The organism is Aeromonas sp. 25-AL00135 (assembly GCF_054052385.1).
In genome coordinates, this window is the sequence record NZ_JBSTYQ010000002.1 from 1 (window position 1) to 56,870 (window position 56,870).

General features: G+C 57.6%; 55 protein-coding genes and 1 pseudogene (1 of these 56 running past the window's edge). 36 read left to right on the plus strand and 20 right to left on the minus strand.

All coding sequences use genetic code 11. The features are described from left to right. Positions 1-74 precede the first annotated feature (74 nt). A pseudogene (locus ACW5XC_RS01560) lies at positions 75-272 on the minus strand (NADH:ubiquinone reductase (Na(+)-transporting) subunit A); the annotation flags it as partial. Between the two features lie 434 nt (positions 273-706). Further along, positions 707-1,021, minus strand: a complete 315-nt coding sequence (locus ACW5XC_RS01565; RefSeq protein WP_042053239.1) for a BolA family protein — start codon at positions 1,019-1,021, stop codon at positions 707-709. A 204-nt stretch (positions 1,022-1,225) separates the two neighbouring features. Between ACW5XC_RS01565 and ACW5XC_RS01570 the strand changes: the two genes are divergently transcribed. The 5 genes from ACW5XC_RS01570 (at position 1,226) to ACW5XC_RS01590 (ending at position 6,103) form a co-directional block, all read left to right on the plus strand. After that, entirely contained in the window at positions 1,226-2,359 is a 1,134-nt protein-coding gene (locus tag ACW5XC_RS01570; protein ID WP_042053241.1) for a methyltransferase, read from the plus strand. 17 nt (positions 2,360-2,376) lie between these two features. Further along, entirely contained in the window at positions 2,377-2,961 is a 585-nt protein-coding gene (locus ACW5XC_RS01575) for a YajG family lipoprotein (RefSeq protein WP_042053242.1), read from the plus strand. Between the two features lie 2 nt (positions 2,962-2,963). Further along, positions 2,964-3,551: a peptidylprolyl isomerase gene (locus ACW5XC_RS01580; protein ID WP_042053243.1), complete on the plus strand. Its 588-nt coding sequence runs from the start codon at positions 2,964-2,966 to the stop codon at positions 3,549-3,551. Between the two features lie 173 nt (positions 3,552-3,724). Then, complete coding sequence (locus ACW5XC_RS01585) at positions 3,725-5,104, plus strand: AmpG family muropeptide MFS transporter (RefSeq protein ID WP_042053244.1); 1,380 nt, start codon at positions 3,725-3,727, stop codon at positions 5,102-5,104. 156 nt (positions 5,105-5,260) lie between these two features. Further along, positions 5,261-6,103 (plus strand): nucleoside-specific channel-forming Tsx family protein, encoded by an 843-nt coding sequence (locus tag ACW5XC_RS01590; protein ID WP_042053245.1) that lies wholly within the window; start codon positions 5,261-5,263, stop codon positions 6,101-6,103. Between the two features lie 107 nt (positions 6,104-6,210). Here ACW5XC_RS01590 and ACW5XC_RS01595 read toward each other — a convergent pair whose 3' ends face one another. Beyond that, entirely contained in the window at positions 6,211-6,693 is a 483-nt protein-coding gene (locus ACW5XC_RS01595) for a YajQ family cyclic di-GMP-binding protein (RefSeq protein WP_005338634.1), read from the minus strand. A gap of 200 nt (positions 6,694-6,893) precedes the next feature. Between ACW5XC_RS01595 and ACW5XC_RS01600 the strand changes: the two genes are divergently transcribed. After that, complete coding sequence (locus ACW5XC_RS01600) at positions 6,894-7,847, plus strand: ketopantoate reductase family protein (protein ID WP_042053246.1); 954 nt, start codon at positions 6,894-6,896, stop codon at positions 7,845-7,847. Between the two features lie 37 nt (positions 7,848-7,884). Next, entirely contained in the window at positions 7,885-8,445 is a 561-nt protein-coding gene (locus ACW5XC_RS01605; RefSeq protein WP_042053247.1) for a DJ-1 family glyoxalase III, read from the plus strand. A gap of 111 nt (positions 8,446-8,556) precedes the next feature. Here ACW5XC_RS01605 and ACW5XC_RS01610 read toward each other — a convergent pair whose 3' ends face one another. Next, the gene (locus ACW5XC_RS01610) at positions 8,557-8,763 is read right to left on the minus strand and encodes a hypothetical protein (RefSeq protein WP_019445898.1); all 207 of its coding nucleotides are present in this window, start codon (positions 8,761-8,763) and stop codon (positions 8,557-8,559) included. 131 nt (positions 8,764-8,894) lie between these two features. Between ACW5XC_RS01610 and dinB the strand changes: the two genes are divergently transcribed. The 6 genes from dinB to rlmM all read left to right on the plus strand — a co-directional run bounded on the left by dinB (position 8,895) and on the right by rlmM (position 15,510). Beyond that, positions 8,895-9,950, plus strand: coding sequence for a DNA polymerase IV (gene dinB, locus ACW5XC_RS01615; protein WP_031227617.1), 1,056 nt, complete (start codon positions 8,895-8,897; stop codon positions 9,948-9,950). A gap of 66 nt (positions 9,951-10,016) precedes the next feature. Continuing rightward, a complete protein-coding gene (locus tag ACW5XC_RS01620) occupies positions 10,017-12,158 on the plus strand; it encodes a methyl-accepting chemotaxis protein (RefSeq protein WP_042053248.1) in 2,142 nt (713 codons plus the stop codon). Positions 12,159-12,442: 284 nt separating this feature from the next. After that, positions 12,443-13,363 carry a transcriptional regulator GcvA gene (locus ACW5XC_RS01625; protein WP_005338622.1) on the plus strand — a complete coding sequence of 307 codons (921 nt, stop codon included), beginning with the start codon at positions 12,443-12,445 and terminating at the stop codon, positions 13,361-13,363. Continuing rightward, entirely contained in the window at positions 13,356-13,985 is a 630-nt protein-coding gene (locus tag ACW5XC_RS01630; RefSeq protein WP_042053249.1) for an alpha/beta family hydrolase, read from the plus strand. The genes ACW5XC_RS01625 and ACW5XC_RS01630 overlap by 8 nt, the downstream gene beginning before the upstream one ends. A 51-nt stretch (positions 13,986-14,036) precedes the next feature. After that, on the plus strand, positions 14,037-14,423 hold the full coding sequence (locus ACW5XC_RS01635; RefSeq protein ID WP_042053250.1) for a DUF423 domain-containing protein: 387 nt from the start codon (positions 14,037-14,039) through the stop codon (positions 14,421-14,423). Next, complete coding sequence (rlmM, locus tag ACW5XC_RS01640) at positions 14,416-15,510, plus strand: 23S rRNA (cytidine(2498)-2'-O)-methyltransferase RlmM (protein ID WP_005338617.1); 1,095 nt, start codon at positions 14,416-14,418, stop codon at positions 15,508-15,510. The genes ACW5XC_RS01635 and rlmM overlap by 8 nt, the downstream gene beginning before the upstream one ends. An 82-nt stretch (positions 15,511-15,592) precedes the next feature. Here the strand turns inward: rlmM and ACW5XC_RS01645 are convergent, their stop codons facing one another. From ACW5XC_RS01645 to queF, 7 genes are all read right to left on the minus strand, one after another. Then, positions 15,593-16,051: a hypothetical protein gene (locus ACW5XC_RS01645; RefSeq protein WP_005349721.1), complete on the minus strand. Its 459-nt coding sequence runs from the start codon at positions 16,049-16,051 to the stop codon at positions 15,593-15,595. Between the two features lie 117 nt (positions 16,052-16,168). Continuing rightward, positions 16,169-17,176, minus strand: a complete 1,008-nt coding sequence (locus ACW5XC_RS01650; protein ID WP_005349723.1) for an isocitrate dehydrogenase — start codon at positions 17,174-17,176, stop codon at positions 16,169-16,171. Between the two features lie 159 nt (positions 17,177-17,335). Next, positions 17,336-18,136 carry a flap endonuclease Xni gene (gene xni, locus ACW5XC_RS01655; protein ID WP_042053251.1) on the minus strand — a complete coding sequence of 267 codons (801 nt, stop codon included), beginning with the start codon at positions 18,134-18,136 and terminating at the stop codon, positions 17,336-17,338. 134 nt (positions 18,137-18,270) lie between these two features. Then, positions 18,271-19,626, minus strand: a complete 1,356-nt coding sequence (gene ppnN, locus ACW5XC_RS01660) for a nucleotide 5'-monophosphate nucleosidase PpnN (protein WP_005338611.1) — start codon at positions 19,624-19,626, stop codon at positions 18,271-18,273. A 148-nt stretch (positions 19,627-19,774) separates the two neighbouring features. Beyond that, a complete protein-coding gene (locus ACW5XC_RS01665) occupies positions 19,775-21,391 on the minus strand; it encodes a GGDEF domain-containing protein (protein WP_042053252.1) in 1,617 nt (538 codons plus the stop codon). Between the two features lie 83 nt (positions 21,392-21,474). Beyond that, positions 21,475-23,757 (minus strand): tetratricopeptide repeat protein, encoded by a 2,283-nt coding sequence (locus ACW5XC_RS01670; RefSeq protein ID WP_019445908.1) that lies wholly within the window; start codon positions 23,755-23,757, stop codon positions 21,475-21,477. A gap of 210 nt (positions 23,758-23,967) precedes the next feature. Next, positions 23,968-24,816 carry an NADPH-dependent 7-cyano-7-deazaguanine reductase QueF gene (queF, locus tag ACW5XC_RS01675; protein WP_042053255.1) on the minus strand — a complete coding sequence of 283 codons (849 nt, stop codon included), beginning with the start codon at positions 24,814-24,816 and terminating at the stop codon, positions 23,968-23,970. A gap of 204 nt (positions 24,817-25,020) precedes the next feature. Between queF and syd the strand changes: the two genes are divergently transcribed. Beyond that, complete coding sequence (gene syd, locus ACW5XC_RS01680; protein ID WP_042053253.1) at positions 25,021-25,569, plus strand: SecY-interacting protein; 549 nt, start codon at positions 25,021-25,023, stop codon at positions 25,567-25,569. Positions 25,570-25,661: 92 nt separating this feature from the next. Here the strand turns inward: syd and ACW5XC_RS01685 are convergent, their stop codons facing one another. From ACW5XC_RS01685 to ACW5XC_RS01705, 5 genes are all read right to left on the minus strand, one after another. Next, positions 25,662-26,447 carry a Zn-ribbon-containing protein gene (locus ACW5XC_RS01685; RefSeq protein ID WP_042053254.1) on the minus strand — a complete coding sequence of 262 codons (786 nt, stop codon included), beginning with the start codon at positions 26,445-26,447 and terminating at the stop codon, positions 25,662-25,664. A 3-nt stretch (positions 26,448-26,450) separates the two neighbouring features. Next, on the minus strand, positions 26,451-26,747 hold the full coding sequence (locus ACW5XC_RS01690) for a DNA-binding protein (protein WP_005343755.1): 297 nt from the start codon (positions 26,745-26,747) through the stop codon (positions 26,451-26,453). 83 nt (positions 26,748-26,830) lie between these two features. Continuing rightward, positions 26,831-27,067, minus strand: coding sequence for a DUF2789 family protein (locus tag ACW5XC_RS01695; protein WP_005338602.1), 237 nt, complete (start codon positions 27,065-27,067; stop codon positions 26,831-26,833). A 74-nt stretch (positions 27,068-27,141) separates the two neighbouring features. Continuing rightward, positions 27,142-27,441, minus strand: coding sequence for a DUF3301 domain-containing protein (locus ACW5XC_RS01700; RefSeq protein ID WP_042055093.1), 300 nt, complete (start codon positions 27,439-27,441; stop codon positions 27,142-27,144). A 110-nt stretch (positions 27,442-27,551) separates the two neighbouring features. Then, the gene (locus tag ACW5XC_RS01705) at positions 27,552-28,592 is read right to left on the minus strand and encodes a DUF3549 family protein (RefSeq protein ID WP_042055095.1); all 1,041 of its coding nucleotides are present in this window, start codon (positions 28,590-28,592) and stop codon (positions 27,552-27,554) included. Positions 28,593-28,868: 276 nt separating this feature from the next. Between ACW5XC_RS01705 and ACW5XC_RS01710 the strand changes: the two genes are divergently transcribed. From ACW5XC_RS01710 to ptsG, 6 genes are all read left to right on the plus strand, one after another. Further along, positions 28,869-29,204 carry a YqcC family protein gene (locus tag ACW5XC_RS01710; RefSeq protein WP_005338596.1) on the plus strand — a complete coding sequence of 112 codons (336 nt, stop codon included), beginning with the start codon at positions 28,869-28,871 and terminating at the stop codon, positions 29,202-29,204. After that, positions 29,201-29,974: a tRNA pseudouridine(65) synthase TruC gene (truC, locus tag ACW5XC_RS01715; protein ID WP_019445213.1), complete on the plus strand. Its 774-nt coding sequence runs from the start codon at positions 29,201-29,203 to the stop codon at positions 29,972-29,974. Before ACW5XC_RS01710 ends, truC begins: the two co-directional genes overlap by 4 nt. A 90-nt stretch (positions 29,975-30,064) precedes the next feature. Then, on the plus strand, positions 30,065-30,505 hold the full coding sequence (locus ACW5XC_RS01720) for a flavodoxin (protein ID WP_042055099.1): 441 nt from the start codon (positions 30,065-30,067) through the stop codon (positions 30,503-30,505). Positions 30,506-31,047: 542 nt separating this feature from the next. Next, positions 31,048-32,361, plus strand: coding sequence for a maltoporin (locus ACW5XC_RS01725; protein WP_005349751.1), 1,314 nt, complete (start codon positions 31,048-31,050; stop codon positions 32,359-32,361). Between the two features lie 91 nt (positions 32,362-32,452). Beyond that, entirely contained in the window at positions 32,453-33,424 is a 972-nt protein-coding gene (locus ACW5XC_RS01730) for a MalM family protein (RefSeq protein WP_042055101.1), read from the plus strand. 423 nt (positions 33,425-33,847) lie between these two features. Continuing rightward, complete coding sequence (gene ptsG, locus ACW5XC_RS01735) at positions 33,848-35,278, plus strand: PTS glucose transporter subunit IIBC (RefSeq protein ID WP_005338586.1); 1,431 nt, start codon at positions 33,848-33,850, stop codon at positions 35,276-35,278. 271 nt (positions 35,279-35,549) lie between these two features. On the opposite strand, the gene ACW5XC_RS01740 is transcribed toward ptsG, so the two are convergent. From ACW5XC_RS01740 to map, 4 genes are all read right to left on the minus strand, one after another. After that, a complete protein-coding gene (locus ACW5XC_RS01740; protein ID WP_005338583.1) occupies positions 35,550-35,933 on the minus strand; it encodes a DUF3461 family protein in 384 nt (127 codons plus the stop codon). Between the two features lie 126 nt (positions 35,934-36,059). After that, the gene (gene dapD / locus ACW5XC_RS01745; protein ID WP_005338581.1) at positions 36,060-36,887 is read right to left on the minus strand and encodes a 2,3,4,5-tetrahydropyridine-2,6-dicarboxylate N-succinyltransferase; all 828 of its coding nucleotides are present in this window, start codon (positions 36,885-36,887) and stop codon (positions 36,060-36,062) included. Between the two features lie 174 nt (positions 36,888-37,061). Continuing rightward, positions 37,062-39,698 (minus strand): bifunctional uridylyltransferase/uridylyl-removing protein GlnD, encoded by a 2,637-nt coding sequence (gene glnD, locus ACW5XC_RS01750; RefSeq protein WP_042055103.1) that lies wholly within the window; start codon positions 39,696-39,698, stop codon positions 37,062-37,064. A gap of 84 nt (positions 39,699-39,782) precedes the next feature. Beyond that, entirely contained in the window at positions 39,783-40,571 is a 789-nt protein-coding gene (gene map, locus ACW5XC_RS01755; RefSeq protein ID WP_042055107.1) for a type I methionyl aminopeptidase, read from the minus strand. Between the two features lie 371 nt (positions 40,572-40,942). Between map and rpsB the strand changes: the two genes are divergently transcribed. The 16 genes from rpsB to dnaE form a co-directional block, all read left to right on the plus strand. Next, positions 40,943-41,671, plus strand: coding sequence for a 30S ribosomal protein S2 (gene rpsB / locus ACW5XC_RS01760; RefSeq protein ID WP_005303470.1), 729 nt, complete (start codon positions 40,943-40,945; stop codon positions 41,669-41,671). A gap of 104 nt (positions 41,672-41,775) precedes the next feature. After that, a complete protein-coding gene (tsf, locus tag ACW5XC_RS01765) occupies positions 41,776-42,657 on the plus strand; it encodes a translation elongation factor Ts (RefSeq protein ID WP_005338578.1) in 882 nt (293 codons plus the stop codon). A gap of 71 nt (positions 42,658-42,728) precedes the next feature. After that, the gene (gene pyrH, locus ACW5XC_RS01770) at positions 42,729-43,463 is read left to right on the plus strand and encodes a UMP kinase (protein ID WP_005338577.1); all 735 of its coding nucleotides are present in this window, start codon (positions 42,729-42,731) and stop codon (positions 43,461-43,463) included. A 101-nt stretch (positions 43,464-43,564) separates the two neighbouring features. Continuing rightward, entirely contained in the window at positions 43,565-44,122 is a 558-nt protein-coding gene (gene frr / locus ACW5XC_RS01775) for a ribosome recycling factor (protein WP_042055110.1), read from the plus strand. A 72-nt stretch (positions 44,123-44,194) separates the two neighbouring features. Further along, positions 44,195-44,971: a polyprenyl diphosphate synthase gene (gene uppS, locus ACW5XC_RS01780; RefSeq protein ID WP_005338574.1), complete on the plus strand. Its 777-nt coding sequence runs from the start codon at positions 44,195-44,197 to the stop codon at positions 44,969-44,971. Between the two features lie 27 nt (positions 44,972-44,998). Then, positions 44,999-45,856, plus strand: a complete 858-nt coding sequence (locus tag ACW5XC_RS01785; RefSeq protein WP_042055113.1) for a phosphatidate cytidylyltransferase — start codon at positions 44,999-45,001, stop codon at positions 45,854-45,856. Next, positions 45,856-47,052: a 1-deoxy-D-xylulose-5-phosphate reductoisomerase gene (gene ispC / locus ACW5XC_RS01790; RefSeq protein ID WP_042055115.1), complete on the plus strand. Its 1,197-nt coding sequence runs from the start codon at positions 45,856-45,858 to the stop codon at positions 47,050-47,052. The genes ACW5XC_RS01785 and ispC overlap by 1 nt, the downstream gene beginning before the upstream one ends. Further along, entirely contained in the window at positions 47,052-48,404 is a 1,353-nt protein-coding gene (gene rseP, locus ACW5XC_RS01795; RefSeq protein WP_042055117.1) for a sigma E protease regulator RseP, read from the plus strand. The genes ispC and rseP overlap by 1 nt, the downstream gene beginning before the upstream one ends. A 34-nt stretch (positions 48,405-48,438) precedes the next feature. Beyond that, positions 48,439-50,970 (plus strand): outer membrane protein assembly factor BamA, encoded by a 2,532-nt coding sequence (gene bamA / locus ACW5XC_RS01800; RefSeq protein ID WP_042055119.1) that lies wholly within the window; start codon positions 48,439-48,441, stop codon positions 50,968-50,970. Positions 50,971-51,119: 149 nt separating this feature from the next. After that, positions 51,120-51,632 (plus strand): OmpH family outer membrane protein, encoded by a 513-nt coding sequence (locus tag ACW5XC_RS01805; protein ID WP_005338563.1) that lies wholly within the window; start codon positions 51,120-51,122, stop codon positions 51,630-51,632. Between the two features lie 3 nt (positions 51,633-51,635). Next, positions 51,636-52,655 (plus strand): UDP-3-O-(3-hydroxymyristoyl)glucosamine N-acyltransferase, encoded by a 1,020-nt coding sequence (gene lpxD, locus ACW5XC_RS01810; protein WP_005338561.1) that lies wholly within the window; start codon positions 51,636-51,638, stop codon positions 52,653-52,655. A 24-nt stretch (positions 52,656-52,679) separates the two neighbouring features. Beyond that, positions 52,680-53,141 (plus strand): 3-hydroxyacyl-ACP dehydratase FabZ, encoded by a 462-nt coding sequence (gene fabZ / locus ACW5XC_RS01815; RefSeq protein WP_005338559.1) that lies wholly within the window; start codon positions 52,680-52,682, stop codon positions 53,139-53,141. Between the two features lie 5 nt (positions 53,142-53,146). Then, positions 53,147-53,938, plus strand: coding sequence for an acyl-ACP--UDP-N-acetylglucosamine O-acyltransferase (lpxA, locus tag ACW5XC_RS01820; protein WP_005338557.1), 792 nt, complete (start codon positions 53,147-53,149; stop codon positions 53,936-53,938). Next, the gene (gene lpxB, locus ACW5XC_RS01825) at positions 53,931-55,070 is read left to right on the plus strand and encodes a lipid-A-disaccharide synthase (RefSeq protein WP_042055122.1); all 1,140 of its coding nucleotides are present in this window, start codon (positions 53,931-53,933) and stop codon (positions 55,068-55,070) included. The genes lpxA and lpxB overlap by 8 nt, the downstream gene beginning before the upstream one ends. Before the next feature lie 119 nt (positions 55,071-55,189). Next, positions 55,190-55,780, plus strand: a complete 591-nt coding sequence (rnhB, locus tag ACW5XC_RS01830) for a ribonuclease HII (protein WP_042055124.1) — start codon at positions 55,190-55,192, stop codon at positions 55,778-55,780. 38 nt (positions 55,781-55,818) lie between these two features. Beyond that, on the plus strand, positions 55,819-56,870 hold the 5' end (the start) of the coding sequence (dnaE, locus tag ACW5XC_RS01835; protein WP_042055125.1) for a DNA polymerase III subunit alpha. 2,428 nt of this gene lie beyond the right edge of the window; only the first 1,052 of its 3,480 coding nucleotides appear in the window; the start codon lies at positions 55,819-55,821; the stop codon falls past the right edge of the window.

Here is a 56,870-nt window from a genome sequence, read left to right on the forward strand (position 1 = left end):
TTGAAATACAGAACCCCCGATGCAGTACATAGGGGGTTCTGAGTAGAGAAATGCTAGTTGAAAATGTGTAAACCTATTTCAGGACTAGACATGTCTTCAAAAAGATCCTGACCTTTGATGACGCGATCACCTACTTTGACGAACATAGTAGGTCGCATCCCCACAAACTCCTCGCCCAGTGTCGCAACACGGGTGATGGCGGGGCCATCGTAGATTACTTGCTCTGGCGCACCCAGCACGGGGATGTCCAGTCCTCTTTTGATTGTAATCATACTTACTTGCACTACCGTTACGGGAGAGGTTGGTTAGCGCCGAGAAATACATCACGACGGGTGGTTGAATGAGTCGATGTTGTGGTTGCGCCAGGTGGGCAGGCTCAACAATTATTCAACATGCAGGCTCACTCAAAAGCGCTTGAGTTTACCACTTAAGGTGCATTTTCTGCCATGCCAAATGGGCAAAATCCCCGTGCCATCACAAAATTAACCTGCAATGAATAAGCCCCTGACACCTTGTAAGTAGTGGTTTTAAAGGTTTTTTTATTTCGATACCTCGATGGGGGTATTTGCCGTTGTCTCCACTATCAGCAAAAAGCCTTGATGCCGAAATATACCCCCTTGGATGTAGCCTTTTCGGGGCCAATGGGGGAAATATGTTTAATTTTTGTTGGCAGGTTCTCGAGGGGAATCCTGTGGTACAACCGGTTTCAGGAGAGCGACGGTTTGCCAACGCAGCTCGGGGTGCGCGGGGCGTGGCCTTTTTCCTGCCACTCGGTCTCGGTGTAGGTATGCAACGCCAGTGCATGAACGGCACCGGCCAGCTCGTCGGCCAGCACCGAATTGACCTGACGATGACGGGCCAGCAGCCGCTGCCCTGCAAATTGCTCGCTGACGATCACCACCTTGAAGTGGCTCTCAGATCCCGGTTCCACACGGTGCATGTGGCTCTCGTTGATCACCTCCAGCACGGTGGGGGAGAGGGCGGCGGTCAGCTTGGCTTCAATCAGTTGTTGGATGGTCATCGGATCGGCTTCCAGAGTGAATGTCGGGTCATTCTATCGGCAGTCGCGGGATGGAATAAGCCCCCGTAAGAGGGAAATCACCCGTCAGTTGCCCCCTTGATGCGCATCGAACTGGTGAAATTCCTGCTCCTCGCTAGAATAGCGCCACTTTGCGTCGCCCCTGGCGCCTGTATACACGAATCAAGCCGAGGTTGGACTCTTCCTATGCAAACCCTTCTCGACACTCCCCATTGCCAGCTCACGCTCTACCGCTATCCGCGCCAGAGTCAGGAGCCCCTGCAAGCCTGGGATGCGGCTGACGAATATCTGATCAACACCCTGGCGGAGTCTCCCCTCGAGCAGGCGGGCCCCGTCATCATCATGAATGACGGTTTTGGCGCGCTGGCCGCCTATCTGCATCCGCACTCCCCCTGCTGCGTCACCGACTCCTACATCAGTGAGCGGGCGACCCTGGCCAATCTGGCCGAAAACGGACTGGATGCAGACGGGGTTCGCTTGCAGGATGCGCTGGCGCCGCTGCCCGATGCCCCTGCGCTGGTAGTGATCAAGGTCTCCAAATATCAGGCTCTATTGGAGCAGCAACTGCTGGCATTGCGTGCGGTAGTGACACCGGCAACCCGCGTTATCGCTGCCGGCAAGGCGAAGGATATTCATACCTCCACCCTCAAGTTGTTTGAGAAGTATCTTGGGCCTACCCGTACCTCGCTGGCCTGGAAGAAGGCGCGCCTCATTCACTGCGAGCCGCAGGCAGAACGTCCCGCGCTGGCCAACCCCTTCCCGACTGTCTGGCCGCTGGAGGGGAGTGGCATGCTCATCCACAACCATGCCAATGTCTTCTCGCGCACCAGTCTCGATATCGGTGCCCGCTTTATGCTGGACAACCTGCCCATCCACAGTGCCCGCAAGGTGATCGATCTGGGCTGTGGCAACGGGGTGCTGGGTCTGTCGCTGCTCGCCAAAGACAGCGAGGTGGAGGTGACCTTTATCGATGAATCCTATATGGCAGTCGCCTCGGCACAGCTCAACGTCGAGCACAATCTGCCTGATGCACTGCCGCGTGCCCGCTTTATGGTCAATAACTGTCTCGACGGGGTGGCGGTCGGCTCGGCGGATCGGATCCTCTGCAACCCTCCTTTCCATCAGCTGCAGGCGATCACCGATCATATCGCCTGGCAGATGTTCAGCGATGCGCACCGGGTGTTGCCTCAAGGGGGTGAACTCTGGATAGTAGGCAACCGTCATCTGGACTATCACAACAAACTCAAGCGCTTGTTTGCCAACGCACAAGTCGTTGCGTCGAACAGCAAATTCGTTATTTTGAAAGCCATCAAACGCTAAAGCCAAAGGAAACCATGATGAAAAAGTCACTCTTGCTGCTGGCCGCCCTGATGCTGGGCGGGTGTGCCACTCATTGGCCGGAGACGGCACTGCTCAATCCGCAGGTGATCCCCGCCAACCAGCAATACTACTCTGGCAATCGCATCACCATGGAAGGGGTAGACAAGCGTGAGGCTGCCTACGTCTTCTCCATCAAACATAAAGAGAAAGCCCCCGTGCTGGTCAACAGTGAGCGTCCGCTCAACCTGCTGATGGCCGAGCGGCTGGCCGAAGGGCTGCGCAGCCAGGGTCTGGAAGTGGGTAACAGTGGCACCACCAACCTGACGCTGGTGATCTCCAACGCTGCAGTCAATGTGGAAGAGAAGACCTTTACCTATGTCACCAAATCCCGCGTCAGCCTGCAGGTGATCGCTGATTTCCAGGGCAACCGTCTGACCAAGCAGTTCAACATGTCCTCCAGCAAGGAGAGCCCGAGCGAGCCAAGCATGGCCGACCTGGAGTCTACACTGAACCTGCAACTGGGTAGCGTGCTGCAGCAGATCATGGCTGATGACGCACTGCGCGGCTACCTGAAAGGTCAACCGAACGGTGCAGGGATCTGATGATGAAAAAACTCTGGTTGCTGGCCATGCTGATCGCCCCGCTGGCGTTCGCAGGCCCGAAAGTCAGAATGGAGACCAACCACGGCAATATCGTGGTGGAGCTGGCGTCCAAGCAGGCGCCCCAGACGGTGAAGAACTTCCTGCGTTACGTGGCTGATGGCAGCTATGACGGCAGCATCTTCCACCGGGTGATCCAGGATTTCGTGGTGCAGGGTGGGGGCTACAACCAGCAGTTCCAGCAACTGCCAACCTATGAGCCTGTGGTCAACGAGTCGCGCGGCGGTCTGCCCAACAAGCGTGGCTCCATCGCCATGGCCCGCACCCAGGCGGTCGACAGCGCTACTCGCCAGTTCTACTTCAATCTGGTCGACAACAATAACCTCAACGCCGGTGGCTCTGCGGGTTATACCGTGTTCGGTCAGGTGGTTCAGGGGATGGAGGTGTTGGACAAGCTGGCTCAGGTACAGACGGGTTACAGCCCCATTCTGCGTGCCAACGATGTGCCGACCAGTCCCATCATTCTGAAGAAGGTGGTCTTGTTGGCAGAAACGCCGGCAGACAAGAAAGTCGACAAGAAAGCGGGCAAGTAACTCTCGCCGGACGCTGCTCGTCACCTCGCCCTCGTCAGGTCACAATACAAGGCTCATCCCGTTCGGGATGGGCCTTTTCTCTATCCGGACTTCTTTTGCCTATCTCTTTGCTCGCCTTGGCTATCTGCCATCAACCTGCCAAAATGACGCACTTTTCCAAAGTCGTCAGGTAGTTGAACATGATCCGCAAACCAAGCTGGAGAGAGTCCCTCGCCGTCTATCTCGAATTTCGGGTGTTTATTCTCTTTGCCATGGGTTTTTCATCGGGTCTGCCGTTGCTACTGGTGTTCGGTACCCTCTCATTCTGGTTGCGCGAGGCCGATGTCAGCCTGACCGATATCGGCTATATGAGCTGGGTGGCGCTCGCCTATGGCTTTAAATGGCTGTGGTCGCCGCTGGTGGATCGCATGCCGCTGCCGTTGCTCTCCACGCTGCTGGGGCGTCGCCGTAGCTGGATGTTCTTCTCCCAGTTGCTGATTGCCGCTGCGCTGGTCGGCATGGCGTTCTGCGATCCCAAGACCGAGCTGGCCCAGCTGGCGATGTTTGCCCTGCTGGTGGCTTTTGCCTCGGCCACGCAGGATATCGTCATCGACGCCTATCGCATTGAATCCGCCCCCGAGCGGCTGCAGGCGGCGATGGCTGCCTCCTACATGACCGGTTACCGGCTGGCGATGATCATGGCGGGCGCCGGTGCGCTGGCGCTGGCAGCCTGGTTTGGCAGCAACAGCGGCTATGACTATCGTGGCTGGCAGATTACCTATCTGGTGATGGCGGGTCTGATGTCACTCGGGGTCATCACCACGCTGTTTTGCCACGAGCCGGATATCGATCTGGCCGAGCAGGGCAAGCAACAGGCCGAACGCAAGGCGCTGCTCCTGGAAAAAGGGTGGCCTGCGCTGCTGGCGAGCGCGGGGGCCTGGGGCTATGAGGCGGTCTGGTGTCCGTTCGCCGACTTCTTTCGTCGCTATGGCAGCTCGGCGCTGCTGATCCTGGCTCTGATCGCCTGCTATCGGGTTGCCGATGTGGTGATGGGGGTGATGTCCAACAGCTTCTATGTGGATATGCAGTTCAGCAAGACCGAGGTTGCGACTATTACCAAGGTGTTTGGCGTCATCATGACGTTAATGGGAGCGGCCCTGGGGGGCGTGCTGGTGATGCGCTTCGGCACGCTGCGCATCCTGTTCTTGGGGGCGCTGCTCACCGCCAGCACCAACCTGCTGTTTGCCCTGCTCAATCAGGTTGGTCACAATCTGGAACTGCTGACGCTGATCATTTCCCTCGACAACCTCAGTGCCGGTATCGCTACCGCAGCCTTCGTGACCTATCTCTCCAGCCTGACCAATGTGGCATTTTCGGCCACTCAGTACGCCCTGTTCAGCTCGGTAATGTTGTTGCTACCCAAGTTGCTGGCCGGTTTTTCCGGGCAGGTTGTGGAGCAGATTGGCTACAGTGCCTTCTTTGTCGGAACCAGTTTATTGGGCTTGCCGGTGTTGTTGTTGATTGTGCTTGTCGCCAGAAAAGGGAGTGAGTTGCTCTCAACGGCTGACAAATAGCAAGCGTTTGCGTAGAATCGGGGGTGATTAGATTCACACTTCCGGATAAAGTTCCCGAGAAGTTGTTTCACCCCCAATTTTATTTGATTAGAATCCCTCTCGCTCCTTGTGGGCAGGCTACGGAAAACCTCAACTAACGCACAAGAGACCAATAAAATGGCCAAATTTACCAAGACTCTGATCGCTGCCGGTCTGCTGGCTGCTGCCGCTACCCCGGCCTTCGCTGCTGACTACAGCGGTGATATCCACAAGAATGACTACAAGTGGATGCAGTTCAACGTAATGCACACCATCGACCAGCGCCCTTTCACCACCGGTGAAGAGGACTACAACGATACCTATTTTGAAATGGAATTCGGTGGTCGCTCCGGCCTGTTTGATCTGTACGGCTATGTCGACGTATTCGATATTTTCGACTCCCGCCACAGCAACAAACACCATGGTCAGAACCTGTTCATGAAGTTTGCGCCGCGCATGTCTCTGGATGCTCTGACCGGTAAAGATCTCTCCTTTGGTCCTGTGCAAGAGCTCTACATTGCTAACCTGAACAACGTCGGCGACAAGCAGATGGAAAATCAGATTGGTCTGGGCGCCGATGTGATGGTTCCTTGGTTTGGCAAGGTAGGCATGAACCTGTATGCCCGTCATTCCACTGAGAACCAGTTCTTTACTCAAGAAGAAGGCGACTGGAACGGTTATCAGTTCTCCATGAACTGGTTCAAGCCCTTCTACACCTTCGGCAATGGTAGCTTTGTCTCCTACCAAGGCTATCTGGATTATCAGTTCGGTCTGGATACCCATGACCGTGCTGACCGTACCAGCGACAACCTGGCTACTTTCCACGGTATCTACTGGCATTCCGATCGTTATGCCGTTGGTTACGGTCTGAAGTACTTTATGGATGCTTATGGTACCAAAGATGGTTCCACTGCATTCGATGGTACTCCTTGGAAGAGCACCGGCTTCAGCCACTACTTCTCTGTTACCTACAAGTTCTAATAAAACTTGGGGTACAAAAAACCGGAGCATCTGCTCCGGTTTTTTTATGGCCGCGACTTAGATAGCGTGGCGCGAGTCATCAAGTGCGCCACGGCTGAGTGGATAAATCAGTCGCGGAAGTTCTGGAACTGCATCGGTTGACCCAGTTCGGCGCCACGGACCAGTGCCATGGTCTCTTGCAGATCGTCACGCTTCTTGCCGGTGACACGTACTTCATCACCCTGGATGGCGACCTGTACCTTGATCTTGGAGTCCTTGATCAGCTTGACCAGCTTCTTGGCGATCTCTTTCTCGATCCCCTGTTTGAACTTGACGGTCAGGTGGAAGCGTTTGCCGGAGTGAACCGAGTCACCCACTTCCATGGAGCTGTTTTCGATGTTGCGCTTGAGCAGGGCACCGCGCAGGATTTCGACCATCTGCTTGAGCTGGAAATCGGCATCGGCTTCCAGTTTTACCTCTTCCTTGTTCAACTCGAAGCTGGCTTCTACCCCACGAAAATCGAAACGGGTGGCCAGTTCACGATTGGCGTTGTCGACAGCGTTCAACACCTCGTTCATTTTGACTTCAGAGACAATATCGAATGACGGCATAGCCGGAGCTCCTCATGTTGCGTTATCGGGGGGCAAATCTACCAGAAAACGGGCAAATTTGCTGATTTTGATGGGGTTGCTCTGCTAGAATCCCCTGCGCACAGGACGGGTGGACCCGTTAGTGTCCACCAGCGACATCTTCACTTATCCCCGGTAACAGGTTGAGAGGATTGCAACCCTTACCCTGACAGAGTCACACCATGCCAAGCGGATTAAAGAATTCCCGACAGCCCGTTATTCCACCCGTTACTCCGAAGTGGTCGCTGTTGGGTTGTGGCGCCCTCGGCGGCGTTTTTGCCTCCCTGCTGACCCAGAGCGGTCAATCTACCCGTGTCTTGTTGCGCGAACATCATAAGTCCACGCTCCATCCGGGGATCGATTTCACCTCGCTGGAGGGGCATGTCCAGCTGCTCAATATCGAACGTGCATTTGCCGGCCAGCCGGGAAAAATCCAGCGTCTGTTGGTGATGACCAAGGCCAGTCAGGTGGTTGGCGCCCTGGCTCCACTGGTTGGCCATCTGGATGCTGGCGTGCCGATCGTACTGCTGCACAACGGGATGGGGATTGCCGAGAAGGTGGTCCAGATGTTTCCGCATAACCCGGTGATTGCAGGGGTGACCAGCCATGGTGCCATGAAAGCGGGCCATTTTGTGTTCCGTCATACCGGCAAGGGGGAAACCTGGTTGGGGCCATTTAACGAGGCAGCCAAGGCTCATGCATCACTGGCAGATGAGTTGGCGCAGGCATTGGGTCAGGCGGGTTGGGATGAGCAGATAGTGGCACGCCAGTGGCAAAAGCTGGCCATCAACTGTGCCATCAATCCCCTGACGGCCCTCTACAAGCTGAAAAACGGCGAGCTGGCTGGCCCCCGTTTTGCCGATGCCCTGCAGCAGATCTGTGTGGAGGTGGCGGATGTGATGTGCGCCGAAGGAGTTGCAACAACGGCAGAGGAGTTGCAGCGTCGGGTGATGACAGTGGTGGAACTGACCGCTGACAATTACTCCTCCATGCATCAGGATATGGAGCTGGGACGCGAGACCGAGATTGAGGCCATCACCGGCTTCCTGCTGGCCAAGGCTGCCCGGCATGGCATTGCCGTACCGGTCAATCAGGGTCTCTATCAGGCGATTAAAGAGAAGAGTCAGGCCGTCTGATCTTTTACATGGCAGAGCAAGCTGCAAGGAGGCGAACGTGAGTGTACTGGTGCTGGTGGCCCCCGGGTCGGAAGAGATAGAGACGGTCGCGATTGTCGATATCCTGGTGCGCGCCAGCATCGAGGTGGTGCTGGCCTCTTGTTGCCCAGCCGGATCGCGGCAGGTGAAGGCATCGCGCGGGGTACAGCTGGTGGCTGATTGTCATATCGACGAGCTGACCCGTCGGGACTTTGAAGCCATCGTGGTACCCGGTGGTTTGCCCGGCAGCGAAGTGATCCGCGATACCCCGCTGGCCATCGAACGGCTCAAAGAGCAGGCCGCTCTTGGTCGCTGGCGCGCAGCCATCTGCGCCGCCCCTGTGGTGGTGTTGCAACATCACGCTCTGCTGGATGATGCCATCGTCACCTGTCATCCCGGCTTTCAGTCCCGACTACCGACATCGCAACTGTCACATGAGCGGGTCGTCAGGGATGAGGCTCATCGCCTTATCACCAGCCAGGGTCCGGGCAGTGCCATCGAGTTTGCGCTTGAACTGGTTCGGGTGCTGCGTGGGGATGATGTGGCTACCGCCGTGGCTGGCCCTATGGTGCTGCCTTGAGCGCACTCTGTTGCTGAATCAAACTAGCCATGCTTTGAAAACCGGGCCCCGGTCATCTTGATCGGGGCCCGTTTGTTATCTGCCGTTGTCGGTCACGCCATCTTGTCCGGCTCAGTAGTCGTACTGTTTGCACTTCTTCTTGCGAAACTCTTCACGCCAGCGTGACAACTCTTGCTCTGTGCCGAGTGTGTCCCCTTTCTTGATGGCCTGTTCCAGTATCTCAATCCGGTCGTACAGCCAGCGGCACTCTGCTGTCGGGTTGTTCTTGCCGATGCCGGTCAACGGCAGCAAACAGAGTCCCAACCAAAGATATTTCATCCCGAAAGCTCCTTGTCATTGTGGTGGTAAAGGTCTCCTTGGAGTCTACTATTTTAGCCGCAACGAGAGAGATAGAGCCGCGGTTATCCTTGGGGTAAGATGATGCCATGTCTGTTTATTTATACAGTGGTATGCGCAAGATCATCCATATCGACATGGACTGCTTTTTTGCCGCGGTGGAGATGCGGGACAATCCGGCATTGCGGGAGGTGCCGCTCGCCATCGGTGGGGCCTCCGAGCGGCGCGGCGTCATCTCGACCTGCAACTATGTGGCGCGTCGGTTCGGGGTGCGCTCCGCCATGCCGAGCGCCCTGGCGAAAAAACTCTGCCCGCCGCTGGTACTGATCCCTGGGCGAATGGCGGTGTACAAGGATATCTCTCGTCAGCTCAGGGCCATTTTCCTCCGCTATACCGATCAGGTTGAACCGCTGTCGCTGGACGAGGCTTACCTCGACGTGACCCACAGTCGCTGCTGTGGCGGCAGCGCCACCCTGATGGCGCAAGAGATCCGGCAAGCCATCGTCACCGAACTGGGATTGACCGCTTCGGCCGGGGTCGCCCCCAACAAGTTTCTCGCCAAGCTCGCCTCGGAGCAGCGCAAGCCTGATGGTCTGTTTGTCATTCGTCCCGACGAAGTGGCCGAGTTTGTCTGCCAGTTGCCCCTCGGCAAACTGCCCGGGGTGGGGCGCAAGACCGCCGAGCGGCTGGAGGCGCAGGGGCTCTACACCTGTGAGGATGCGCGGGCCTTGTCGGCACAAGAGCTGTGCAGTCGTTTTGGCAAGCTGGGGGAGATGCTGACGACCCGGATCTGGGGGCTGGATGAACAGCCGGTGCAGGCGCACCGGATCCGCAAAACCATCGGGGTGGAGACCACCCTGGCGAGCGATGTTTGTGACGAAGCCGCCTGCCTGACGGTATTGCAGCAACTGCTGCCGGAGCTGGAGCGGCGATTTCAGCTGGCGTGCCCTGCCGAGCAGGTGATGGGGCAGGGAATCAAGCTCAAGTTTGCCGATTTCCACCAGACCACCGTCTATCGCAGTCAGGGTGGCTATCAGCCAGCCTTGTTCGTTCCCCTGCTCAAAGAGGGGCTACAGCGGGCGCAAGGGCGTTCGGTTCGCCTGCTGGGCTTGGTGGTGGGTTTGCCAAAAGAGGGTGAAGTTAATCAACTCTCGCTGGATTTGCTGTGAGAGAGTTAAGTTTTTGTTTATAAAGTCGATAATCTATCCATATCTGTATGACGTAGGAATATTGGCATGAGCGCTCTTTCTGTCCAGGGTCGGATTACCCTGATCGCCGGTTGCTGTCTGTTGGTGACAGCCGCCGCTCTGGTTGCCTCTTCGATTTACAACGCGAACAAGATGCAACAACAGGTGCGGCAAGCCACCATGCACGAGGCGCAGCAGTCTGCCGAGAACTGGATGAAGGCGATGGGCTCGGAGCAGGCGGCCAAGGTGACCAGCTATCTCGATGAGGCCTATTTCCGCGCCAGTTTGCTGGCGGAGAGCGTGTTGTTCCAGCGCAAGAATGCGGCTGAGAACTTTGTCCATTCGGAGGCGCTGCGCAGCGCCGTCAATCAGCAACTGCACGATGCCGTTGCCTCATCGACCAATCTGCTTGGTGTCTATGCGGTGTTCGAGCCTGATCAGCTGGATGGGGAAGACAGCAACTATCAGGGCTCAACGGCGCTGGGTTCCAACGACAAGGGTCGTTTTTCCAGTTACTGGGCCTACGACAACGGCAAGATAGAGCCGGAAGTGCAGAATGAGGATGTACTGGCCGATGAGAGCCCGACCGAGGCTGGTGGCATCGAAAACGAGTGGTATCGCTGCAGCATTCGCACCCGTGCCCTCTGCCTGCTGGAGCCCTATCTGGACGATGTGGGTGATAAACAGATATTGATGACCTCGGTGACGGTCCCGCTGCTGGAGCAGGGGACCTTGCTGGGGATGGTCGGGGTCGATATCTCGTTGGCCACTTTGCAGAGTTTGGTCAGCACCATGGACAAGGAGCTCTATGACGGCAAGGGCAGAATATTGCTGGTCAGTCACGAGGGGCGCGTGGCGGGAGCCGATGAGTTCGATGTGACCATGGGGCGTGGGCTGGATCAGAAGTATCAGGGGCTGGCCAGTGAGCTGAAAGGCTGGCTCAGTCAGGGTCAGGAGCTGACTCGCTGGAGCAGCGATGGCACCCTGTTGCAGACCTTTGTCCCGGTATCCATGCGTGGCACCGACCGTAAATGGGGCATCTACATTGAATTGCCACGGGCCGTAGTGCTGGCCTCGGCCCAGCAATTGCAAGATGAGCTGGCCAGTGAAGCCAATCGCAGCGTGGTCTCGCAGCTGTCGATCGGAGTGCTGATCTCGCTGGTTGCCCTGAGTTTTATCTGGTTGATGGCGCGCCAGATTGTGGCACCCATCCGCGCTGTAGTTGCCCGCCTTAAGGATATCGCCAGTGGTGAGGGGGATTTGACCCAGCGTATCGAGATCCAGCGGCAAGACGAGATCGGCGAGCTGGCCAAGTGGTTCAACAGCTTCCTCAACAAGTTGCAATCCACCATCAGTCAGGTGATTGATACCGTCTCCGGTACGCGCAACAGTGCCGAGCGAGCCGCGCAAGTGGCCGAGCGCACCAGCAGTGGCATGCAGGCCCAGTATCAGGAGATCGATCTGGTGGCGACGGCATTTGAGGAGCTGAGCGCCACCGCGTTGCAGGTCTCCGGTAATGCCGGCTCGGCGGTGGCGGCTGCCAACACCACTGATGCCGCGGCGCAAGAGGGCAAATATGTCGTTGCCGACACCCAGGAGGCGATGCGCAAGCTGATGACCATTATCAACGATGCCCAGCCGGTGGTGGAGCGGCTCTCGGCCAACAGCGACAACATCAATGACATTCTCATCGTGATCCAGGGAATTGCCGAGCAGACCAACTTGCTGGCGCTGAATGCGGCTATTGAAGCGGCGCGGGCCGGTGAGCAGGGCCGTGGCTTTGCCGTGGTGGCCGATGAGGTGCGCAATCTGGCGGGTCGCACCCAGAATGCCATCGTCGAGATCCAGACCCTGATCAGCCAACTGCAATCCGGTACCGGTGCAGTGGTCAAGGCGATCCGCGATGGTCATGGTCAGGCTGACGAGACCCTCGCCAAGGTGGATCTCTCGGTGCAGGTGCTGGAGCAGATTATCCAGTCGGTTTCCACCATCCATCAGATGAACGAGCAGATTGCCCGGGCGGCACAGGAGCAGAGCCGGGTGGCGGACGAGATCAACCGCAACGTCAGCAACATTCGTGATGTGAGCCATACCATCCGGGCCGAGGCGGCGACCTCCGCCGAAAATGGTCGCGAGCTCTCTGCGCTGGCGGACAAGCAGCAGCAGCTGGTGGGGCAGTTCAAGGTATAGAAGGGATGAAAAAAGGCGCCATCCAGCTGGAGGCGCCAAACACATTCAGATGACAGACTGGGTCAAACCGGTGAGATTTGAGCCCCTCTTCCCGCAGAGGAAGAAACACAACACCACAATCACAGTCGAAAGGCTCACTAAAAACACATGTAAACCAACACGTAGTAGAAAATGTGAGCCATATGACGACTGATTGCTGGGCGAATTATGTTTATTCACTGGTCGACCCGCAACCGACAAATTATAATGCGCCCCATTAGAAAAACTCATCGTCGGCTGGTGTCATGTCTCGTCGTTTACCCCCGCTCAATGCCCTCAAGGCCTTTGAAGCTGCGGCTCGTCACTTAAGCTTTACCCGCGCAGCAGAAGAGTTGTTTGTGACTCAGGCTGCCATCAGTCACCAGATCAAGGCGCTGGAGGAGTATCTTGGCATCAAGTTGTTCCGCCGCAAAAACCGCTCCTTGTTGCTGACCGAAGAGGGGCAGGGCTATTTTCTGGATATCAAGGACATCTTTGCCTCCATCTCGGAAGCGACCGACAAGCTGCTGGCCCGCAGTGCCAAGGGGGCGTTGACTGTCAGTTTGCAGCCGAGTTTCGCCATCCAGTGGCTGGTGCCGCGGTTGGTCAAGTTCAGCGAGCGCCACCCCGATATCGACGTGCGGATCAAGGCGGTCGATCTCGACGAAGGGTCGCTCACCGACGATGTGGATGTGGCCATCTACTACGGGCGCGGAAACTGGCCGGGTCTGCGCTCGGACAAGCTGCATACCGAATACCTGATCCCGGTCTGTTCCCCCTTGCTGCTGACCGGGCCCAAACCGCTGCGTACGCCGCAAGATTTGACTCTTCATACCCTGCTGCACGATACCTCCCGCCGCGACTGGAAGGCGTGGTTCCGCCAGCTCGACATCGATGCACCTAACGTCAATCAGGGGCCCATCTTCAGCCACTCCACCATGGTGATCCAGGCGGCGATCCACGGCCAGGGGGTGGCGCTTGGCCACAGCGTGCTGGCACAACCCGAGATTGAGGCCGGCCGCCTTATCTGCCCGTTCGAGCAGGTGCTGGTGAGCAAAAATGCTTTCTATCTGGTGTGCCAGGAGCAACAGTCGGATCAGGGCAAGATCGTTGCCTTCCGCGACTGGATGCTGGAGCTGGTGGAGCAGGAAGAGGCGCGTCGCAGGGCAAGGCTCGCCGATGCCTGATGTGATCCGCGAGGGGGCAATTGATGCCCCCGTTCGCATTTTGCTGGCCCACGGGGCAGGCGCGGAGATGGATCACCCCTTTCTTGCCGAGTTGTCACGTCTGCTGGCTGGCCCCGACATCGAAGTGGTGCGCTTCAACTTTCCCTACATGACAAAGCGTGCACAGGATGGCAAGCGCCGCCCGCCGGACAGAGCACCTGTGCTGCTAGCCTATTGGCGCGACATGATCCGCGAGTTTGCCCATCCACGACTGTTTCTGGCGGGCAAGTCGATGGGCGGGCGGATGGCGGCGGAACTCTATCGTGAAGGCAAGGGTGAGATGAATGCTGCAGGATTGCTCATTCTCGGGTATCCTTTCCACCCTCCGGCCAAGCCCGACAGCTGGCGAGGCGAGGTACTCAAGCATATTGCAGTGCCAACCCTGCTGTTGCAGGGGGAGCGCGACACCTTCGGTAGTCGCGCCGAACTGGCCGATTTCCCCTTCTCACCCGCCGTATCGGTCCATTGGTTGACCGATGGTGATCATGGTTTCAAACCGCGTAAAACCAGTGGCGTGAGTGAGCAGGAGAATATGCAGCATGCAGCGGCGACCATCAGCCATTTTGTGGCCCGGCACGGATAGCACGATAGGGTTGGTTTTATTGCCAGCCGCGATGAGAGAGGGAGAGTGAGGATGCAGATCCATCGACATTGGCTGATACTGGCCGGTCTCTTCGGGTTGACGGCCACCATGCTGGGGGCTTATGGCGCCCATGGATTGGCGGCGACCGGCATTACACCCGAGCGTCTGGCGGCATTCAATACCGCCGTGCAATATCAGTTTTTTCACGCATTGGCCCTGCTGGTTCTGGGCTGGTGTGGTGTGCGCAGCAGGGTGATCCACCTGGCTGGCACCGCTTTTGTGCTGGGGATCATCGGATTCTCCGGCAGTATTTACGCCATGGTGCTGCTTGGCAGCAAGGGGCTGGGGTTGATTACTCCGGCCGGTGGCCTCTGTTTTATGTTGGGATGGGCGGCCCTGAGCTGGGCTGGCTGTCGTCTTGGAGGAAAAAATGAATAATCTGCTGCTTTATTGCCGCCCCGGTTTTGAGAAAGAGGCGGCTGCAGAGATCACCGAGCGTGCCGGTAACATGCAGTGCTACGGTTTCGCCCGGGTCAAGGACGACAGCGGTTATGTGATCTTCGAACTGTATGACGAGGAGCAGGCGGACCTGCTGGCTCGCAAGCTGCCGTTCCGGGAGCTCATCTTCATCCGTCAGATGCTGGTGGTCACCCATGAGCTGAAGGATCTGGATGTCGCGGACAGGATCTCCCCGATCCTTGAGGCGGTGAGTGACTACACCATTTGCGGCGATCTGCGGGTCGAAACCGCGGATACCAACGAAGCGAAAGAGCTGTCGGCCTTCTGCCGCAAGTTCACCGTGCCGCTGCGTCAGGCGCTGCGCAGCAACGAGATCCTGACCAAGAAGGAGACGCCAAACCGTCCGGTGTTCCACGCCTTCTTCATGGCCAATGATCACGTGTTGCTGGGTTACTCCTACTCGTTCAACAACTCCGGATTCCACATGGGGATCCCGCGCCTGCGCTTCCCGGCCGATGCACCGAGCCGCTCCAGCCTCAAGCTGGAGGAGGCGTTTTACGTGTTCGTGCCGCGGGAAGAGTGGGATGTGCGTCTCTGTTCAGGCATGAAGGCGGTGGATCTGGGCGCCTGCCCGGGTGGCTGGACCTATCAGTTGGTGCGCCGTGGCATGATGGTGACGGCGGTCGACAACGGTATGATGGCCCAATCCCTGATGGATACCGGTCAGGTCAAGCATATCCGGGATGATGGTTTCGTCTGGCGTCCGAGCAAGAAGAACACCTACTGGCTGGTGTGCGACATGGTCGATAAACCGGCGCGGGTCGTTCACATGATTGCAGACTGGTTCCGTGAGGGCGACTGCCAGGAGGCGATGTTCAACCTCAAGCTGCCGATGAAGAAGCGTTATGCCGAGTCGGTGCACAATATCGAGGTATTGCGCGAGATGCTCAAGGAGATCGACAACGCATTCGTGATCCAGGCCAAGCAGCTCTATCACGATCGAGAAGAGATCACCGTGCATGTTTACAACAAGTACTGGGTCTCCAAACTCGAGCCCAAGGCGTGATGTAGCAGTTCTGCCTGTACGATAAATACCAAGGCCGACAGGGAAAGCTGTCGGCCTTTTGCTATTCGGCTGCCGGAAAATATCAGAAACGGTAATCGAGGCGCAGGGAGGATTCGTCGTCGGTCACCTTGATCTCTATCTGCAGCGGGATGGTTTTGTCTACCGGATTGAACTGCATCTTTATCCCGTCTCCTCTCAGCCTGAGGGCGGTGTTCATTCCGCCAGCCTTGAACTTGACCTTGGGTCTGAAGCGTTCGACCGACAGACTGACGCTCTTTTCCGGGGTCAGATTAAGCTGCGGGTAGGAGGTGATCTTTTGATTACCAAAGTTGTCGGTGGAGACTTCAATACCAAATGACAGGGGTTTGGGTGCCTTGAGCAGGTCGTTGGTATTCAGGCTTGAACGCCATACCTCGGTGGCAGTCCGTTTTTCCTGCTGTGGCAGTTTGGCAGTTTGGGTCTGTTGATCCTGTTCGAAGGCACTTGCAGTACCACACACCAGCATCAGACCCGAAACCAGATAGCACCCGTATCCCTTCATGAAAAACACTCCCTGTTCTTCTTCTCTATTGAACATAGTTGCTGTTTAGGGAGTGGCAAAGGATTCGGAAATATAAAAAAGGGAGCCGAAGCTCCCTTTTAAAATCAATTAATTAACTCACAGGCGATCGATGATGGCCTGGGTGAATTCGCTGGTGGAAGCCGTGCCACCCAGATCGCGGGTGACCCGATCACCGGATTCGATGGTGGCTCGTACTGCCTCGCGGATCCGCTCTGCTTTATCTTGCATGCCGAGGTACTCCAGCATCTGGATGGAGGCGAGGATCACCGAGGTCGGGTTGGCAATGTTCTTGCCTGCAATGTCAGGGGCAGAGCCGTGGACCGCTTCGAAGATGGCCGCGCCATCGCCGATGTTGGCGCCGGGCGCCATGCCAAGGCCGCCAACCAGACCGGCGCAAAGATCCGAGAGGATGTCACCGAACAGGTTGGTGGTGACCATGACATCGAAACGCTCCGGGTACATCACCAGATTCATGCAGGCGGCATCGACGATCATCTCTTCGCTCTGGATATCCGGGTAGTGGCTGGCGATTTCACGGGCCACTTCGAGGAACAGGCCGGAGGTCGACTTAAGGATGTTCGCCTTGTGGATGATGGTGACCTTCTTGCGCCCTTCCTGACGGGCCAGCTCGAAGGCGAACTTGACGATGCGCTCGGCCCCTTCGCGGGTGATGATGCTCATCGCCTCGGCACTCTTGTTGTCATCGCTGCGCTTCTGACCTGCTCCCGAGTACATCCCTTCGGTGTTTTCACGCACTGTGATGATGTCGATGTTGTCGTAACGGCTTCTGGTGCCCTTGAAGGAGATGACCGGACGCACGTTGGCGTAGAGGTTGAATTTCTTGCGCAGGGAGACGTTGATGGAGGTAAAACCGCCGCCGACCGGGGTGGTCAATGGCCCTTTCAGGCTCACCTTGTTCTTCTCAATCAGATCCAGGGTAGCCTGGGGCAGCAGCTCGCCATGCTTCTCGAGGGCAACCAGACCCGCATCAGCGTATTCGTACTCAAAGTCACAGCCCGCATGGGTCAGGATCTGGATGGCTGATTCAATGATGCTGGGGCCGATGCCGTCGCCGGGGATCACGGTAATTTTTCTTTTGGACATGAGAGGGTTCCACTTCCAGGGTATAGGGGAGGATGGGGCTGCTTTATAGCATTTACTCAGCAAACCAACCACATTCCTTTACATTCTACTCACTTTTATCAACAGCGAGGGTGAGTCTCGTCATGGTTCACGCCCTTGTCTGCATTTTTGTTCGTCCATTTAGTCCGGCTGGGGCGGGTAGCGGATGTCCCGCAGGTTGAATCCCAGCGGAATATCCCGCTGCAAGCGCACCAGCCGCTGGGCCAGCAGGGCCTCATCCTGATGTTGGCGCAGTTTGATCAGTGGCTTGGCGGCGTCCTCTTGCTGACAGGCTTCGAGCATGGCTGCCAGATTGCCATATTGCTGCAACAGCTGGGTGGCGGTCTTGGGGCCGATCCCCGGAACCCCCTTGATATTGGAACCGCTGATACCGGTCAGGGCCCAGAAGTCGACCAGCTGAGCAGGGGCTACCCCATATTGCTGCTGGACGAAGGCCGCATCCAGCCAGCGTTTGTTGAAGTAGTCGCGCACCCGGATATGCGGGCAGATCAGTTGGCAGAACCCCTTGTCGGTGGAGATGATGGTCGCCTGATGGCCATGGCTGGCGATGCCGCTGGCGAGGGTGGCGATAAGGTCATCCGCTTCATCTGTCTCGGAGAGCAGGGCATCGACACCGCACTCCCAAAAGGCATCCTGCAGGGTCGCCAGCCCTTCACGCAGTTCGGGGGGCATGGGAGTTCGCCCCTCCTTGTAGGCCGGATAGACCTCCTTGCGCCAGCTATGCACCTCGCCATCAAACACGGCAATGACATGGGTCGGCTCGCTATTGGCCAGCAGCTTGCGGCAGGTATTGATAAGGTTGGCGCGGGTTGTAACCAGCGCCTGGGCAGGGGTCAGTGCCTGCTGGGCCTGTACCGCGTGCAGACGGCGAATGAGGTTGAGGGCATCGATGATGAGCAGGTGTGGCCGGATAGTTGACATAGGGCACTCTTGGCGGTCGGGACGCCCCATTGTAACAAACCGCTCGCCTTATGGGGATTGATGGCGGTCGGGAAGGCATAGCACCAATAAAGAGGGGCGCCGATGCGCCCCTCTTTCGATGATCTATCTGTACCCTAGCGGACGATTTCGTAGCAGGGCACATACTGGCTGCCCGGCAGCTTCATCCGCTGCTGCTTGACGAAGCTCTCCAGCAGTTTGTCCATCAGGTGCATCAACTCCTTGTCTCCGTGCAGCTTGAAGGGGCCCTTCTTCTCGATGGCGCGAATGCCCCCTTCCTTGACGTTGCCAGCGACGATGCCGGAGAAGGCACGACGCAGGTTGGCGGCCAGCAACTGGGGCGGCTGGTTGCGGTGCAGATCCAGACTGGCCATGCTGGCGTGATCCGGTTCGAAGGGGAGCTGGAACTCCGGCTCAATCTTGAGGGACCAGTTGAAAGAGTAGGCATCACCGACCGATTTGCGGTATTCGCGGATTTTCGGCATCGCCTCTTTCATCACTCGGGCTACTTCAGGCGCATCGCCAACGATGATCCGGTAGAGCTTGGTCGCCGGTTCACCGAGGGTCGCCTTGATGAAGTCGTCGATGGCACGGAAGTAGTCGGCACTCTCTTTCGGGCCGGTCAGGATGATGGGCATCGGCTGCCGCTCGTTGGCCGGATGCATCATGATGCCGAGCAGATAGAGCAGCTCTTCGGCGGTGCCGACCCCACCCGGGAAGATGATGATGCCGTGGCCGAGGCGCACGAAGGCTTCCAGCCGTTTCTCGATATCCGGCAGGATCACCAGCTCGTTGACGATGGGGTTGGGCGGTTCGGCCGCAATGATGGAAGGCTCCGTGAGGCCGATGTAGCGGCCGTTGCGTACCCGCTGTTTGGCATGGCCGACGGCGGCACCCTTCATCGGGCCCTCCATGGCACCCGGGCCACAGCCGGTACAGATGTTCAGCTCACGCAAGCCCAGTTCGCTGCCCACGGCGCGGGTGTACTGGTATTCGATCTCGTTGATGGAGTGGCCACCCCAGCAGACGATCAGGTTGGGATCGGCGCCGGGCAGGATCACCTTGGCGTTGCGCAGAATGGCGAACACCACGTTGGAGATATGAGTGGAGTTGGTCAGATTGACCTGGCGGTTGGACTCGAGCTGATTGGAGACATAGAGAATGTCGCGCAGCACCGAGAAGAGGTGCTCCTGAATGCCGCGAATGATCTCGCCATCCACAAAGGCGTGCTCGGGGGCATTGAACAGTTCCAGCTTGACCCCGCGTTCGCGCCGGATTACATGAATATCGAAAGATTTGAAGCGCTCCAGGATCTCCTTGGAGCTGTCGGTATGGCTACCGGAATTGAGCACTGCCAGCGAGCAGTTGCGAAACAGTTGATAGATATCGCTGGAGGCAGTCTGCTTGAGGCGATCCACCTCGAGCTGTGACAGCAAATCCATGCTGCCAACGGGATTGATGTGCGTAATCATAGGTTCCCCTTTACTCACTTGTTATCGTTGTGTTTTTCCCTGGGGAGAAAAGGGGACGCTATGTTGCATCCCCTGAGATCGATAGTAGTGGTAACAGAGGGTGGAGGGAAATAGGGCGACGACTGTTCGCTGTTTTTTTAGCCGCTTGTCAGGCCAGTGTCACTTGATCCCGACCGGTGTGCTTGGAGTGGTAGAGTGCCTTGTCCGCCCGTTCAAATACATCTGACGGGTTGTCCCCATCCTTGAACAGGGTTGCGCCGATGGAGATGGTGATCTCCACCTTGGCATCGCGAAAACGGAACGGGATGCTCTTGATGGTCTGGCGCAGGGTCTCCAGCGGCTTCTGGAACTTGTCCGGGTTGATGTTGGGCAGCAACACCACGAACTCTTCCCCACCAAAACGGGCGATGAAATCAGTGTCACGCAGCGCACTCTGCAGCGCCTTGGCGACTACTTTCAACGCCTTGTCACCCGCCATATGGCCGTAGTTGTCATTGATGTTCTTGAAATGATCGATGTCGATGATCGCCATGCAGAGCGGAGTGCGGTAACGAAGCCAACGTTTGTACTCCTGCTCCAGCCGTTCATCGAGGGCAGCCCGGTTGTGCACCTGGGTCAGGCTGTCGAGGAACAGCTTGTGTTTTTGAATGGTCAGCCGCTTCTTGTACTCGGCGGTCTCCTCCTTCATCAAGCGCAGCTTGGACTCCATAGTGGAGAGGCGGGTGAGCAGGTGACGCTCCCGCGCCGCCGTGCTGTCACGCTCTTGCAGCAGCAGGTTGATGGCGCCCATATGGCCGGAGATGGCGCGCTTGAGCGTATCGATGGAGTTATGGCTGGCCAGGGAGTGATCGATCGCCTGCAACTCGTTGACCAGCGCTTCGCGGGTCTCGCGGGTTTCGTTTTGCAGCGCGCGCCCCTCATCGAGGGATTCGGTAAAGCCGACATGTACTGCGGACAGGCTCTCGTTGAGGGCGCTGAGGAAGGCGCGAGAGGCTTTGCGCTCCTCACGGGTGCCTTCGATGATGAGCTCGATCACCTGCAGGCAGGTTTCCGCCAGCAGGGCAGGGTTGATCCCGATCAGCAGTTGGCGGCGAATGTCGCTCAGGCTCTCGCCGATGGCGCCGGCAAAGTCGAGTTCGGTGATAAGCCGCTGCAGCTCATCGGCGATACGAGCGTGATCTTTTAGATCAAACGGGTCTACATCGGGTTGGCCATCGTTGCTGGCAGTATCACTTTCTTGTTGAGTTGCACCTGACGGTGCCAACAGGGGTTGGCTTGGCAGCAGCTGGATCTTGATCGCCTGCTGGTAGAACTCCAGCAGCTTGATCACCTTCTTCTGGTGATCGGCAATGCCGTAACCGACCGGACTTGCCAGAAATTCCTTGAGGGACTTGCGGGTCTCTTCCGGGAAGCCCTTGATGGTTTTCAGCTGTTTGGAACCAAGATCGATGGCAGTTTGAGTCAGGGTGATCGACTCTTCGAGCGCATTGCTGTGCTGCTGCAGCAATTTTTCAATGGCCAGCAGGTCGGCGTCCAGCGAGGTAAATGCGGGATTGTTATCCAGTTTCTGCTTGAGCTTGGCGAAGCGATTGTCCAGCTCGCGGTCGAAGCCACGGCAGGAGAGCATCAACTTGTTGATAAACTGGATACCGCGGGCACGCTCTGCATCGGAAAACGACAGCACGCCGTCGAGTTCCAGCTGTTTCTGCTGAAGGGATTCCCTGAGTCTTGCCAATTGTCCTGCTACGGCAGCGATGTCATTCATTATCAGGTCGCCCTGTTGTCATTATTGTTTTTGGTGTTGGATAGCAACAGTGGTCGAACCTGGTTTCGATCCTCGCCTGTTATCTACATTATTTCCTGGTGGTTATCGGCTGCCGGCTTCCTTGCAAGGCTGGGCCAATTAACCCATTGCTTTTCATGAGAAGAATTGACTTTTACCAGTCCCTTGTCAATTGCCATCAGGCCGCATTGCCACACATCTCCATTAAAAAATGCCGCTTGTTGGCAATCGATCGCAGCCAGCTCCAACCAGGCGTTTTGCTGGCATTTTTCACTGAGCTGAATGGCTCCCGACAGGGCGAGATAGCAGAGGTCAAACAGGCCATTGTGATCGAGCGCGGTCGCCGCTTTCGGCAGGAAAGGGTGACTGACAATCCCGAGGCTGATCCGGCGATCCAGCGGATAGTTGCAAGGGAAGGCGGCGATGGCGGTCAGCAGGTCTCCCGCCAGTTGATGCAGGTTGGTGACGTGACGCTGTGGCACCACATAGAGCATGTGCCCTTCACGCAAGTCATAGATACGGCCATCTTGCGGGGTCAGGGTGTCCATATAGGCACCGAAGGCCTGCTCGATTTCTCTGCTGGCCTGATAGCCGTGGCGCTCCAGCGTATTGACCAGGAAAGGTACCCGGAACAGCAGATAGTGCAGCTTGTCATCGAACTCGCTGGAGGGCTGTTCGCTGAGGTACCAGCGATCCGATTTCAGCTGGCGCTTTGCCATCTCCCGCGGCCAGCGGTTCATCAGCCGCTGCCAGTTGGCCAGCCCCGAGCGTGGCTCGATCAGCAGGGCCTCATTGGTCCGTTTCAGTTGCAGGCGGGCAGTACGCAGCTTGAGCCAGAGGGTGAAGAAGAGGTAGATAAAGAGCGCCAGCAGCAGGCTGGTGGTGATACTCGACCAGAGATAGCGCTCCTGCTGATGCTGGCTGTTGTTAAGCCGCTGCTCCAGCTCCTTGATATGTTGCACCCGCTCGACCTGAACATAGTTGTCGCGGATCGCCGCCTGCTCCATGGCCTGTTCCTGCTGGCGCACCTCCTCGCCAAGACGGTGGAAGCGCTTGTAGCTGTCGAGGGCCTGGCGCAGATACCCCTTCTGCTCATAGGCCAGCGACAACAGGCGGAATACCTCGTACTGACGGCGGGTATCGCCGAGCTGATTGGCCAGTGCGCGGGCGTTCTCCAACTGCAGGATGGCGATGGCGGCCTCCTGCTTCTTCAGATAGAGCTCGCCGAGCAGCAGCAGAGTATCGATCAGCGGCTCTTTGGCATCGCTCAGCTCATGGGACTGACGGGCCGCATTGAGGTAGTTGCTGGCCAGCGAGAGGTTGCCGCTTTGCAGGTAGGTCTTGCCGATTTCATATTTGAGCAGGGAGGCTTGTGGTCGGTTGCTCCCCTCATCGAGCAGATCCAGCGCATTGAAGAAGTAGACCAGCGCCATATTGAGGTCGCCCTGCTCGCGGTTGAGTCGCGCCAGCACCATCAGGGAGTCGCACAGCAGGGAAGGGTTGCCGATGGAGTGGAAGTAGTTGGCCGCCTCATTGGCATACTGCAGCGCTTTCTGGGGCTCCTGCTCCTGCTGATAGAGTTTGACTATCTGGTTCGACAGCAGGCCGAGAAAGAGCGGGTCGTTGAGGCTTTTGGCCTGTTGCTGGGCATCGATATATTCCCCCAGCGCCAGTTGCGGCTGCTGCAGCGCGCGATAGAGGTCGCCGCTGATGGCGCTGACCCAGGCACTGGCGAGGGGATTGGGGGTCTTGGCGGCCCAGATCCGCGCATCTGCCAAGTGGGCCTTGGCATCATCGAAGTGCTGGTTCTCGATGTCGTAGCTGGTGCGTTGCAGGCGGCCATAGATCTGCAACTGGCTCTGCTTGAGAGTGGGGACGGCCAGCTGCTCGTCCAGCTGATCCATCAGGGCGCGGCTGGTGCTCTGGTTATCCGGTTTGAGGGCCTGACTGCGGATCTTGAGATAGAGGCCGTGGGCCTTGAGTTCCGGTTGTCGCTCTTTGTCTGCCAGCGCCATCGCCTTGTCGAGCGCTTGCTGGGTGGCCTGATATTGGCCCAGTTGCAGCAGACACTCCCCTTTGAGCAGGTGGGCGCCTATGGTCTGGGCCGCCGTGCTGTAGCTCAGGATGGGCTCGCGATAACCGAACTCCTGGCGATTGCTGATGATTTGCTGGGGATTATTGGCTGCGCGCGTCAGGAAGGCGGTGGTGATCTGGACGCATCTGGCAGGATCGGTCAGTACCATCGATTGCGCTTGTTGCAGATCGATAGAGAGTTGCTCCTTGTCCAGATCCAGATTCGGAGCTGACAGGGAGGACATCATCATGGCCAGAAAAAACAGTTGATTCATTGGATTAAGGACGGCGCAGAGGTGTTGGCATGTTATCCAAGCCCCCCCCTGCGAGTCCAGCGTTTACTGTGGTTTGCTGGTGGCCATCAAGTGGGTTTCGTCTGGATTTTATTATCCAGCCCCCTTATCACAGCTGCGTAAAGCATCGATTGAAACCTTTTTGCCAGTCATGGAGGGCAGTGCGACTGCCCTCTCTGTCGCAACTCGACTTTATTGGCGGATTAGACGCAGGTTGGCGGGCACTGTTTCGAAATTGGAGCGGAACGGGTTGATGTCGAGGCCGCCGCGACGGGTATAGCGGGCATAGACGGTCAACTGCTCAGGCTGGCAATAGTGCTTGAGGTCGATAAAGATCCGCTCGATGCACTGCTCGTGGAACTCGTTGTGCTGGCGGAACGAGATGAGATAGCGCAGCAGCTTCTCCCGATCGAGTTTCGGCCCTTTGTAGCGGATCACTACAGAGCCCCAGTCCGGCTGGCTGGTCACCAGACAGTTGGATTTGAGCAGGTGGCTGTGCAGGGTCTCTTCTACCTGATCGCTACCGGCTGCCCCTTGCAGCAGGGACGCATCAAATTCGTAATTGTCTACCTCGATATCCTGCTCGTCGATGCACTCGCCGGGCAGCTGGGCAATCTGGTGCGGCGCCTTGTCGAGTGGGAACAGGGTCACCTTGACGGTCTCGCCGGCACAGGCACTCAGATCCTTGGTCAGCATGGCGACGACTGCCTCGATAGAGTCGCAACGGGTCTGATTGAAGGAGTTGAGGTAGAGCTTGAAGGATTTGGATTCGATCAGGTTCGCACTGGTGGCCGGAATGGCCACTTCACCCACCGCCACCATCGGCTTGCCCTTGGCATTGAGCCAGGAGAGCTCATAGAGGGTCCAGACATCGCAACCGCTAAAGGGCAGATCATCGCCCAGCTGGAGATCATCCCGGTTCAGGCTGCGGGGAACCGGCTGCAGCAGGGAGGGGGTGTACTGGCTGATGTAATCGGATTGCTGGCCCAGGCTCAGGCCGGTCAGGGCGCTGGCCCCGGCGTATCTATCTTGTTTGCTCACAGGGTTGCTCACGTAATGTGCTCATGATGAGTGGAATGAAACAGGCCATTGCTGGGCCGGATGGTTGCAGCCGTTTGGCTTGGGCGTCGGCCTCTCTGTATCCCGGGTTCTGTTTCTCGGGTCGCAAGGTCGGCTGGCAACCTTGTCTGTTACCGAGTTTGGTGGTGCAATAGCGGACTTTGCCAGCAATTGTGGGGATTTTCGATGTCGGATCAAGTTTTGTCTGCCCTGGAGCACTTTTTTGCCCGCTGGCAACGGGACGGCGAGGCCAGACGAGGCCTGCCCCTGTGCGAGTGGGAGGCGGATTGGCGTTCCCCCTGCCAGCTTGGTGAGCCCGCCGATGGTCGGGTGGCCTGGCGTCCTCACCATCGCTCCGAGCCCGCCGACTTTGCAGCCATGGCCGATGCCCTCGAGCTGACAATTCATCCCAGCGCCATTGCCCTGTTCGGGCACTGGTTCAGTCGCCCCATCCCCTGCCTTTTCAAGGGGCTGCGCCTTGAACTGATCTTGCCATGGAACGACGCGGATCTCGACCTGCTCAAGGAGAACCTCATCGGCCACCTGCTGATGCTGCGCAAGCTAAAACGAACCCCCTCCATCTTCATTGCCACCACCCGCAACGAGATGACGCTCATCTCCCTTGATAACGAGAGTGGTCAGGTGTGGCTGGAGTGGCTCGATTCCGGCCGCCGTCTGACGTTGGCGCCCTCCTTGCCGGCGTTTCTGGAACGGCTTGAGACGTTGCCGCAATAGCGCAGGTTCGAGCCAAGGTTACTCATCGGAACGAAAAGAGCCTTGCCATGCGGCAAGGCTCTTTTTTATGGCATCGCGTACAGGGAACGCGCTTAATCCTTGAAATCCCAGGAGAGGTTGGAGACCAGGCGGCAGCTGTCGCACTTGAAGTCGAAGATCTCGTGCAGTGGCTCTGCCAGCGCCCACTCACCGCCACAGCTGGGGCAGGAGCGCGCCTTCTCCTCGGCAGCGCTCAACCCGCCCACCCGGTAGAGGTAGTAGTAGGTGGGGATGCCGCTCAGCACTTCCAACCGTTTGGCCAGATCGCTGCCGCGCCGGTAGAGGCGGCTGCCCACTTCGCCGATTTCGTGCAGCGCCGCATGTTCGGCGATGGAGCCGTTCATCTGCAACTGATCGCACGCCTCCCAATCCTCCTGCCACTTGATGATCTGTTTCTGATCGCCGTTGGCGACCGCGGGCAGTTGGTAGAGCGGAATGGGGGCGAAGTGGTCGCCACAGCGCAGCGGCGAGCAGGTGTGCAGGAAGCTGGTGTAGAGCATCATCCAGCTCGGCCGCTCGCCCTGCTGGCCGCAAGGATCTGTGCTATCGGAGAGCAGATCCGCCCCCTGCAGCTGGAGTTTTGGCGCCAGCAACCCCGCCTGATTGAGCTGCTGCTCGGCCAGTTTGACCTGCTCGCTCTGGTTGTCGGGGTGCAGGCTATCCTGCTCCGGGCAGACCACCCGACTGACGAAATAGCCGTCATGCATGCTGGTGGGGAACTCCCGCCCGAGGATCTGGCCCTGATAACGCAGCATGTCGAGGTAGTTGACGATGGCCCGCTCGGCGTCGCCAAGGGAGGTATCGCGGTAACACTCAAAGCAGAGTTCGACGATATACATGGTTCAGCCTTGCCCCTGCTGGAGGAGCAGGTCGGTCAGGCGATCCACCTTCTGTTCGATGCGCGCGAGCTGTTCGGCGAGTTGCTGCAGGGTGAGCTCCGGTGCTGGCTGAGGCACAGCCTCTGGCAGGATCTCGCTCTCGGCGGTCGCAACTGGCTGCTGCTTCCACTGGCTCAGCACTTTCAGCAGCTCGGCCATCGGCACAGGCTGGGTGAGGCGGGCCTTGATCATGGCAGTGGTGGGCGTCAGGCCCTTGGCGGCCAGCTCGTTGGCAATTCGGATGATCTCGTGGGCGGACATAAGCATGCTCTGGGTGAGAAGGGGGGATCGATATCGGGGCGGGATCTTAACCAAAGCCGGCAGGGGAGGAAAGGGGCGGGCGGCTAGCGGGGCTGGCGCAACATCACATCGAGCTGGTCGATCGCTTCACACCAGTCGGAGTCGTTCCACAGGGCGTCGCGCAGAAAGCTTGCCTGGGCGGCGTTCCAGAAACCGGCCTCCGGCAGCAGGGTCTCATTGTCGAGGTGATGGTCGTGCACAAAGCGGTGCAGGCTCAGCTCGTCGTTGGCCATCCCGAGCTGGGCAAACAGGGCTGGCAGATCGTGGACAAGGGGTTCCATCTCGTCTCTCCCTTTGTTTAATCCCTGAGATTATAGACAGGCACAGCCATCGGGCGCAGAGACGAGATTGGGGATCAGGCAGAGGGGATGCGATGGGGTGGCAAATCAACGCCCACGACGTGCAGCCCCTGCATCTTGAGGGTGCCCTGATAGCGGCTCTCGCCATCGCTGGAAAATTCAAACTGATAGTGGGTCAGCAGCCGCAGGGGATTATGTGCCAGCTCCCGCCGATGGCGAGCCAGTGACAGCAGTTGCAGATCATGGTGCTGGCAGTAGCGGCGCACATATTGCCAGGCCACTTCTGCCTGTTGGCGTTGCAGCCAGAACAGGCCGGCAATCGCAATCAGCAACAAAATTCCGAGCATCTCTCCCATAGGCGGGCTTCCTTATCGTGATGTCGATAACCGGGAGTCCTGCTCGGCACTCCCGATCTCCTTTCTATTTCCCGCCGTGTTGCCTCGTGGCGTGAGGGGGAGGCGAGGGATCAGGCCGAGGCAAACAGACGGCCGATGGCCTTGCCCAGCGCATCGCTGCGCTCGGGGTCTCGCAGTCTGGCCAGCATATCATTGCGCAGGGCCGGTAAAGTGACCAACTCGGCAAAAACCTGATTGAAGAACTGGGTCGGTTGCAGTGCCAGCTGTTCCAGATAGTGGCTGAGCAGATTGGCATCTTTCAGATCGGGCCAGAGCCGGCCGGCGATGGCGAGCAGCAGCGCAGGGCTCGGCTGGGTTTGCAGCAGTGTCAGCAGCTTGTTGGTGCGCAGCGTGCTTCCGGGGCAGGAGGCCATGGCGCGGCAAAGATAGGCCAGGGTCTCCGGGTTGGGGACGGCGCACTCCTGCTCCTTGCCGATCCGCTCGAGCAAGGCGCCTTGTACTGCCGGTGGCAGCGGGGCGTTTTCAAGGCTCTGGCAGAGGGCGTAGAGCGGCTCTTGCGGCAGTTTGGGCAGCGCCTTGCAGATCAGCGCCAGATTGCGTTCATCATGCAGTCGCTCGGCCAGATCGGCAAAGCCCTGCAGCCCCAGCGTCTGCCAACCGGTGTCGTTGGGGGTGGCCAGATAGTGGCAGAGGGCATCGTAATAGGCGGAAGGAGCCTGCTCCAGCTGGCGCGCCAGCTTGGCGTGCAGACTGGCCATTTTTGCCTCCGCCGGGCGGAAGGTGTAGGGATTGTCGGCCAAGCGCTGGGCTTTCTCTTCATCCAGATCGCCGGTGAGCTTGTAGCCCAGGGTCTCCACCACCTGATCCATGAACAGCTTGGGGCCATTTGACATCAACAGACCGCGCTCATCGAGGGCAAACTTGAGGAACCAGAGGTAGTGGCGAGACTCGCTCGGCTGGAAGAAGTGCACACCGAGCCAGGCGTGCTGTTGCAGCGGCCAGGGGTAGGGCTCCTGCTGCTGTTCGATGCGCACAAAGGTATCGCTTGCCAGTGGCCGCACCTGGCGGCCCATGTCAAACAGCTGGAACTGGGTGCCAGCCTGAGTCAGAAATTCGGTCAAGGTATTGATGGCAGTAGGCGTCGCAGACATGGTGAGATCCGGCTAATGGTGATGCGGGCCGATTATAAGGCCCTTGCCGAGGATAGCCAGTGGCAGCAGACGTGCGCTGCGGCAGATATCAACATGGCAGCCATGCGGGGGGAGGTGTATAGTATCGCCCTTTTTTAAAGTCGGCAGGCCGCGCTGGCTGCCGTGTATGTCGACGAGCCGGCTGAATCGCCGGTGCTGCGTGACGGAATTTATTTGCATCCTGGCTGGCCCTGTCGGGTCAGCGGATCAATCTGTGGTTATGAGGAAGAGAGCGAGATGAATCAATATTTGCTGGTAGCTGGCCTGTTGGGGGAACTCACCGCCGAGTTGCAGCGCCTTGAGCGCTGGCAAGCTGACCATCCCGGTGACGAAGCCCTGGCAAGCACCTTGCCTTTTTGTGTCGATACCCTGAGCTTTGATCAGTGGCTGCAGTTCGTGCTGATCCCGCGCATGGAGCAGCTGGTGATGTTGCAGGCGCCGCTGCCCACCAGCGTCTCCCTTTATCCCATGGCCAGCGAAGTCTATAAAGAAGATCTGGCCGAGGCAGAAGCGCTGCTGCGCCTGATCGCCCGCTTCGATCTGCTGCTTTCCGGCAAAGTGATCGAACAATGATGCCTGCGCAAACTCGAGAAGAGAGTGACCTGAAGCTGACCCTGCTCTATCAGGATGAGTGGCTGGTGGCGGTCAACAAGCCGTCCGGTCTGCTGGTGCACCGCAGTTGGCTCGACAAGGGCGAGACCCGTTTTGCCATGCAGATGACCCGGGATCTCATCGGTGGTCGCCATGTCTATCCGGTGCATCGCCTCGACCGACCCACCTCCGGTGTGCTGCTGTTTGCGCTCGATCCGGTGATTGCCCGCGCACTGACCGAAGCCTTTACCCAGCGTCAGGTGCACAAGGAGTATCTGGCATTGGTGCGCGGCTGGGCGCCCGAGCAGGGGGTGATCGACTATCCCCTAAAGGAGCAGCTGGACAAGATTGCCGATGCCATGAGCAACCCGGATCGCCCGGCGCAGGATGCCGTCACCACCTTCCGGCGCCTGCATCAGGTCGAGCTGCCCCACGCGGTCTCCAAGAAGCACCCTACCAGTCGCTACAGTCTGGTCAGATTGTTCCCGAAGACCGGCCGCAAGCATCAGTTGCGCCGCCATATGGATCATCTGTTCCATCCTATTGTGGGCGACACCACCCACGGGGATGGCCGCCACAACCGTTTCTTTCGCGAGCACTTTGGCTGCGAACGGCTGCTGCTGGTGGCCCGCACCCTGAGCTTTACCCATCCGGTGCTCAAGGTGCCGATGCGGATCCAGGCGCCACTCGGTCAGGATGTGCTGCGCCTGTTTGCCGAGCTGGGCTGGCCCGCCAGCGAGAGCGACTACTAAGCGCCTGATCCTCAGCCTTGAACCGGTGGCATCTGACGCCAGCTTGCTGATAGAGTTGCTCAAAAGAGTGACTCAAGCAGGGAGAGGAGAATGGCGCAGATCGATATCGTGGTAGGAACTGTCTATGGCGCAGCCATGCTGGTGGCCGAGACCTTGGCAGATGAGCTGGAACGCAAGGGGCATCACTGTTCTCTGCACGAAGAAGCACGGCTGGCGGACATAGACCCCGGCCGTTTTTTATTGCTGGTCAGTGCCACTACAGGACAGGGGGACATTCCTCCCAATCTGCAGCCCTTTGCCAGCGAGCTGGCTGACAAGGCGCCCTGGCTCAAGGGGCTGCGGTATGCCCTGATTGCCATGGGGGACAGCAGCTATGACCATTTTTGTGGTGCGGGCCGTCGGCTGGACGGATTGCTGCAAGAGCTGGGCGCCACGCGAGTGATTCCCCCGCTGGAGCTAGATGCTACCGTGCACGATGAACCCGAACAGGTGGCACTCAGCTGGCTGAAAAAGTGGGATATTCAGCCCTGAATATTCTCTGAAAAAGAGCCATATCAATCCCCTGATCCTTAACCGGCAGGGGATTGTTATTTGCACAAATGTCATCTCACTCAGCAAGCATATTTCCCACTCTTATTGTCGATAGTGGCGGAGGGATATTTTCCCCTTTTGGCATTCCATCGGCGTAATGGTTTCAAGCGCACCGCAGACCCGTTCTCCAAATAAAAGTTCAATCTTGAAAGCGATCTCAGTCATGTTTTTGTCATTCGATCGTAAAATAACGACTTTGGTTCAGTCGCAAATTAATTGCTGGTAACGCTTTCAGGTTTGGTGTGATTGCTTGTTTTGCGGTTTTATTGGTTAACTGTTGCCTTGTTGGCCGTTTTTTTGCTGGCAGGTGTTGTGGCTATCGTTTGCCGAGCGATTTGTCGCCATTTTGTGAGTCGCTTCATATTTGTCGTGAAATACGCTCCCTATAATCAACCTCGGTTATCACCAACAGGATTACATGGTGATAAGAAGTTGAATATTCAGGATCACACTCCTCACTGCGGGAAATAAGGAATATGACAATGAAAATGAAGTGGCTCCCGATTGCAGCAGCTGTTACTGCCGCCCTGGCTTCCCAAGCCGCCTTTGCCGTAGATTTCCACGGTTACTTCCGTTCCGGCGTCGGTGTTTCCGGCGACGGCGACATGGTTAAATACAACGTCAATAAAGTTGGCCGTCTGGGTAACGAAAATGATACCTACGGTGAAGTGCAACTGGGTCAGGAAGTATTCAACAAAGATGGCAAGACTTTCTATGTTGATTCCATGTTTGCCATGGCTTCCAACGGTTCAAACGACTGGGAAGGTACCGGTACTGTTTGTAACTTCGATGCCAAGCAGTGCAATGGTGATTCTGACTTCGCTCTGCGTCAGTTCAACGTACAAGCCAAAGGCTTGCTGAACTTTGCTCCTGAAGCAACCCTGTGGGCTGGTAAGCGTTACTATCAACGCCATGACATCCACATCTCCGACTTCTACTACTGGAACATCTCTGGTGCTGGTGCTGGTATCGAAGGCATCCAGGCTGGTCCGGGTAAAGTCTCTTTCGCATGGGTACGTAACGACCGTAGCGCAAAAGACGTGTTCGGCGAGTACACCAATACCGGTACCAGTGCAGCTCCAAACTACGTGAAGAACGAAGATCTGAACGTCAATACTCTGGATCTGCGTTATGCCGGCATCCCGCTGTGGACCGATGCCTCTCTGGAACTGGGCGTGGATTACGCTCTGGTCAATGAAACCAATGATCAGAAAGCACTGAAGAAAGATCCGCAAGATGGCGTCATGCTGACTGCTGAACTGACCGCAGGCATCCTCGGTGGTTTCAACAAAACCGTGCTGCAATACGGTACCGAAGGTTACTCCAAGACTATGGCTTTCTATGGCGATGGTTCCTGGTACGGTGCTGAAGCCAAAGACGGTGCCGATGGTTTCCGTATCATCAACTGGGGCGTTGTTCCGATGGGCAACTCCTGGGAGATGGGTCACCAGCTGGTTTACGGTGTAGGCAACGAAATGTGGGATGGCAACGACAAGTACGAAACCATGTCCGCTGTTATCCGCCCGATGTACAAGTGGGATGACTTCAACAAGACCATCTTTGAAGGCGGCTACTTCAAGGACAACAACAAGTCTACCAATGGTAGCGAAGACAAAGATGCTGGCTACAAGCTGACCCTGGCACAAGCCTGGTCTGCCGGTTCCAGCTTCTGGGCCCGTCCGGAAATCCGTGTGTTCGCCTCCTATCTGGCTAACGACGAAGACAAGAAAGTCTTCGAAGGCAATACCTCCAAAGACACCTACCAATTTGGTGTTCAAGCAGAAGCTTGGTGGTAAGCAAAAGTTTAAGTTAAGTTAGTGACTGCCCCCTTATGGGGGCAGTTTTGTTTCGCCGGATCACGGCCACCGGATTATGGAGATAAGAAAAATGAAACGGGTAAAGATGTCTATTGCAGCCGTAATCACTGCGCTATTAACCGGTTGTGCCGGAAACATGGTTGTTCCTCTGCAAGAACATGGCTCGATCTTGAGCGATGCAGATCAAGCCAAGCAAGCGTTGGCCAAAGCCTCAAGCTGCTGTGTGGCGTTTAAAGATTTCAGTTATGCCCCCTTGCCTGAAGGTGAGACCTTGCTGGCCATTGATGGCAAGCAACCCACTTTTCAGTTTGATGAGGGGATGAGTTACTTTGCTGCCTATCGCTTGCCGACCAACACCGGCAATCTGGCGATCAGCCTGGCATCACAGGTGAGTAAAACCGTGATGGTGCCCAAGGTCATTATGCTGGATGCCGAGTTCAAGGTGACTCGGGTCCTAGGTGAGTCAGTATTCAGCTATCAGCCTGCTCACTTGCTCGATAACGACCGTATTGAAGGGCGTGTTTTTGTTGACCGCAGCATGCCTGGCAACCCGGCCAGCGAAACATACATGATCGTTTATGCGCCCGCGGATAAGCTCTCTGGCAGCACAACAATCCTGCATCCATCAAAAGCGTTTGCTCGCGCTAATGGTACCGTGGAGCCTGATATCAAGGATCCGGTGATCCCGCACTCCCCGTGGGGTTTGGTGCAGATCAAAGTCAAAGATATGGCCCGTGGAAGTGGCCTTGAAGCGGTATTCAAACCCGAATATGCCGACAAGGTGGCCATGAGCCAGGGTCAGCAGGTTGCCGCGATAGCGACTACCGCAGCCGTTACCACAACTGCAACAGCTGCGGTCGCAGCCAAACCTGCTCCTGCCATGTTGAGTGAAACTGAAACCTTCTATCAGAGTCAGATCGAAAAAGCGGTCAAGGCGGGGGATATCGACAAGGCGATGAAGCTGGTGAACGAGGCCGAGCGGGCTGGTTCAACCAAAGCAAAAAGCGTGTTTATTGATGCGGTCAAGCGGTCGCAAAAATAGAATAATACGACCATTTACTGGTCAGATATATTTATTGAGGCCTCCCTTGTTGGAGGCCTTTTTAATCGGTAGACTGTAATAAATAAAAATCACACCGTTACATTGAGTTACAATGGGTTTCTATTTGATATAAATGGCATTATTAAAATACAAAGTGAAACTGTTATTTATATGTCTTTGTAATAGAGTGATAATGCGGATTATTAACTTATATTAGATGCGTTTTTTAGCCGCTAAACAAGTTGTGATCTTCCCTCCAAATTCAATATTCCCCCGCCTTCGAAAGCAGCAATTTATGACCCGCTGGGTTATATTCTGATGGTCAAAATAAACAAGCCCGACTCGAAGATATCTGAATGAATCAGTGCTTATTTCATCCAGATAGATCGTTCAGGGACGACAATCCATTCAGGAGCGCACACAATGTTCAAAAATGCTTTCTCTAATCTGCAAAAGGTTGGTAAGGCGCTGATGCTGCCAGTATCAGTCTTGCCAGTCGCAGGTATTCTGCTGGGGGTGGGTGCTGCCCACTTCAGCTGGATGCCGGAAATTGTCTCCCAATTAATGGAGCAAGCCGGTGGTTCTGTATTTGGCCAGATGGCCCTGCTGTTCGCAGTGGGTGTTGCTCTGGGCTTTACCAATAACGACGGTGTATCCGGTCTGTCAGCCATCGTTGGCTACGGCATCATGGTCGCAACCCTGAAGGTCATGGCACCTGTGATGGGGGTTGAAACCATTGAAACCGGCGTGCTGGGTGGTATCCTGGCCGGTGGTATCGCTGCCTGGGCGTTCAACCGTTTCTACAAAATCCAGCTGCCAGAGTACCTGGGCTTCTTCGCGGGCAAACGTGCCGTACCCATCATCACCGGTTTCCTCTCCATCGGTCTGGGTGTGATCCTGTCCGTGATTTGGCCGCCAGTGGGTGGCGCCATCGGTGCCTTCTCTGACTGGGCTGCCAACCAGAACCCGGTACTGGCCTTCGGTATCTACGGCGTGGTTGAGCGCTCCCTGATCCCGTTCGGTCTGCACCACATCTGGAACGTACCGTTCTTCTATCAGGCTGGTACCTGCGTCAACGGTGCCGGTGAAACTGTTCACGGTATCATGACCTGCTTCTTGACTGCTGATGACGCGTCCCGCGCTGCCGGTAACGGCTTTGGTCAGCTGGCTGGTGGCTACCTGTTCAAAATGTTCGGTCTGCCTGCTGCTGCGTTCGCCATTGCTCACGCTGCCAAGCCGGAAAACCGCGCCAAGATCGTTGGTATCATGGCCTCTGCTGCCCTGACCTCTTTCCTGACCGGTATCACCGAGCCGATTGAATTCTCCTTCCTGTTCATCGCTCCGGTTCTGTACGCCATCCACGCGGTACTGGCTGGTCTGGCTTATGTGCTGACCAACTCTCTGGGTATCGTACACGGTCACACCTTCTCCAACGGCTTCATCGACTTCGTGGTGCAATCACCGCGTGCCGACAACATGCTGCTGCTGGTTGGTCTGGGTCTGGTTTACGCGGCCATCTACTACGTGGTATTCAGCTTCGTTATCCGTGCCATGAACCTGAAAACCCCGGGTCGTGAAGACGAGACTGCTGAAGAGGCCGTTGGCCAAGGCAAAGACGAGATGTCTGCTGCTCTGGTTGCCGCCTTCGGTGGTAAAGAGAACATCGCTTCTCTGGATGCCTGCATCACCCGTCTGCGTGTTGGTGTGAAAGATGTTGCCAAGGTTGACCAGGCTGGTCTGAAGAAACTGGGTGCTGCCGGTGTGGTAGTGGCTGGTTCCGGCGTTCAAGCCATTTTCGGTACTAAGTCCGACAACCTGAAAACCGACATGGACATCTGGATGAAGAGCAACTAATCCTGTTGTCTGAATATCAGCGTGTTTGAAGAGGGAGGCGAAAGCCTCCCTCTTGCTATTTCTGGTTATGGAGCGTGCGAGTCGCTGTAGATCGATCTCGGCAGGAGTCTCTTTGCCCAAGGAGCTACATATAGCGGGATGCCCTATGTCGGCACAACTGCTGGTGTGCCTCGCGGTGCCTTATCGCACGTCATCACCAGATAAACCCATATAAAGTCAGCCAATAAAAAGAGCGCCACATCGAGCGCTCTTTAAGCAAGAGGGGGGAGGGTTAGAGTTTCTCCAGATCCCGCTCAATCTCGCTGATCTTGTTCTGTACCACTTTTTCCAGATGGCGCAGGTCGCGCAGGATCTTCTGCTTGATGTCCGGGTCGGCTTGCTGATGGACGCCCTGGGTCAGGTTGTCCAGCTCATCCACCACATACTTGAGGTTGGCGTTGATCTCGGTGACATCCTTGTACTCATGGGTACCGGAATCGACCAGCATAGTCTTGCGCTGGCGGGGATACTTGAATTTGACACTCTTGGCGAAGAACTCGCCCTTCTGCTTCTTGAAGTAGATCTTGAGGATGTCGTGGTTGGCCTCCTGGCGCAGGGTGTAGCTGTCGACGGAGGCGGGATCCTGGATTCCCAGGCTCTTCAGATTCTCGTACATCAGGCTTCCTCGGTTTGAAACGATCCTGTCCCATCCATCTTAACCGATGCCTCATGGCTTGCCTGTGACAGGGGCGCCAAAATGAAAAGGGCGCCATCAGGCGCCCTTTCATCACAGCAATGCTGATTACTCGTCGATGGAGCGCAGCAGAGCGTTGATGCCGACTTTGGCACGGGTTTTGGCATCGACCTTTTTGACGATCACCGCCGCGTAGAGGCTGTACTTGCCGCACTTGGAGGGCAGGGAGCCGGAGACGACTACAGAGCCAGCCGGTACGCGGCCGTAGTGAATTTCGCCGGTTTCGCGGTCATAGATGCGGGTGGACTGGCCGATAAAGACGCCCATGGAGATGACGGAACCTTCCTCAACGATCACCCCTTCAACCACTTCGGAGCGGGCGCCGATAAAGCAGTTGTCTTCGATGATGGTCGGGTTGGCCTGCAGCGGTTCCAGTACGCCGCCGATGCCGACGCCGCCGGAGAGGTGGACGTTCTTACCGATCTGGGCGCAAGAGCCGACAGTAGCCCAGGTATCGACCATGGTACCTTCGTCAACGAAGGCGCCGATGTTGACATAGGAGGGCATCAGCACGGTATTGGGGGCGATAAAAGAGCCTTTGCGGGCTGTTGCCGGCGGCACCACGCGCACACCCGCTTCCTTGAACTGCTCGGCAGTGTAGTTGGAGAACTTGAGGGGAACCTTGTCGTAGTACTGGGCATCGTCGCCCTTGATGATGCCGTTGTCGTTGATGCGGAAGTAGAGCAGTACCGCTTTCTTCAACCACTGATGGACAACCCACTCACCGGCGATCTTCTCGGCAACCCGCGCCTTGCCGGAGTCCAGCAGGTCGATGGCTTGCAGGATGGCGGACTTGGTGGCGCTATCCACGGAGCCCGGAGTAATGGTGTCGCGGCGCTCGAAGGCCGCTTCAATGATCTGTTGCAACTCGGTCATGACAGGTTTCCTTTAAAAAATTCTGTTTGTTGTATCACACTTTTCCGACTGTTTTTAAGGGGTTGACCGGAATTCTTCCGGCCAGCGGTCATTTCTTCATCCGGTGTGTGCCAACCAGTTGTTTGGCATGGCAAAAAACGCCCGGCAACCAGCCTCTTTCGAATCACTCTGCGCTTAATCCAGCACCGACTGCTGGGGGTTGAGTTGGTGTACCAGTCGCTCTTCCAGCTGTTTTTGCTGCTCCGCCGTCAGTGGCTCGCCATCGAGGCTGGTCAGGCTGAAAAAGTCCTCGACCCTCTCACCGAAAGTGGCAATTTTGGCGGCGTGCAGCGACAGTCCGCACTGCTGGAAAACGGCACCGATCCGCGCCAGCAGACCGGGGGTATCGAGGGCAGTCAGCTCCATCAGGGTGTGACGGCTTTCCCCTTTGTGGGGCAGAAAGACTACCCGGGTCGGCACGCTGAACTGGCGGTGGCGCCGCGACAGCGGCTTGTTGCGCAGCACCAGCTTGCCCGGCTCCTGCAGCGCCTTCTCCAACGCCTTCTTGATGGTGGCTGTGCGGTTGGGGCTGATGGGTTCGCCGCTCGGCTCCAGCACCACGAAGGTATCGAGTACATAGTTGCTGCGCGAGTTCATGATCTGGGCGTCGTGGATGTTGAGGTTCTTCTGATCCAGCGCCGAGGCGACGGTGGCAAACAGATTCGGGGTATCGCGGCAGTAGATAAATACCTCGCTGCCGCCGCGGGTCGGGTGTTTGCCGATGATCACCAGCGGTGCCGGATTGTCGCCATGCTCGATGATGTGGCGGCAGTGCCAGGCGATCTGCTCCGGGCTGTGGCGCAGGAAGTAGTCGGCCTTGAAATCGGCCCAGAGCTGATTGATCGCCTCTTCCGATACATCCCGTTGCGCAAGCAGTTGCTTGGCCTGACGCTGGTTTTCGCGAATGCGCAGCCGCATGTCGGGCGGGTTCTCCAGCCCCTGGCGCAGCGCCTTCTGGGTCGCGAAGTAGAGCTCCCGCAGCAGGGTGCCCTTCCAGTCGTTCCACAGGGTGTCGTTGGTGGCGCAGATATCAGCCACGGTAAGGCAGTAGAGCAGGTCAAGATGCTGCTCGTCGCGCACCTTCTGGGCAAAGTCGGTGACCACGTCGGGGTCATAGATATCGCGGCGCTGGGCGGTAACCGACATCAGCAGATGGTGGCGCACCAGCCAGGCGACCAGTCGACTCTCGTAGCGATCCAGACCGTGCAACTGGCAGAACTCCAGCGCATCGACGGCGCCGAGCTCCGAGTGATCGCCGCGCCGCCCTTTGGCGATGTCGTGGAACAGGGCGGCGATGCTGAGCAGCTCCGGTTTGCGCAGCCGGGTGAAGACCTCGTGGCAGAGCGGGTGGCTCTGGCGACTGGCCGGATTGGGGAACTGGTGAATGTTCTTGAGCAGCCGGTGGGTGTGCTCATCCACCGTATAGGCGTGGAACATGTCAAACTGCATCTGGCCGACGATGAGGTTCCATTGCGGCAGATAGGCAGCGAGGATGCCGTATTTGTGCATCAGGGTAAGCGGCAGGCCGATGCCGTTGGGATGGCGCAGCAGCGCCATAAACAGGCGGCGGCAGTCCGGCAACTCCTGCAGCCAGCAGTTGAGCTTGCGGCGCGCCTCGCGCAGCTGGCGTAGGGTGGCGGAGTGGATGCCTGCAATCTCGGGATGCTGGGCCATCTGATAGAAGAGACGCAGAATAGCGACCGGTTCACGGGCAAACAGCTCGGCATCGACCGCATCGATGAGGCGGCCACGGAGCTGGAACTCGTCGGAGAGGCGGCGCACATCCATGGCGCTGTTGCCGAGGATCGCCTCGTCAAACAGTTGCAGCAGCATCTCGTTGAGTTCGGCGACCCGCCGCACCGTCTGGTAGAAGCGCTTCATCATCTGCTCGACCGGAGCGTTCCCTTCCCCCTCGAAGCCCAGCATCTGGGCCACGGTGCGCTGGCGGTCGAACAGCAGGCGGTTGTCCCCCTTGTTGATGGCCATATGTAGGGCAAAGCGCACCTTCCAGAGGAAGTTCTGGCAGTCGAGCAGCTCGCGGTACTCGGCGCGGTTGAGAAAGCCGTGGCTGGTCATCTCGAACAAGGTGGTGGCGCCGAAGTGGCGACGGGCGACCCAGGCCAGGGTCTGAATGTCGCGCAGGCCGCCCGGATTGCACTTGAGATCCGGCTCCAGTTTGTAGGCGGTACCGAGAAACTGCTGGTGCCGCTCCGCCTGCTCTTGGCGCTTGGCACGAAAGAAGGCTTCACTTGGCCAGAAGTGCTGGGGGCTGGTCGCCTCCTTGAGTTGCCGGAAACCCTCCTGGCGACCTGTGATGTAGCGGGCCTCGATGAGGTTGGTGGCGACCGTAATATCGGCGCGCCCCTGCTCGAGGCACTCCGCCACGTTGCGCACCGCCTGACCCACCTCCAGCTTGAGATCCCACAACAGGGTGATGAACTCGCCAATGCGTAGTCCCAACACTTCGTCCAGTTCGTCGCCGTCATAGAGGATCAGCAGGTCGATATCGGAGTGGGGGTGCAGCTCGCCGCGGCCATAGCCCCCCACCGCGATCAGGGTCAGGTCGCTCTTGTCGAAGCCAAACTTCTGCCACAGGCGGCAGAGCAACTGATCCATGTATTCGGAGCGGGTGGCAACCAGCTCGATGATGTTGTCACCGGCATCGAAACGGGCGTGCAGCCAGCCGAGAAAGCGGCTCAGGTACTCTTTGCAGTTATCGCGGGTGAGCTGGTCGTCGGGTAACAGATGAGGGGAAAGCAGGCTGGCGTCCATGGCATCTCACACACAAGTGGCAGGCATCTGGCTGAAACAGGCAGTAAAAACCCCGGCGCTTTTCACAAGGGCCGGGGTTCGATGTTAGCTGTGTTTGATGAAGCGGTCGATAGTGTCGTCCGGGCGCAGGGTCAGTACCTCGCAGCCATCCTCGGTCACCAGCAGGGTGTGTTCCCACTGGGCGGAGTCGCCGCCATCCTTGGTGGTCACGGTCCAGCCATCCTTCGGATTGACCTTGCAGTGATACTTCTTGCTGTTGACCATCGGCTCGATGGTGAAGCACATGCCTGCTTTCAGCTCCAGCTTGCCACTGTTGCGGTAGTGCAGGATCTGCGGCTCTTCGTGGAACTCGGCACCGATGCCGTGGCCGCAGTAGTCACGCACCACGGAGAAGCCGACCTTCTCGACGATGGGCTGGATCACGGCGCCAATTTCGGTGATGCAGGCACCCGGACGTACCTTCTTGATGGCAGCGTAGAGGCTCTCTTGCGCAACCTTGCAGAGCTGGCGGCGCAGCGGGGTGGTTTCCCCCACGATGAACATGGCCGAGGTATCGCCGTGGTAGCCATCCTTGATGACGGTGATATCCAGGTTGATGATGTCGCCATCGCGCAGCTTCTTGTGATTCGGGATACCGTGGCAGATCACATCGTTTACCGAGGTGCAGATGGATTTGGGGAAGCCGTGGTAGTTGAGCGGAGCTGGAACCGCCTGTTGTACGTCGACAATATAGTCGTGGCAGAGGGTGTTCAGTTCGTCAGTGGTGACGCCAGCTTTGACATGGGGCGCAATCATGACCAGCACATCGGCGGCCAATTGGCCGGCAACGCGCATCTTTTCAATCTCTTCCGGTGTCTTGATTTTAATGGACATGGGATCTCTCTTGCGGCCTGCCGCTGGGCCTGCGAGGGCAGACAGGACAGGTAATGAAAAATAGATGCGTTTGCAATCAGGGCAAAATTTTATCCGCAACCCCCGCGTACTTCCAGTGTGATTGTCATCACAACGTCAAATCGGCGTCGCAGCATCCTCTGGCGGGATCCATATTTACACCTGTTTAGGGTGTCGGCCGGTGGTGTCCTGAACAAAGTTATGGTATAAAGCGCGCCGGAATGGGGAACTTGCGTCCCGATTTCATCACCCTTACTTAAACAACACACACACATCGACACATATGCCGGGGTGCCTTAACGGGTCGGTTATATGGGATGTGTGGAGGCCTAACCCCAATACAGAGGTATAAAATGGCTAAAGTTTCTATGCGCGACATGCTGCAAGCCGGCGTTCACTTCGGTCACCAGACTCGTTACTGGAACCCGAAAATGAAATCCTACATCTTCGGTGCCCGCAGCAAAGTTCACATCATCAACCTGGAAAAAACCGTTCCGATGTTTGACGATGCCATGAACTTCATCAGCTCCGTAGCTGCCAAGAAAGGCAAGGTACTGTTCGTAGGTACCAAGCGTGCCGCGTCTGAAGCCGTAAAAGAAGCCGCTGAGCGTTGCGACCAGTTCTATGTTAACCACCGCTGGCTGGGCGGCATGCTGACCAACTGGAAAACCGTTCGTCAGTCCATCAAGCGCCTGAAAGATCTGGAAACCCAGAGCCAAGACGGTACCTTCGACAAGCTGACCAAGAAAGAGGCGCTGATGCGTACTCGCGAAATGGAAAAGCTGGAGAAGAGCCTGGGTGGTATCAAGAACATGGGCGGCCTGCCTGACGTTCTGTTCGTTGTCGATGCCGACCACGAGCACATCGCTATCAAAGAAGCCAACAACCTGGGTATCCCGGTAGTTTCCATCGTTGATACCAACTCCAACCCGGACGGCGTTGATTACGTCATCCCGGGTAACGACGACGCTATCCGTGCTGTTCAGCTGTACCTGAATGCTGCTGCTGACACCGTACTGGAAGCTCGCGCTCAGGACATCGTTGTTCAAGCTGAACAAGATGGCTTCGTTGAAGCTGAGTAATTGATAAGGACTGCAAAGCCCTTATTAACCAAGCTGATGTAATTGGTTAGCAGGGGCCCTTGTGGCCCCTGTTTCTTGTCAATTCAAGACCGAGGATACTGGACATGGCTAACGTTACTGCCGCCCTGGTAAAAGAACTGCGCGAGCGCACTGCCGCTGGCATGATGGATTGCAAAAAAGCACTGGAAGAAGCTGCTGGTGATATCGAGCTGGCAATTGAGAACATGCGCAAATCCGGTCAGGCCAAAGCCGCCAAGAAAGCTGGCCGTATCGCCGCTGAAGGCGTTATCTTTGCTCGCACCGAAGGCAACGTTGCCGTCATGATCGAGCTGAACAGCGAAACCGACTTCGTCGCCAAAGATGCCAGCTTCATGGCAATGGGCCAGAAGATCGCTGACATCGCTGCGACCCAGAAAATTGCTGACGTTGACGCGCTGAAAGCCGCTGACTTCGGTAACGGCGAATCCGTCGAGCTGACCATCACCAACCTGATCGCCAAGATCGGTGAGAACATGAACCTGCGTCGCGTGATGCTGGTTGAAGGTGACAACCTGGGTACCTACGTTCACGGTTCCCGCATTGGTGTTATCACCAAGCTGACCGGTGGTTCTGCCGAGCTGGCCAAAGATCTGGCCATGCACGTTGCTGCCAACAGCCCGCAATTCGTCAAGCCTGAAGACGTGTCTGCTGAAGTCGTTGCCAAAGAGCGCGAAATCCAGATCGACATCGCCATCAACTCCGGCAAGCCGAAAGAGATCGCCGAGAAGATGGTTGAAGGCCGCATGAAGAAGTTCACCGGTGAGGTTTCCCTGACTGGTCAACCGTTCGTGAAAGATCCTTCCATGACCGTTGCCGAGCTGCTGAAGAAAGAAGGCGCTGACGTTGTCTCCTTCACCCGTTTCGAAGTGGGCGAAGGCATCGAGAAGCAAGAGACCGATTTCGCTGCTGAAGTTGCAGCCCAAATCGCGGCCGCTCAAAAGGCCTAATCGAACCGGTTTTTCCGTTTCCCCAGACCGCGACTTATGTCGCGGTCTTTATATGACCAGGAATCAGTGACATGAGTACCAATCCCAAACCTGCATACAGACGTGTTCTTCTGAAGTTGAGTGGTGAAGCCCTGCAAGGATCCGAGGGTTTCGGCATTGATCCGGCGGTGCTGGAGCGGATGGCCCAAGAGATCAAAGAACTGGTTGAGTTGGGTGTTCAGGTCGGTCTGGTCATCGGTGGCGGCAACCTGTTCCGTGGTGCCGGTCTTGCCAAAGCGGGCATGAACCGCGTGGTGGGCGACCACATGGGTATGCTGGCAACCGTGATGAACGGTCTGGCCATGCGTGATGCCCTGCATCGTGCTTATGTGAATGCCCGTCTGATGTCTGCCATCTCCCTGCAGGGCGTCTGCGACTCCTACAGCTGGGCCGAGGCAATCAGCCAGCTGCGTGCTGGCAAAGTCGTTATCTTCTCTGCCGGTACCGGCAACCCCTTCTTCACTACCGATTCTGCGGCTTGCCTGCGCGGGATCGAGATCGAAGCTGACGTGGTGCTCAAAGCCACCAAGGTTGATGGTGTATACAACGAAGATCCGGTCAAGAATCCGGATGCCGTGCTGTATCATGAACTGAGTTATGATGAAGTTCTTGAAAAAGAGCTCAAGGTGATGGATCTTGCTGCCTTTACCCTGGCACGTGACCATGATCTGCCGATCCGCGTGTTCAACATGAACAAACCGGGTGCCCTGCGCCGGGTTGTCATGGGTGAACCGGAAGGCACTCTGATCCACCACGTTGGTAAATAAGATAAAAGTGAGCCACCTGGCGCTCTTATCCTATCCATCACGTCAGTAAATAAGATAGACACGGGCCGTGTAGCGGCTCGTTCGCCAAAAGGAAAACCACTGTGATCAACGAGATTAAAAACGACGCCAAGGAGCGCATGGGCAAGAGCGTAGAAGCGCTCAAGACTCAAATGTCCAAGATCCGTACCGGCCGCGCTCACCCGAGCCTGCTCGACGGCATCCAGGTTGAGTATTACGGTGCTGCCACTCCGCTGAAACAGTTGGCCAACGTCGTGGCAGAAGATGCTCGCACCCTCTCCATCTCCATTTTTGACCGCTCCATGATCCAGGCGGTAGAGAAGGCGATCCTGACCTCCGATCTGGGCCTGAACCCGTCCAGCAATGGCCAGACCTTGCGTGTGCCGCTGCCGCCGCTGACCGAAGAGCGTCGTCGTGACCTGACCAAGATCGTCCGTGCCGAAGCTGAAAATGCCCGTGTTGCCGTGCGCAACATCCGTCGTGACGCCAACGCTGACCTGAAAGCGTTGCTGAAGGACAAAGAGATCTCCGAAGACGACGACCGTCGCGCCCAGGAAGAGATCCAGAAACTGACCGACTCCTACATCAAGCTGGTCGATGAGGCCCTTGCCGTAAAGGAGAAGGAGCTAATGGAAATCTAACCGTCTGAAAGGTATATTACGAGCGCCGTGTAGTGCCCCTGCACGGCGCTTTTGTCTTTGTGGGAGAATTACATGTCGCTTTTGGCTGCGTTGGGTGATTGTGCCAACTCGTCTTTACCCCGTCACGTCGCCATCATCATGGATGGTAACGGTCGCTGGGCCCAGAACCGAGGCAAGATGCGGGTTTATGGCCACAAGGCGGGCGTCAAGTCAGTGCGCGAGGCCGTTACCTTTGCTGCGCGTGCCAAGATCGAGGCATTGACCCTGTTTGCATTCTCCAGCGAGAACTGGCGCCGCCCGGAAGGGGAGGTCAGTGCCTTGATGGAACTGTTCATCACAGTGCTGGGTCGTGAGGTGCAGAAACTGCACAACAACGGGATCCGGCTCAAGGTGATTGGCGATACTGCTCGCTTTAGTGAGCGGTTGCAGGCCAAAATCGCCAAGGCGGAAGCCTTGACCGCCAATAACAAGGGGTTGACCCTGAACATTGCGGCCAACTATGGCGGCCAGTGGGATATCGCCCAGGCGGCCCGCAAGCTGGCTAAAGCAGTGGCGGCCGGTGAACTGGCCGCTGACGACATTGATGAATCCATGTTGACCCGTGAGGTTTGCATGGCCGATCTGCCACCCGTGGACCTGTTGATCCGCACCGGTGGCGATCATCGCATCAGCAACTTTGTGTTATGGCAGCTCGCCTATGCCGAGCTCTATTTTACCCCGGTATTGTGGCCCGATTTCAACGAGGCCGAGTTCAGTGAGGCGGTCGCCTCTTTCGTTGCCCGCGAGCGTCGCTTCGGTTGCACGGGTGAACAGATACGGGAATTGATCGCCGAGCAGCAGACCGGCTAAACCCCGCTCCCAAGAGAGAGGTTTCTTTTGCTAAAACAACGAATTATTACTGCTTTGATGTTGATCCCCCTGGTGTTGGGGGCGCTCTTCTTTCTGCCATTGAAATTTTTTGCCCTGTTGGCTGCGCTGGTGTTTTTGTTGGCCAGTCGCGAATGGAGTGGGTTTGTCTCTGCTGCTCCGCAACAATGGTTACCCATCGTATTTTGTCTGTTGCTCGGTGCCAGCCTCTTTTGGCTGCCGGTGGAGCAACTCTGGACGCCCCACCTGCCCCCCCTCGTGATGGGCGTGCTCTGGACCGCGGTAAGCTGGTGGTTGCTGGGTCTGCTGCTGGTGCTGCGTTATCCCCAAAGCGCCAAGCTGTGGAAAGAGTCTATCTGGCTCAAGTCGCTGTTTGGTCTGGTGACCCTGGTTCCCTTCTTCTGGTCGCTGGTCGCCATCCGTGGTTACAACTTTTACCATGACCCCATGATGGGCGCCTGGATCCTGTTGTTCGTGATGGGACTGGTCTGGGCGGCAGATTCTGGCGCGTATTTTTTCGGCAAGGCGTTCGGTAAGCACAAGTTGGCACCGGCTGTGAGTCCGGGCAAAACCATCGAAGGGATGTGCGGCGGCCTCTTTACCGCCAGCCTGCTGGCTATCGGCGTTACTTGGTCGATGGGATTTGTTCCTGCCAAGATGATCACCGTGCTGTTTTGCTCTCTGCTGGCGGTGCTTGCCTCCGTACTCGGTGATCTGACCGAGAGCATGTTCAAGCGCGAAGCGGGCATCAAGGACTCCGGCACCCTGCTGCCGGGTCATGGCGGTATTCTCGACCGGATCGACAGCCTGACCGCCGCTCTGCCGGTGTTTCTGCTCAGTTATCTGCTACTCAGTCAGGAGTTTTGATGCACAAGTCACTGGTTATTCTGGGAGCCTCCGGCTCCATTGGTCAGAGTACCTTGAAAGTGCTGCGCCATAACCCGGGCAGTTGGCAAGTGTTGGCGTTGACCGCCGCCCGCAATGTGGATGCCATGTTGCGGGACTGCCTCGAATTCTCCCCCCGTTTTGCCGTGATGGTCGATGAGGATGCCGCCCGTGAACTCGCTGCCCGTTTGAAAGCGCACGGCTGTGCGACCCGGGTCATGTCTGGTGCAGCAGCCCTCTGCGATGTGGCCGCTCACCCGGACGCCCATAGCGTGATGGCCGCCATTGTCGGTGCGGCTGGTCTGGCCCCGACCATGGCCGCGGTACGTGCCGGCAAGCGTATTTTGCTGGCCAACAAGGAGGCGCTGGTGATGTCCGGTGCTTTCTTCATGGAAGCCGTGCGCGAACATGGCGCCGAGCTGCTGCCCATCGACAGCGAACATAATGCCATTTTCCAGTGTCTGCCGACCGCCGTGCAGCGCCAGCCCGGTTTTTGCGATCTGGCGGCGGCGGGGATCAGCAAGATTTTGCTGACCGGTTCTGGCGGCCCGTTCCGTTACACCGAGATCAGCGAGCTGGCGAAGGTGACGCCGGCGCAGGCCATCGCCCACCCCAACTGGTCGATGGGGGCCAAGATTTCGGTCGACTCCGCCACCATGATCAACAAGGGGCTGGAGTACATCGAGGCGCGCTGGTTGTTCAACGCGGCGCCCGAGCAGATCCAGGTGGTGATCCACCCGCAATCGGTGATCCACTCCATGGTGCAGTACAAGGATGGCTCCGTGCTAGCCCAGCTCGGCAACCCCGATATGTGCACTCCTATCGCCCACGCGCTGGCCTATCCCAATCGCATCCCTTCCAGCGTGGAACCTTTGGATTTCTTCAGTGTCGGAGAGTTCAGCTTTATCCGGCCTGATTACGATCGCTATCCCTGCCTGGCACTGGCCATCAATGCCTGCCACAAGGGGCAAGCAGCGACTACTGCGCTCAATGCGGCCAATGAAGAGGCGGTTGCCGCCTTCCTGGCCGGGCGCATCGGTTTTATGGATATTGCCCGGATCAACGAGGCAGTGATGCTGGCGCTGGAGAGCAGCGCCGTCGGCTCGCTTGATGATCTGTTTGCCCTGGACGGTGCGGCAAGAGCCCGTGCTCACACTTTGATTGAGGAGCTTGGCTGATGAGCGGTGTGTTGTGGAATATCGGTGCTTTTGTTGTTGCGCTGGGCCTGCTGGTCGCGGTGCACGAGTTTGGTCACTTCTGGGTGGCCCGTCGCTGTGGCGTCAAGGTTGAGCGCTTCTCCATCGGTTTTGGCAAAGCGATCTGGCGCCGGATGGGTAAGGATGGCACCGAATATGTGCTGGCGCTGATCCCGCTCGGTGGTTACGTCAAGATGCTCGATGGCCGGGTCGATGAACTCAAGCCCGGTGACGAGCAGTATGCCTTCAACCACAAGAGTGTCTGGGCGCGGATGGCGATTGTTGCCGCAGGTCCCATGGCCAACTTCGTGTTTGCCCTGTTTGCCCTCTGGCTGATGTTTATCATCGGGGTGCCGAGCGTCAAGCCGGTGATCGGTGAGGTGCGTCCGGCATCCATCGTGGCCGAGGCGGGTGTGCTGCCGGGGATGGAGATTGTCGGGGTCGGCGATGAGCAGACCGGTGACTGGGAGAGCGTCACCTACGCCCTTATCAGCCATCTGGGTGATGATGCTGTGACTCTCAAGGTGCAGGCACCCAATACCAGCTATGCCACCGACAAAACCTTGTCGCTGACCGGCTGGACCTTCGATCCGGATAAAGAGTCGCCCATCGGCAGCTTGGGAATTATCCCCCTGAGTGGCAAAGTGCTGCCAGTCGTGGCTGCCGTGGTGGCCAAGAGTGCCAGTGAAAAGGCGGGGTTACAGGTCGGTGACCGTATCAAACAGGTCGGCGATCAGCCTATTACCGCGTGGGCCCAGTTTGTCGAACTGGTGCAGCAGGCTCCGGGCGAACCCCTGCAAGTGGTGGTTGAGCGCAACAACAGTGATCTCAACGTGACCCTGACCCCGGATAGCCGCAAGTTGCAGGGCAAGCTGGTAGGATTTGTCGGTCTCTCGCCGCAACTGGTTCCATTACCGGATGAATATCGAATTCTGTTACAGTATGGGCCTTTGCAGGCGCTGTGGCATGGCGCGGACAAGACTTGGAGCCTGATCACGCTCACCTTTGACATGATTGGCAAGTTGATCGGTGGCATCGTGTCGCTGGACAACCTGAGCGGCCCCATCTCCATTGCCAAGGGCGCCGGCAGCAGTGCCGACTATGGTCTGGTCTATTTCTTGAGTTTTCTGGCGCTGATCAGCGTCAACCTGGGGATTATCAATCTGTTCCCCCTGCCGGTGCTCGATGGTGGCCATCTGGTCTATTTCCTGATCGAAGCGGTCACCGGCAAGCCGGTATCAGAGAAAATACAGGAAGTGGGTTTCAGGATCGGCGCCGCCATTCTGATGTTATTGATGGGCATTGCGCTGTTTAACGATTTCGCTCGCCTCTGAGGCCAGAGCATCAACAAGGACACATAAGAACAAAATGGCTGTTAAAAAAGCATTGGTGTTGAGTTGCCTGCTGGGTGCCAGTTTCCTGGCCCAGGCGGCCCCTGCCTCTTTTGTGGTGCAAGATATCCAGGTCGAAGGTCTGCAACGGGTGACCCTGGGTGCCGCACTGTTGAACCTGCCGATCCGGGTCGGTGATACCGTCGACTCCGTGGCTCTGGCCAGCGCCATCAAAAAGCTCTATGCCTCGGGTAACTTCGAGGATGTGAAGGTTTACCGTGATGGCCAGGTGCTGCAGGTGATGGTCAAGGAGCGTCCAACCATCTCCAGCATCGAGTTTGCCGGCAACAAGGATATCAAAGAGGAGCAACTGACCCAGAGTCTGGAGTCCTCCGGTATCCGTGTGGGCGATCCGCTGGATCGCACCGTGCTCACCTCCCTCGAGAAGGGGCTTGAAGATTTCTACTATGGCGTGGGTAAATACTCCGCCAAGGTCAAGGCCATCGTCACCCCGTTGCCGCGCAACCGGGTCGACCTCAAGTTCACCTTCGTGGAAGGGGAAGCGGCCAAGATCCAGCAGATCAACATCGTCGGCAACAGCGTCTTCCCTGAAGAGAAGCTGATTGCCCAGCTTTCCCTGCGCGACGAAGTGCCCTGGTGGAACTTCACCGCCGATCAGCGCTATCAGAAGCAGAAATTGGCGGGTGATATCGAGACCCTGCGCTCCTACTACATGGATCGCGGCTATATCCGCTTCCAGCAGGAGTCAACCCAGGTCTCCATGACCCCCGACAAGAAGGGCGTCTACGTCACCCTCAACATCAAGGAAGGGGAGCAGTACAAGGTCTCCGGTGTCCAGCTCAAGGGTGACCTGATCGATCGCGGTGGCGAGATGAAGGGATTGATCCCGATCGCTGCCGGCAGCACTTACTCCGCCAGTCAGGTGACTCATACCGAAGAGGTGCTCTCCAAGTTCCTCGGCCGTTACGGCTACGCCTATCCGAAAGTGGTCACCTTCCCGCAGATCAATGACAAGACCAAGGAAGTGGAGCTGATCGTCAACGTTGAGCCTGGCCCCCGTGTCTATGTGCGCAATATCAACTTCAGCGGTAACGCCACCACCGAAGACCAGGTGCTGCGTCGCGAGATGCGCCAGATGGAGGGCACCTGGCTCTCCTCCGACAACATCGAGCAGTCCAAGAGCCGTCTCAACCGCCTTGGCTATTTCGAGAGCGTCGAAGTGGACACCAAGCGGGTGCCGGGCAACGATGACCTGGTTGACCTCGACTTCAAGGTCAAGGAGCAGCCAGCAGGCTCCATCAACGCAGGTATCGGTTACGGTACCGAATCGGGTCTGAGCCTACAGGCGGGGATCTCCCAGGACAACTTTATGGGTACCGGTAAAAAGGTCTCCATCAACGCCAGCACCAACGACTACTCCAAGAACGTTGACCTGAGCTACAACGACCCCTACTTCACCGTGGATGGTGTCAGCCTGGGTGGTCGGGTCTACTACAACCAGTTCCGCGCCGATGATGCCGATATCGTTGATTACGAGAATGAAACCATCGGTTTCCGTCTCTCCAGCGGCTTCCCGGTCAACGAGTTCAACCGTCTCGACTTCAGTACCGGTATCGAGAGCACCAAGCTGAGCCGTCCGTCATTCAATGCCCAGAACTATCAGGAGTGTCTGAAGGACAATCCGGATACTGATGGCAATACCTACTGCTGGGATCAGTGGAATGATAACCGCCAGTCGGTACAGATGGATCAGTTCTGGAATGCTTACTCACAGGATGGTTCCAACCTCGACTTTGTGACCGTTGATGTCACCGCTGGCTGGACCCGCTCTACCCTGAACAAGGGGATGTTCCCGACTTCTGGCGATCGTCAGCGTATCAACGCCAAGGTGACCGTGCCGGGCATGGAGCTGCAGTACTACAAGCTCTCTGCCGAAGATGCCCACTACTTCCCGCTCGATGCGGATCATAGCTGGGTTATGATCGGCAAGGGTCGTGTCTCCTACGGTAACGGCTATGGCGATGACTCCATGCTGCCGTTCTTCGAGAACTACTATGCCGGTGGTTTCGATACGGTACGTGGCTTCAAGAGCAATACCATTGGTCCCAAGGCGATCTACAAGACCTACAACAAGCCGGGTGCTGGCAGTTGCACTGGTTCTCAGCCGTGTGAAACTGGCTACTATGAAGGTTCCGACACCTCGGTGGGGGGTAACGCTCTGGCCGTCGCCTCACTGGAGCTTGTCTTCCCGACCCCGTTCGTCTCCGAGACCTATCGTCCGCAGATCCGTTCAACCGTCTTTATGGACGCAGGTACCGTCTGGAGCACTGATTTTGCCAACGGGGCATATCCTTGCGCCGCCGGTTCTGATTGCAACTATCTGAGCCAGGACTACTCCAACCCGGGCAATATCCGGGTCTCTGCCGGTGTCTCCCTGCAGTGGCTCTCGCCGATGGGCCCGCTGGTGTTTGCCCTGGCCAAGCCGATCAAGAAATACGAAGGGGATCGCACCGAAGTCTTCTCCTTCAACATCGGTCGTACTTTCTAAGCAGAATTTCGCCCCCACCCATGCGGTGGGGGTCTTCAATGATGGGACGCGCGGTATGCGTGCCTCACCAGGTAACAAGACGGTCCTAACGCCGCTTGCATAATCGGGTAAATCAGGTAGCCCTCGCCATGAGGGAACAAGGAGTAAGTGTGAATAAAGCGTTGAAAGTAGCTGGTTTGAGCTTTGCACTGATGGCTGCCGGCATGGGTTCTGCCTTCGCTGAGACCAAGATCGCCGTGGTGGATATGGGCGAAGTCTTCCAAAAGCTGCCCCAGCGTGAAGCCGTTGCAGCCAAGCTGAAAGGTGAATTCGAGCCGCGTATGCGTGAGCTGCAGAAGCTGGAACAGGAAGGCCAGAAGCTGGTCGAGAAGTTCCGCAAGGATGAAGCCTTCATGAGCGCCGAGCAGAAGAAGCAGAACCAGGAGAAGCTGGCCAAGCTGCAGATGGAGTTCAACCAGAAGCGTCAAGCCTTTGAGCAGGACAACGGTCGCCGTCAGTCCGAAGAGCGCAACAAGATCCTGACCAAGGTGCAGGCTGCCATCGATTCCATCGCCAAGAGCAATGGTTACGATCTGGTGCTGGAGCGCAATGCCGCCCCGTATGCCGCCAGCAAGCTGGACATCTCCGGCCAGGTTATTTCTCAGGTAAGCAAGAGCAACTAATTGATGGCATTCACTCTCGCACAGCTGGCCCAGCAACTGGGGGCCCAGGTCCATGGCGACGGAACCCTGGAAATCCGCAAGGTAGCGACACTGGAAAAGGCCGGGGAGGGGGATATCACCTTCCTGTCCAACAAAAAGTACCGGCACTATCTGGAGCAGAGCAAGGCGACCGCCGTGCTCATTACCGAAGCGGATCTGCCATTTTGTCCCACCAATGCCCTGGTGCTCAAAGACCCCTATGTGGGTTTTGCCCGGGTAGCCCAACTGCTGGACACCACCCCGCAGCCGGCCACGGATATTCATCCGAGTGCCGTTATCGCGGCTGACGTGCAACTGGGCGAGAGAGTGGCCATCGGCGCCAATGCAGTGATCGAATCCGGCGTCGTGCTGGGTGACGATGTACGCATTGGCCCGGGCTGTTTTGTTGGCAAAAATACCCGGCTGGGAGCCCGCTCCCGGCTGTGGGCCAACGTCACCCTCTATCACAATGTGACCATGGGCACCGACTGTCTGGTTCAATCCGGCACAGTGATCGGCGCCGATGGTTTCGGCTATGCCAACGAGCGTGGCGAGTGGATCAAGATCCCCCAGCTCGGCGGTGTGACCATTGGCAACCGGGTCGAGATCGGTGCCTGTACCACCATTGACCGCGGTGCGCTGGAAGATACCCGCATCGCTGACAACGTCATCATCGACAACCAATGCCAGATCGCCCACAACGTGGAGATCGGTTACGGCACCGCCGTGGCGGGCTCTACCGTGATGGCTGGTAGTCTCAAGGTCGGCAAATACTGTATCATTGGCGGCGCTTCCGTCTTTAACGGGCATATGGAGATCTGCGACCAGGCCACCGTTACCGGTATGGCCATGGTGATGCGACCCATTACCGAGCCCGGTGTCTACTCTTCCGGCATCCCTCTGCAAACCAATAAAGAGTGGCGCAAGACCGCCGCCCGGGTGATGCGTATCGAAGAGATGCACAAGCGGTTAAGCAAGCTTGAGAAGAAGCTGGATCAAGAATAATCACGATTGGTATAGGGTACTGTTTTGACTACTGAAAAGAAGAGCCTGGGTATCCAGGAAATCATGGATCTGCTGCCCCACCGTTATCCGTTTCTGATGGTGGATCGTGTAGACGACTACGAGATCAGCGATGAGCGCAAAACCCTGCGCGCCATCAAGAACGTCTCGTTCAACGAGCCGATCTTCCAGGGGCACTTCCCGGCCAAGCCGGTGTTCCCTGGCGTACTGATCCTGGAAGCGATGGCACAGGCCACCGGTATCCTGGCCTTTACCATGGTGGGCAAGCCGTCTCCCAACGAACTCTACTATTTTGCCTCAATCGACAACGCTCGCTTCAAGCGTCCGGTCGGCCCCGGTGACCAACTGGTGCTCGACGTGGAGTTCCTGAAAGAGCGTCGCGGTATTGCCAAGTTCACCGGTGTCGCTACCGTCGACGGTGAAGTGGTCTGTACCGCCGAGCTGATGTGCGCCAAACGCGAGGTTTAACACACGTGATCGACCAGACTGCCATCATTCACGATACTGCCATCGTCCATGAGTCTGCCGTGATCGGTAAAGGGGTTGAAATCGGCCCCTTTTCTGTCATCGGCGCCGAGGTGGAAATCGGTGACAACACCTGGGTAGGTTCCCATGTGGTGATCAAGGGCCCGACCAAGATTGGTCGCGGCAACAAGATCTTCCAGCACACCTCCATCGGTGAGGATTGCCAGGACAAGAAGTACGCCGGTGAGCGCACCTTCCTCGAGATTGGCGACAACAACGTCATTCGCGAGAACTGCACCTTCCACCGCGGTACCATTCAGGATCAATCCCTGACCAAGGTGGGCAGCGGCAACCTGTTCATGGTCAACGTCCACGTTGCCCACGACTGCATCATTGGTGACAACTGCATCTTCGCCAACAACGCGACCCTGGCTGGCCACGTGGTGATCGGTGATTTCGTGATCTTTGGTGGTCTCTCTGCCATTCATCAGTTTGGCCGCGTCGGCTCCCACGCCTTCGTCGGTGGCTGCGCCGCCCTGAACAAGGACGTGCCGCCTTACGTGATGGCTGCCGGCAACTACGCCAAGCCGTTCGGGGTCAACTCTGAAGGTCTGCGTCGCCGCGGTTTCAGCGCTGAGGCGATCTCTGCCGTCAAGCGTGCCTACAAAGAGATCTTCCGCTCTGGCAAGACCATCGAAGAGGTGCTGCCGGTGCTGATCGAGATGGCGCAAGCCGAACCGGCCGTCCAGCTCTATGTGGACTTCCTCAAAGATAACGAGCGCGGGATCATCCGTGCCTGATCCGGTTCGTATCGGTATCGTCGCCGGAGAGGTCTCCGGCGACATTCTGGCTGCCGGTCTGGTGCGCGAGCTGCAAGCCCGCTACCCGAATGCGCAGTTCGAAGGGATCGCCGGGCCGCGGATGCAGGCCCTCGGCGTCAAGGCGCTGTTCGAGATGGAAGAGCTCTCCGTCATGGGGATCACCGAGGTGCTTGGCCGTCTGCCGCGCATTCTCAAGGTCCGTCGCGAACTGTTGCGCCACTTTATTGCCAATCCGCCCGATATCTTCATCGGCGTGGATGCACCGGATTTCAATATCGGAGTGGAGCTGAAACTGCGCCGCGCCGGTATCAAGACGGTTCACTATGTCAGCCCCTCTGTGTGGGCCTGGCGCCAGAACCGCATTCACAAGATCAAGGCCGCTACCGACATGGTGCTCGCCTTCCTGCCGTTCGAGAAAGCCTTCTACGACCGCTTCGACGCCCCTTGCCGTTTTGTCGGTCACACCATGGCGGATGATATTCCATTGGTGCCGGATCAGGCCGCCGTGCGTCGCAACCTCGGTATCGATGCCAATCGCCGCTGGCTGGCAGTGCTGCCGGGCAGCCGTACCGCAGAAGTGGGCTTTATGTCCCCCCTGTTTCTCGAGGCGTGCAAACACCTGACGGTGCGCTATCCGGATCTCGGCTTCATCGTGCCGCTGGTCAACCAGAAACGGCGTGAGCAGTTTATGGCCATCAAGGCCGAGGTAGCGCCGGGTCTCGACATGGTGCTGCTGGAAGGGCAGGGCCGCGAGGCGATGATCGCCGCTGACGTGGTGATGCTGGCCTCTGGCACCGCAGCGCTCGAAGCCATGCTGGTGAAAAAGCCGATGGTGGTGGGCTACAAGCTCAAGCCCTTCAGCTATTGGCTGGCCCAGCGACTGGTAAAGACCGAATTTGTCTCTCTGCCCAACCTGCTCGCCGGTCGCATGCTGGTGCCGGAACTCATCCAGCACGAGTGCACCCCGGAGAATCTGGTGGAAGAGGTGAGCAAGTACTTCGAGCACGACAACAGTGCGCTGGTCAACACCTTCACCGAGCTGCACCAGCTGATCCGCTGCAATGCCGACTCGCAGGCCGCCGATGCGGTGGTGGATCTGCTCGGCAGATAACGCTATTTCGGACCGTCGATTGCGCCGCGCAGCCCGTTAATCCGTTTTCCGAGCGGTGATGCCGCGCCAGTCGACCCCTGTCAGGCCCCACGGGGCCTGTTTTGATTCAAGGCTACAAGATGATGATCGATATTCCTGACGACAAGCTGGTTGCCGGTGTGGACGAAGTGGGCCGTGGCCCCCTGGTGGGTGACGTGGTCACCGCCGCGGTCATTCTCGACCCGGCCAATCCGATTGCCGGGCTGGCTGACTCCAAGAAGCTCTCCGAGAAGAAGCGGCTGGCGCTGTTTGATGAGATCAAAGAGAAAGCGCTCGCCTGGGCCATCGGTCGCGCCACTCCGGAGGAGATCGACGAGCTCAACATCCTGCATGCCACCATGCTGGCGATGCAGCGCGCCGTAGCGGGGCTGAAGGTGACGCCCGAGCTGGTCTTTATCGATGGCAACCGCTGCCCGGCGCTGCCGATGGAAGCGCGCGCAGTGGTCAAGGGCGATAGCCTGGTGGCCGCCATCAGCGCCGCTTCTATCCTCGCCAAGGTGACCCGAGATGCGGAGATGACCGAGTTGGACAGTCGTCATCCCGAATATGGTTTTGCCCGTCACAAGGGTTATCCGACCGCGGAGCACCTCGCCATTCTGGCCGAGCGTGGCCCGTTGCCCGAATATCGCAAGAGCTTCAAACCGGTGCGCCGCGCACTGGGGATCGAGTAGACCATGCCATTTAGTTTGAGCAGCGAGAGGAGATGACGATGGCTGACCCCCGTTTTATCCACCTGCGAGTCCACTCCGACTTCTCCATGGTCGATGGCCTGCAGAAGATCAACCCCATTGTCGGGGCGGCGGCGGCCAACAACATGCCGGCGCTGGCGCTGACCGATCAGATGAACATGTGCGGTTTGGTGCGCTTCTATGGCGCCGCCCACGGCAAGGGGATCAAGCCCATCGTCGGGGCCGACTTCTGGGTGCAGAGCGATGAGCTCGGCGACGAGCAGTTCCGTCTCACCCTGCTAGCCATGGATAACGACGGCTACCAGAACATCACCCTGCTTATTTCCCGCGGTTACCAGCGCGGCCACGTGCAAGGGCGGCCGGTTATCGACAAGAGCTGGCTCGCCGAGCATGCCAAGGGGGTGATCGTCCTCTCCGGCGGGCGCGAGGGGGATGTGGGCAAGTTCCTGCTCAAGGGCAACCGGCAGATGACCGAGCAGTGTGTCGCCTTCTATCAGACTCACTTCCCCGATGCCTACTACCTCGAACTGTTGCGTACCGGTCGACCCGACGAAGAGGTCTACCTGCACATGGCGGTGGCCATCGCCACCGAGTTCGAGCTGCCGGTGGTCGCCACCAACGAGGTGGTGTTCCTCAACGCCGATGACTTCGATGCCCACGAGATCCGGGTCGCCATCCACGATGGCTATACCCTGATGGACAAACGCCGCCCCCGTCGCTACAGCCCCCAGCAGTACCTGCGCAGTCAGGAGGAGATGGCGGAGCTGTTCGCCGACATCCCCGAAGCGCTGGAAAACACGGTGGAGATCGCCAAGCGCTGCAACGTGACGGTGCGTCTCGGCGAATATTTCCTGCCCAACTTCCCGACCGGCGACATGACCACCGAAGATTTTCTGGTGGCCAAATCGAAAGAGGGTCTGGAGGAGCGTCTCGAGTTCCTGTTCCCGGATCCGGCGGTGCGGGCCGAGCGACGTCCCGAGTATGACGAGCGCCTCGATGTCGAGCTGAAAGTGATCAACCAGATGGGCTTCCCGGGTTACTTCCTCATCGTGATGGAGTTTATCCAGTGGTC

Excerpts from the sequence above, each read along its gene's own strand:
- rpsB (WP_005303470.1), top strand. The coding sequence starts at position 40,943 with ATGGCTAAAGTTTCTATGCGCGACATGCTGCAAGCCGGCGTTCACTTC.
- ispC (WP_042055115.1), top strand. The coding sequence starts at position 45,856 with ATGCACAAGTCACTGGTTATTCTGGGAGCCTCCGGCTCCATTGGTCAG.
- ACW5XC_RS01720 (WP_042055099.1), top strand. The coding sequence starts at position 30,065 with ATGGCGCAGATCGATATCGTGGTAGGAACTGTCTATGGCGCAGCCATG.
- ACW5XC_RS01665 (WP_042053252.1), bottom strand. The coding sequence starts at position 21,391 with ATGAATGACATCGCTGCCGTAGCAGGACAATTGGCAAGACTCAGGGAA.
- ACW5XC_RS01695 (WP_005338602.1), bottom strand. The coding sequence starts at position 27,067 with ATGGAACCCCTTGTCCACGATCTGCCAGCCCTGTTTGCCCAGCTCGGG.
- tsf (WP_005338578.1), top strand. The coding sequence starts at position 41,776 with ATGGCTAACGTTACTGCCGCCCTGGTAAAAGAACTGCGCGAGCGCACT.
- pyrH (WP_005338577.1), top strand. The coding sequence starts at position 42,729 with ATGAGTACCAATCCCAAACCTGCATACAGACGTGTTCTTCTGAAGTTG.
- ACW5XC_RS01610 (WP_019445898.1), bottom strand. The coding sequence starts at position 8,763 with ATGAAATATCTTTGGTTGGGACTCTGTTTGCTGCCGTTGACCGGCATC.
- rseP (WP_042055117.1), top strand. The coding sequence starts at position 47,052 with ATGAGCGGTGTGTTGTGGAATATCGGTGCTTTTGTTGTTGCGCTGGGC.
- ACW5XC_RS01595 (WP_005338634.1), bottom strand. The coding sequence starts at position 6,693 with ATGCCGTCATTCGATATTGTCTCTGAAGTCAAAATGAACGAGGTGTTG.
- ACW5XC_RS01635 (WP_042053250.1), top strand. The coding sequence starts at position 14,037 with ATGCAGATCCATCGACATTGGCTGATACTGGCCGGTCTCTTCGGGTTG.
- uppS (WP_005338574.1), top strand. The coding sequence starts at position 44,195 with ATGTCGCTTTTGGCTGCGTTGGGTGATTGTGCCAACTCGTCTTTACCC.
- ACW5XC_RS01630 (WP_042053249.1), top strand. The coding sequence starts at position 13,356 with ATGCCTGATGTGATCCGCGAGGGGGCAATTGATGCCCCCGTTCGCATT.
- ACW5XC_RS01730 (WP_042055101.1), top strand. The coding sequence starts at position 32,453 with ATGAAACGGGTAAAGATGTCTATTGCAGCCGTAATCACTGCGCTATTA.
- ACW5XC_RS01575 (WP_042053242.1), top strand. The coding sequence starts at position 2,377 with ATGAAAAAGTCACTCTTGCTGCTGGCCGCCCTGATGCTGGGCGGGTGT.
- ACW5XC_RS01670 (WP_019445908.1), bottom strand. The coding sequence starts at position 23,757 with ATGAATCAACTGTTTTTTCTGGCCATGATGATGTCCTCCCTGTCAGCT.
- ACW5XC_RS01620 (WP_042053248.1), top strand. The coding sequence starts at position 10,017 with ATGAGCGCTCTTTCTGTCCAGGGTCGGATTACCCTGATCGCCGGTTGC.
- truC (WP_019445213.1), top strand. The coding sequence starts at position 29,201 with ATGATGCCTGCGCAAACTCGAGAAGAGAGTGACCTGAAGCTGACCCTG.
- ACW5XC_RS01570 (WP_042053241.1), top strand. The coding sequence starts at position 1,226 with ATGCAAACCCTTCTCGACACTCCCCATTGCCAGCTCACGCTCTACCGC.
- xni (WP_042053251.1), bottom strand. The coding sequence starts at position 18,136 with ATGTCAACTATCCGGCCACACCTGCTCATCATCGATGCCCTCAACCTC.
- ACW5XC_RS01625 (WP_005338622.1), top strand. The coding sequence starts at position 12,443 with ATGTCTCGTCGTTTACCCCCGCTCAATGCCCTCAAGGCCTTTGAAGCT.
- bamA (WP_042055119.1), top strand. The coding sequence starts at position 48,439 with ATGGCTGTTAAAAAAGCATTGGTGTTGAGTTGCCTGCTGGGTGCCAGT.
- syd (WP_042053253.1), top strand. The coding sequence starts at position 25,021 with ATGTCGGATCAAGTTTTGTCTGCCCTGGAGCACTTTTTTGCCCGCTGG.
- ACW5XC_RS01600 (WP_042053246.1), top strand. The coding sequence starts at position 6,894 with ATGCCAAGCGGATTAAAGAATTCCCGACAGCCCGTTATTCCACCCGTT.
- ACW5XC_RS01705 (WP_042055095.1), bottom strand. The coding sequence starts at position 28,592 with ATGTCTGCGACGCCTACTGCCATCAATACCTTGACCGAATTTCTGACT.
- ACW5XC_RS01740 (WP_005338583.1), bottom strand. The coding sequence starts at position 35,933 with ATGTACGAGAATCTGAAGAGCCTGGGAATCCAGGATCCCGCCTCCGTC.
- ACW5XC_RS01710 (WP_005338596.1), top strand. The coding sequence starts at position 28,869 with ATGAATCAATATTTGCTGGTAGCTGGCCTGTTGGGGGAACTCACCGCC.
- dinB (WP_031227617.1), top strand. The coding sequence starts at position 8,895 with ATGCGCAAGATCATCCATATCGACATGGACTGCTTTTTTGCCGCGGTG.
- ACW5XC_RS01690 (WP_005343755.1), bottom strand. The coding sequence starts at position 26,747 with ATGTCCGCCCACGAGATCATCCGAATTGCCAACGAGCTGGCCGCCAAG.
- ACW5XC_RS01685 (WP_042053254.1), bottom strand. The coding sequence starts at position 26,447 with ATGTATATCGTCGAACTCTGCTTTGAGTGTTACCGCGATACCTCCCTT.
- rnhB (WP_042055124.1), top strand. The coding sequence starts at position 55,190 with ATGATGATCGATATTCCTGACGACAAGCTGGTTGCCGGTGTGGACGAA.
- rlmM (WP_005338617.1), top strand. The coding sequence starts at position 14,416 with ATGAATAATCTGCTGCTTTATTGCCGCCCCGGTTTTGAGAAAGAGGCG.
- glnD (WP_042055103.1), bottom strand. The coding sequence starts at position 39,698 with ATGGACGCCAGCCTGCTTTCCCCTCATCTGTTACCCGACGACCAGCTC.
- ACW5XC_RS01565 (WP_042053239.1), bottom strand. The coding sequence starts at position 1,021 with ATGACCATCCAACAACTGATTGAAGCCAAGCTGACCGCCGCCCTCTCC.
- ACW5XC_RS01725 (WP_005349751.1), top strand. The coding sequence starts at position 31,048 with ATGAAAATGAAGTGGCTCCCGATTGCAGCAGCTGTTACTGCCGCCCTG.
- lpxD (WP_005338561.1), top strand. The coding sequence starts at position 51,636 with ATGGCATTCACTCTCGCACAGCTGGCCCAGCAACTGGGGGCCCAGGTC.
- ACW5XC_RS01650 (WP_005349723.1), bottom strand. The coding sequence starts at position 17,176 with ATGTCCAAAAGAAAAATTACCGTGATCCCCGGCGACGGCATCGGCCCC.
- ppnN (WP_005338611.1), bottom strand. The coding sequence starts at position 19,626 with ATGATTACGCACATCAATCCCGTTGGCAGCATGGATTTGCTGTCACAG.
- ACW5XC_RS01580 (WP_042053243.1), top strand. The coding sequence starts at position 2,964 with ATGAAAAAACTCTGGTTGCTGGCCATGCTGATCGCCCCGCTGGCGTTC.
- ACW5XC_RS01590 (WP_042053245.1), top strand. The coding sequence starts at position 5,261 with ATGGCCAAATTTACCAAGACTCTGATCGCTGCCGGTCTGCTGGCTGCT.
- map (WP_042055107.1), bottom strand. The coding sequence starts at position 40,571 with ATGTCCATTAAAATCAAGACACCGGAAGAGATTGAAAAGATGCGCGTT.
- ACW5XC_RS01700 (WP_042055093.1), bottom strand. The coding sequence starts at position 27,441 with ATGGGAGAGATGCTCGGAATTTTGTTGCTGATTGCGATTGCCGGCCTG.
- ptsG (WP_005338586.1), top strand. The coding sequence starts at position 33,848 with ATGTTCAAAAATGCTTTCTCTAATCTGCAAAAGGTTGGTAAGGCGCTG.
- dapD (WP_005338581.1), bottom strand. The coding sequence starts at position 36,887 with ATGACCGAGTTGCAACAGATCATTGAAGCGGCCTTCGAGCGCCGCGAC.
- ACW5XC_RS01645 (WP_005349721.1), bottom strand. The coding sequence starts at position 16,051 with ATGAAGGGATACGGGTGCTATCTGGTTTCGGGTCTGATGCTGGTGTGT.